Source organism: Actinomycetota bacterium (assembly GCA_035759705.1).
GTDB lineage: Bacteria > Actinomycetota > CADDZG01 > JAHWKV01 > JAHWKV01 > JAJCYE01.
Genome location: DASTUJ010000169.1, coordinates 1 through 49,350 on the forward strand (window position 1 = coordinate 1; position 49,350 = coordinate 49,350).

Annotated in this window: 48 protein-coding genes and 1 tRNA gene; 26 read left to right on the top strand and 23 right to left on the bottom strand. The window is 65.9% G+C overall.

Going from position 1 to position 49,350, the window contains the following annotated elements; translation table 11 throughout:
- From gyrA to dnaA, 6 genes are all read right to left on the bottom strand, one after another.
- The coding region (gene gyrA, locus VFV09_11230; GenBank protein ID HEU4868288.1) for a DNA gyrase subunit A at nucleotides 1-2,443 on the bottom strand (2,443 nt) is incomplete at its 3' end.
- A 3-nt stretch (nucleotides 2,444-2,446) separates the two neighbouring features.
- A complete protein-coding gene (gyrB, locus tag VFV09_11235; protein HEU4868289.1) occupies nucleotides 2,447-4,336 on the bottom strand; it encodes a DNA topoisomerase (ATP-hydrolyzing) subunit B in 1,890 nt (629 codons plus the stop codon).
- 145 nt (nucleotides 4,337-4,481) lie between these two features.
- Nucleotides 4,482-5,042 (bottom strand): DUF721 domain-containing protein, encoded by a 561-nt coding sequence (locus VFV09_11240; GenBank protein ID HEU4868290.1) that lies wholly within the window; start codon nucleotides 5,040-5,042, stop codon nucleotides 4,482-4,484.
- On the bottom strand, nucleotides 5,035-6,141 hold the full coding sequence (locus tag VFV09_11245) for a DNA replication/repair protein RecF (protein HEU4868291.1): 1,107 nt from the start codon (nucleotides 6,139-6,141) through the stop codon (nucleotides 5,035-5,037). Before VFV09_11245 ends, VFV09_11240 begins: the two co-directional genes overlap by 8 nt.
- Nucleotides 6,142-6,163: 22 nt before the next feature.
- Nucleotides 6,164-7,267 (bottom strand): DNA polymerase III subunit beta, encoded by a 1,104-nt coding sequence (dnaN, locus tag VFV09_11250; GenBank protein HEU4868292.1) that lies wholly within the window; start codon nucleotides 7,265-7,267, stop codon nucleotides 6,164-6,166.
- A gap of 235 nt (nucleotides 7,268-7,502) precedes the next feature.
- On the bottom strand, nucleotides 7,503-8,858 hold the full coding sequence (gene dnaA, locus VFV09_11255; protein HEU4868293.1) for a chromosomal replication initiator protein DnaA: 1,356 nt from the start codon (nucleotides 8,856-8,858) through the stop codon (nucleotides 7,503-7,505).
- Between the two features lie 384 nt (nucleotides 8,859-9,242).
- Between dnaA and rpmH the strand changes: the two genes are divergently transcribed.
- From rpmH to VFV09_11290, 7 genes are all read left to right on the top strand, one after another.
- Nucleotides 9,243-9,380 (top strand): 50S ribosomal protein L34, encoded by a 138-nt coding sequence (rpmH, locus tag VFV09_11260; protein HEU4868294.1) that lies wholly within the window; start codon nucleotides 9,243-9,245, stop codon nucleotides 9,378-9,380.
- Nucleotides 9,381-9,414: 34 nt separating this feature from the next.
- The gene (rnpA, locus tag VFV09_11265; GenBank protein HEU4868295.1) at nucleotides 9,415-9,756 is read left to right on the top strand and encodes a ribonuclease P protein component; all 342 of its coding nucleotides are present in this window, start codon (nucleotides 9,415-9,417) and stop codon (nucleotides 9,754-9,756) included.
- The gene (yidD, locus tag VFV09_11270; GenBank protein HEU4868296.1) at nucleotides 9,746-9,979 is read left to right on the top strand and encodes a membrane protein insertion efficiency factor YidD; all 234 of its coding nucleotides are present in this window, start codon (nucleotides 9,746-9,748) and stop codon (nucleotides 9,977-9,979) included. Before rnpA ends, yidD begins: the two co-directional genes overlap by 11 nt.
- Nucleotides 9,980-9,990: 11 nt before the next feature.
- Nucleotides 9,991-11,196: a membrane protein insertase YidC gene (yidC, locus tag VFV09_11275; protein ID HEU4868297.1), complete on the top strand. Its 1,206-nt coding sequence runs from the start codon at nucleotides 9,991-9,993 to the stop codon at nucleotides 11,194-11,196.
- Nucleotides 11,193-11,735, top strand: a complete 543-nt coding sequence (gene jag / locus VFV09_11280) for an RNA-binding cell elongation regulator Jag/EloR (GenBank protein HEU4868298.1) — start codon at nucleotides 11,193-11,195, stop codon at nucleotides 11,733-11,735. The genes yidC and jag overlap by 4 nt, the downstream gene beginning before the upstream one ends.
- 846 nt (nucleotides 11,736-12,581) lie before the next feature.
- Nucleotides 12,582-13,490, top strand: coding sequence for a ParA family protein (locus VFV09_11285; protein ID HEU4868299.1), 909 nt, complete (start codon nucleotides 12,582-12,584; stop codon nucleotides 13,488-13,490).
- Nucleotides 13,491-13,505: 15 nt separating this feature from the next.
- Entirely contained in the window at nucleotides 13,506-14,372 is an 867-nt protein-coding gene (locus VFV09_11290) for a ParB/RepB/Spo0J family partition protein (GenBank protein ID HEU4868300.1), read from the top strand.
- A 15-nt stretch (nucleotides 14,373-14,387) separates the two neighbouring features.
- Here the strand turns inward: VFV09_11290 and VFV09_11295 are convergent, their stop codons facing one another.
- The 3 genes from VFV09_11295 to VFV09_11305 all read right to left on the bottom strand — a co-directional run bounded on the left by VFV09_11295 (nucleotide 14,388) and on the right by VFV09_11305 (nucleotide 17,187).
- Nucleotides 14,388-15,452, bottom strand: a complete 1,065-nt coding sequence (locus VFV09_11295) for a peptidoglycan-binding protein (protein ID HEU4868301.1) — start codon at nucleotides 15,450-15,452, stop codon at nucleotides 14,388-14,390.
- A 71-nt stretch (nucleotides 15,453-15,523) separates the two neighbouring features.
- Nucleotides 15,524-16,486, bottom strand: a complete 963-nt coding sequence (gene trxB / locus VFV09_11300) for a thioredoxin-disulfide reductase (GenBank protein ID HEU4868302.1) — start codon at nucleotides 16,484-16,486, stop codon at nucleotides 15,524-15,526.
- 53 nt (nucleotides 16,487-16,539) lie between these two features.
- The gene (locus VFV09_11305) at nucleotides 16,540-17,187 is read right to left on the bottom strand and encodes a hypothetical protein (protein ID HEU4868303.1); all 648 of its coding nucleotides are present in this window, start codon (nucleotides 17,185-17,187) and stop codon (nucleotides 16,540-16,542) included.
- A gap of 47 nt (nucleotides 17,188-17,234) precedes the next feature.
- Between VFV09_11305 and VFV09_11310 the strand changes: the two genes are divergently transcribed.
- Nucleotides 17,235-17,711 (top strand): hypothetical protein, encoded by a 477-nt coding sequence (locus tag VFV09_11310; protein ID HEU4868304.1) that lies wholly within the window; start codon nucleotides 17,235-17,237, stop codon nucleotides 17,709-17,711.
- Nucleotides 17,712-17,815: 104 nt separating this feature from the next.
- Here VFV09_11310 and VFV09_11315 read toward each other — a convergent pair whose 3' ends face one another.
- The 7 genes from VFV09_11315 to VFV09_11345 all read right to left on the bottom strand — a co-directional run bounded on the left by VFV09_11315 (nucleotide 17,816) and on the right by VFV09_11345 (nucleotide 26,994).
- Complete coding sequence (locus VFV09_11315; GenBank protein ID HEU4868305.1) at nucleotides 17,816-18,154, bottom strand: P-II family nitrogen regulator; 339 nt, start codon at nucleotides 18,152-18,154, stop codon at nucleotides 17,816-17,818.
- An 83-nt stretch (nucleotides 18,155-18,237) separates the two neighbouring features.
- Complete coding sequence (locus VFV09_11320) at nucleotides 18,238-19,491, bottom strand: ammonium transporter (protein ID HEU4868306.1); 1,254 nt, start codon at nucleotides 19,489-19,491, stop codon at nucleotides 18,238-18,240.
- Between the two features lie 142 nt (nucleotides 19,492-19,633).
- Nucleotides 19,634-20,620, bottom strand: coding sequence for a zf-HC2 domain-containing protein (locus tag VFV09_11325; protein ID HEU4868307.1), 987 nt, complete (start codon nucleotides 20,618-20,620; stop codon nucleotides 19,634-19,636).
- The gene (locus VFV09_11330) at nucleotides 20,617-21,204 is read right to left on the bottom strand and encodes a sigma-70 family RNA polymerase sigma factor (protein HEU4868308.1); all 588 of its coding nucleotides are present in this window, start codon (nucleotides 21,202-21,204) and stop codon (nucleotides 20,617-20,619) included. Before VFV09_11330 ends, VFV09_11325 begins: the two co-directional genes overlap by 4 nt.
- Before the next feature lie 26 nt (nucleotides 21,205-21,230).
- Complete coding sequence (locus tag VFV09_11335; protein HEU4868309.1) at nucleotides 21,231-22,880, bottom strand: protein kinase; 1,650 nt, start codon at nucleotides 22,878-22,880, stop codon at nucleotides 21,231-21,233.
- Nucleotides 22,847-24,475 carry a murein biosynthesis integral membrane protein MurJ gene (murJ, locus tag VFV09_11340; protein HEU4868310.1) on the bottom strand — a complete coding sequence of 543 codons (1,629 nt, stop codon included), beginning with the start codon at nucleotides 24,473-24,475 and terminating at the stop codon, nucleotides 22,847-22,849. Before murJ ends, VFV09_11335 begins: the two co-directional genes overlap by 34 nt.
- On the bottom strand, nucleotides 24,472-26,994 hold the full coding sequence (locus VFV09_11345; protein HEU4868311.1) for a DUF6049 family protein: 2,523 nt from the start codon (nucleotides 26,992-26,994) through the stop codon (nucleotides 24,472-24,474). Before VFV09_11345 ends, murJ begins: the two co-directional genes overlap by 4 nt.
- 89 nt (nucleotides 26,995-27,083) lie before the next feature.
- Between VFV09_11345 and VFV09_11350 the strand changes: the two genes are divergently transcribed.
- Both VFV09_11350 and VFV09_11355 read left to right on the top strand, forming a co-directional pair.
- Complete coding sequence (locus VFV09_11350) at nucleotides 27,084-28,520, top strand: CCA tRNA nucleotidyltransferase (GenBank protein HEU4868312.1); 1,437 nt, start codon at nucleotides 27,084-27,086, stop codon at nucleotides 28,518-28,520.
- Nucleotides 28,517-29,251, top strand: coding sequence for a class I SAM-dependent methyltransferase (locus VFV09_11355; protein HEU4868313.1), 735 nt, complete (start codon nucleotides 28,517-28,519; stop codon nucleotides 29,249-29,251). The genes VFV09_11350 and VFV09_11355 overlap by 4 nt, the downstream gene beginning before the upstream one ends.
- Here VFV09_11355 and VFV09_11360 read toward each other — a convergent pair.
- Nucleotides 29,248-30,357 carry an inositol-3-phosphate synthase gene (locus VFV09_11360; GenBank protein HEU4868314.1) on the bottom strand — a complete coding sequence of 370 codons (1,110 nt, stop codon included), beginning with the start codon at nucleotides 30,355-30,357 and terminating at the stop codon, nucleotides 29,248-29,250. The genes VFV09_11355 and VFV09_11360 overlap by 4 nt on opposite strands.
- 30 nt (nucleotides 30,358-30,387) lie before the next feature.
- Nucleotides 30,388-30,933, bottom strand: coding sequence for a PadR family transcriptional regulator (locus VFV09_11365; GenBank protein HEU4868315.1), 546 nt, complete (start codon nucleotides 30,931-30,933; stop codon nucleotides 30,388-30,390).
- 143 nt (nucleotides 30,934-31,076) lie between these two features.
- Between VFV09_11365 and VFV09_11370 the strand changes: the two genes are divergently transcribed.
- The 10 genes from VFV09_11370 to dnaB all read left to right on the top strand — a co-directional run bounded on the left by VFV09_11370 (nucleotide 31,077) and on the right by dnaB (nucleotide 40,010).
- Nucleotides 31,077-31,481 carry a DUF5318 family protein gene (locus VFV09_11370; GenBank protein ID HEU4868316.1) on the top strand — a complete coding sequence of 135 codons (405 nt, stop codon included), beginning with the start codon at nucleotides 31,077-31,079 and terminating at the stop codon, nucleotides 31,479-31,481.
- Between the two features lie 155 nt (nucleotides 31,482-31,636).
- On the top strand, nucleotides 31,637-32,362 hold the full coding sequence (locus tag VFV09_11375) for a hypothetical protein (GenBank protein ID HEU4868317.1): 726 nt from the start codon (nucleotides 31,637-31,639) through the stop codon (nucleotides 32,360-32,362).
- On the top strand, nucleotides 32,362-33,504 hold the full coding sequence (locus VFV09_11380; protein HEU4868318.1) for a hypothetical protein: 1,143 nt from the start codon (nucleotides 32,362-32,364) through the stop codon (nucleotides 33,502-33,504). The genes VFV09_11375 and VFV09_11380 overlap by 1 nt, the downstream gene beginning before the upstream one ends.
- Before the next feature lie 54 nt (nucleotides 33,505-33,558).
- Complete coding sequence (locus VFV09_11385; GenBank protein HEU4868319.1) at nucleotides 33,559-35,226, top strand: hypothetical protein; 1,668 nt, start codon at nucleotides 33,559-33,561, stop codon at nucleotides 35,224-35,226.
- Nucleotides 35,223-36,560 (top strand): hypothetical protein, encoded by a 1,338-nt coding sequence (locus VFV09_11390; GenBank protein ID HEU4868320.1) that lies wholly within the window; start codon nucleotides 35,223-35,225, stop codon nucleotides 36,558-36,560. Before VFV09_11385 ends, VFV09_11390 begins: the two co-directional genes overlap by 4 nt.
- A gap of 209 nt (nucleotides 36,561-36,769) precedes the next feature.
- Nucleotides 36,770-37,051 carry a 30S ribosomal protein S6 gene (rpsF, locus tag VFV09_11395; GenBank protein ID HEU4868321.1) on the top strand — a complete coding sequence of 94 codons (282 nt, stop codon included), beginning with the start codon at nucleotides 36,770-36,772 and terminating at the stop codon, nucleotides 37,049-37,051.
- 31 nt (nucleotides 37,052-37,082) lie between these two features.
- On the top strand, nucleotides 37,083-37,511 hold the full coding sequence (gene ssb / locus VFV09_11400; GenBank protein ID HEU4868322.1) for a single-stranded DNA-binding protein: 429 nt from the start codon (nucleotides 37,083-37,085) through the stop codon (nucleotides 37,509-37,511).
- Nucleotides 37,486-37,782: a 30S ribosomal protein S18 gene (rpsR, locus tag VFV09_11405; GenBank protein HEU4868323.1), complete on the top strand. Its 297-nt coding sequence runs from the start codon at nucleotides 37,486-37,488 to the stop codon at nucleotides 37,780-37,782. Before ssb ends, rpsR begins: the two co-directional genes overlap by 26 nt.
- A complete protein-coding gene (gene rplI, locus VFV09_11410) occupies nucleotides 37,779-38,255 on the top strand; it encodes a 50S ribosomal protein L9 (GenBank protein ID HEU4868324.1) in 477 nt (158 codons plus the stop codon). The genes rpsR and rplI overlap by 4 nt, the downstream gene beginning before the upstream one ends.
- 375 nt (nucleotides 38,256-38,630) lie before the next feature.
- On the top strand, nucleotides 38,631-40,010 hold the full coding sequence (dnaB, locus tag VFV09_11415) for a replicative DNA helicase (GenBank protein ID HEU4868325.1): 1,380 nt from the start codon (nucleotides 38,631-38,633) through the stop codon (nucleotides 40,008-40,010).
- Nucleotides 40,011-40,018: 8 nt separating this feature from the next.
- On the opposite strand, the gene VFV09_11420 is transcribed toward dnaB, so the two are convergent.
- Both VFV09_11420 and VFV09_11425 read right to left on the bottom strand, forming a co-directional pair.
- Nucleotides 40,019-40,843 (bottom strand): GAF domain-containing protein, encoded by an 825-nt coding sequence (locus VFV09_11420; protein HEU4868326.1) that lies wholly within the window; start codon nucleotides 40,841-40,843, stop codon nucleotides 40,019-40,021.
- Between the two features lie 48 nt (nucleotides 40,844-40,891).
- Nucleotides 40,892-41,332 carry a MarR family transcriptional regulator gene (locus VFV09_11425; GenBank protein ID HEU4868327.1) on the bottom strand — a complete coding sequence of 147 codons (441 nt, stop codon included), beginning with the start codon at nucleotides 41,330-41,332 and terminating at the stop codon, nucleotides 40,892-40,894.
- Between the two features lie 51 nt (nucleotides 41,333-41,383).
- Between VFV09_11425 and VFV09_11430 the strand changes: the two genes are divergently transcribed.
- Nucleotides 41,384-42,046, top strand: coding sequence for an ankyrin repeat domain-containing protein (locus VFV09_11430; GenBank protein HEU4868328.1), 663 nt, complete (start codon nucleotides 41,384-41,386; stop codon nucleotides 42,044-42,046).
- On the opposite strand, the gene VFV09_11435 is transcribed toward VFV09_11430, so the two are convergent.
- Both VFV09_11435 and VFV09_11440 read right to left on the bottom strand, forming a co-directional pair.
- Nucleotides 42,043-43,719 (bottom strand): alpha-amylase family protein, encoded by a 1,677-nt coding sequence (locus tag VFV09_11435; GenBank protein HEU4868329.1) that lies wholly within the window; start codon nucleotides 43,717-43,719, stop codon nucleotides 42,043-42,045. The two genes, VFV09_11430 and VFV09_11435, sit on opposite strands and share 4 nt — an antisense overlap.
- Nucleotides 43,716-44,684 (bottom strand): TIGR03885 family FMN-dependent LLM class oxidoreductase, encoded by a 969-nt coding sequence (locus VFV09_11440; GenBank protein HEU4868330.1) that lies wholly within the window; start codon nucleotides 44,682-44,684, stop codon nucleotides 43,716-43,718. The genes VFV09_11435 and VFV09_11440 overlap by 4 nt, the downstream gene beginning before the upstream one ends.
- Nucleotides 44,685-44,949: 265 nt before the next feature.
- Between VFV09_11440 and VFV09_11445 the strand changes: the two genes are divergently transcribed.
- From VFV09_11445 to VFV09_11455, 3 genes are all read left to right on the top strand, one after another.
- Entirely contained in the window at nucleotides 44,950-46,071 is a 1,122-nt protein-coding gene (locus VFV09_11445; GenBank protein HEU4868331.1) for a protoglobin family protein, read from the top strand.
- Between the two features lie 78 nt (nucleotides 46,072-46,149).
- A complete protein-coding gene (locus tag VFV09_11450; protein HEU4868332.1) occupies nucleotides 46,150-46,695 on the top strand; it encodes an ATP-binding protein in 546 nt (181 codons plus the stop codon).
- 431 nt (nucleotides 46,696-47,126) lie between these two features.
- Nucleotides 47,127-48,122, top strand: coding sequence for a DUF4349 domain-containing protein (locus tag VFV09_11455; protein ID HEU4868333.1), 996 nt, complete (start codon nucleotides 47,127-47,129; stop codon nucleotides 48,120-48,122).
- A 9-nt stretch (nucleotides 48,123-48,131) separates the two neighbouring features.
- Here VFV09_11455 and VFV09_11460 read toward each other — a convergent pair.
- Nucleotides 48,132-48,202, bottom strand: a tRNA-Gly gene (locus VFV09_11460).
- Nucleotides 48,203-48,282: 80 nt separating this feature from the next.
- Between VFV09_11460 and dcd the strand changes: the two genes are divergently transcribed.
- Nucleotides 48,283-48,849, top strand: a complete 567-nt coding sequence (dcd, locus tag VFV09_11465) for a dCTP deaminase (GenBank protein HEU4868334.1) — start codon at nucleotides 48,283-48,285, stop codon at nucleotides 48,847-48,849.
- Nucleotides 48,850-48,884: 35 nt separating this feature from the next.
- Nucleotides 48,885-49,350 (top strand): LLM class flavin-dependent oxidoreductase (locus VFV09_11470; protein ID HEU4868335.1); only part of this gene is annotated, 466 nt, incomplete at its 3' end.

Below are 49,350 nucleotides of genomic sequence, written 5' to 3' on the forward strand. Positions count from 1 at the left end.
CCTCGACACCCTTGTCCATGGTCATCACCCGGACGCCGGTTGTGTCGCGCCCCTGGCGGGAGATGCCCTTCACCGTCATCCGGATCACCTGCCCGTCGGAGGCGATTAGGAATATCTCGTCTTCCGCATTGACCACCATGGCGCCCTGGATCAGGCCGCGGCGGCCGATGAGCTTAGCGGTCTTCACTCCCCGGCCGCCCCTTCGCTGGCGGGGGTATTTGTCCAGCAGGGTCCGCTTTCCGTAACCCGCATTGGTGATGATCAGCAGCTCGCCGGTCTGGGTGACCACGTCGAAGGAGACCACGTTGTCGTCCTCGCCCATCTTCATGCCGATGACCCCGCCTGCGGTCCGCCCCATCGGGCGCACGTCCTCCTCGTTGAACCGGATGGACATGCCCTTGCGGGAAACCATGATCAGGTCGTCCTTGCCTGATGTGGCCCGCACGGTGTCCACCGAGTCGTCGTCCCGCAGGTTGATGGCGATGATGCCGTCCTTGCGGGAGGAGTTGTAGGCGTTGAACGCGGTCTTCTTGACGATCCCCTTGTGGGTGGCGATCACCAAGTAGGCGTGGGTCTCGTAATCCCGGGTGTCGATGATTGCCGCGGTGGTCTCGTCCGGCCCGTAGGGCAGCAGGTTCTTGATGTGGGTGCCGATCGAGGTCCTTTCCTTCTCGGGGATCTCGTGGGCTTTCAGCCGGTAGACCTTGCCCCGGTTCGAGAAGATCATCACGAAGGCGTGGTTGGAGGTGGTCAGCATGTGCTGGACCAGGTCCCCCTCCTTCGGTTTGGCCCCGATGACGCCCTTCCCGCCCCGGCCCTGGGTCTTGTAGGTCGCCGACTTGACCCGCTTGATGTAGCCGGTTCGGGTGATGGTGATCACCACGTCCTCGTCGGCTATCAGGTCCTCGATGTTGAACTCGCCCTCGTCCATCGCAATTTCGGTGCGGCGGGGGTTGGCGAACTTCTCCTTGATGGCCAGCAGGTCGTTGCGGATGGTCTTGTTCTGCAGGGCTCGGGACTCCAAGAGGGCCTGCAGCTCCTCGATGGTTTTGGCGAGCTCGGCGGCTTCCTGGCGGATCTTGTCCCGCTCCAGGCCGGCCAGGCGGCGCAGCATCATGTCGAGGATCGCGGTGGCCTGGATCTCGGTCAGCTCGAACCGGCTCATCAGCTGGCCCCGGGCCTCGTCGGCCGACGGCGCCTCGCGGATGAGCGTGATGACCTCGTCCAGGTGGTCGAGGGCGATCAGCAGTCCCTCGAGGATGTGCATGCGGTCCTGCGCCTTCTTCAGGCGGAAGCGGGTCCGGCGGATGATGACCGAGACCTGGTGGTCGATGTAGTGGCGGATGATGTCCCTGAGGGCCAGCGTCCGCGGCACCCCGTCGACCAGCGCCAGCATGTTCATGCCGAACGAGTCCTGCATCTGGGTGAACTTGTAGAGGTTGTTGAGGACCACCTGGGGGATTGCGTCGCGCTTCAGCTCGATGACGATCCGGGTGCCCTTGCGGTTGGACTCGTTTCGGCCGCCCGACACACCGGCGATCTTCTTGGCGTTGACCAGCTCGGCGATCTTCTCGATAAGCCGGTCGCCGGAGACCATGTACGGCAGCTCGGTGACCACGATGCGGGTGCCCCGCTTGGTCTCCTCGATCTCGGTCTTTGCCCGCACCCGGACGATGCCGCGCCCGGTCTCGTAGGCGTCCCGGATGCCGGCGCGGCCGAGGATTACTCCTCCGCCCGGGAAGTCGGGGCCCTTGATGATCTCGTTCAGCTCGGCCGAGGAGGTGTCCGGCTCGTCCATCAGGTGGACGGTGGCGTCGATCACCTCGCCCAGGTTGTGGGGCGGGATGTTGGTGGCCATGCCGACTGCGATGCCGGTAGACCCGTTGACCAGCAGGTTCGGGAACCGGGCGGGCAGGACCGAAGGCTCGTTCTCCTCGCCGTCGTAGTTCGGGACGATGTCGACGGTGTCCTCGTTGATGTCGCGCAGCAGCTCCATCGCCAGCGACGCCAGCCGGACCTCGGTGTAACGGGCGGCGGCCGGGGGATCCCCGTCGACCGACCCGAAGTTGCCGTGGCCGTCGATGAGCGGGTGGCGCATGGCGAACGGCTGCGCCATCCGGGCGAGGGCGTCGTAGATGGCCGAGTCGCCGTGGGGGTGGTACTTACCCATGACGTCACCGGTGACTCGGGCCGACTTCTTGTACGGCGTGCCGGGCCGCAGCCCAAGGCCGAGCATTCCCCACAGGATCCGACGGTGGACCGGCTTCAGCCCGTCCCTCACGTCGGGCAGGGCGCGCCCGACGATCACGCTCATGGCGTAGTCCAGGTACGAGCGCTGGACCTCGTCCTCGATGTCTACCGTGCGGACGTTGGCGCTGTCCTCGTGCAACGGGGGCTGCAGCGGCGCTTCGCCGTCCGGCGTCGGGGTGGGGGTCTCGTCCATCTTCTAAACGTCCAGGGTCGCGTAGCGGGCGTTCTTGGTGATGAAGTCGCGCCGGCTCTCGACGTTCTCGCCCATAAGGATCGAGAAGATCTCGTCGGCAATGGCCGCGTCCTCCATCTGAACCCGCTTCAGAATCCGCGTCTCCGGGTTCATCGTGGTGTCCCACAACTCCTCGGCCGGCATCTCGCCCAGTCCCTTGAACCGGTTGAAGCTGAGCTTCTTGTCGGCGTGCTCGGCCCGCAGGGCGTCCCGCTCCTCGTCGGAGAAGACGTAGTACTTCTTCCCCGCGATGGTGGTCTTGTAGAGCGGCGGCGTGGTCAGGTAGACGTAGCCCGCGTCGATCAGGCCGGGCATGTACCGGAACAAGAACGTCAGCAGCAGCGTGGTGATGTGCTGGCCGTCGACGTCGGCGTCTGCGAGCAGGCAGACCTTGTGGTACCTGGCCTTCTCGATGTTGAAGTCTTCCCCGATGCTCGTCCCGATGGCTGTGATCAGCGCCAGGACCTCCTTGTTCTCCAGGATCTTGTGCAGGCGTGCCTTTTCGACGTTCAGGATCTTGCCGCGGATGGGCAGGATCGCCTGGAACTCACGGTCCCGGCCGCCCTTGGCGCTGCCGCCGGCGCTGTCTCCCTCGACGATGAACAGCTCGCACACGAACGGGTCGCGGGAGGCGCAGTCCGCCAGCTTGCCCGGCAAGCCGCCGCCTTCGAACGCCGACTTGCGGGTGATGTCGCGTGCCTTCTTCGCCGCCATCCGGGCGCGGGCCGCCTGCTGCGCCTTGGCCACGATCTTCTTGGCCTCGGTGGGGTGCTCCTCGAACCAGTCGCCGAGGTTCTTGTTGATCGCGGTCTCGACGAACGAGCGCATCTCCGAGTTGCCGAGCTTGGTCTTGGTCTGGCCCTCGAACTGGGGCTCGCGCAGCTTGACCGAGATGATGGCCACCAGGCCCTCCCGGATGTCGCCGCCCTCGAGCGAAAGCTCCTTCTCCTTGGCCAGGTTCTTGGCCCGGACGTAGCGGTTGACGACGTTGGTGAGCGCCTTGCGGAAGCCCTCCTCGTGCATGCCGCCCTCGTGGGTGTTGATGGTGTTGGCGAACGAGTGGATGGACTCGGTGAACGAGGAGTTCCATACCAGCGCCACCTCCATTTCGCGCCCTTCTCCCTGCTCGCGCAGGTGGATGATCTTGTGAAGCGTCTCGCGGCCGGTGTTCAGGGCCTTAACGAAGTCCGCAAGCCCGCCGGTGGCCTTGTAGGTCTCGGACTTATCGGCCCGCTCGTCGGTGAAGACAATCTCCACGCCGGTCAGATAGCTCAGCTCGCGCAGGCGCCGGGCGATGGTGTCGTAGTCGAACTCGGTGGTTTCGGTGAAGATCTCCGGGTCCGGGTGGAACGTCACCTTGGTGCCGGTCTTGGCTTTGCTGATCGACTTGATCTTGGTCAGGCTCTGCGTGGTCTTTCCGCGGGCAAACTCGGCAACGTGGACGCCCCCGCCCAGGTAGACCTCTACGCGGAGCTTGCTGGAGAGCGCGTTGACGACGGACACACCCACTCCGTGGAGGCCTCCGGAGACCGCATAACCCTTGCCGCCGAACTTGCCGCCGGCGTGGAGTTCGGTGAGGACGACCTCAACCGCCGACCGGCGCTCGCCCCGCGGGGGGTCGATGGGGATGCCGCGGCCGTTGTCCTGGACCGTCACCGAGTTGTCGGGGTGGATCAGGACGTCGATGTGGTCGCAGTACCCGGCCAGGGCCTCGTCGATTGCGTTGTCGACGATCTCGTAGACCAGGTGGTGGAGGCCTCGGGGGCCGGTGGAGCCGATGTACATGCCGGGCCGGCGACGAACGGCCGCCAGGCCCTTCAGGACGGTGATGTCCTGTCCGGTGTAGCTACTCATGTCTGCCTTCCTAGGAGGCGAAGCGGTTGCGCTCAGAGCGTTTGTCCTCCGCTGCGTTGGGCGTCGCCGCCGGCGCCGGGGCGCCATGCTGCATCGCTATGTCCAAACCCATTTCGAAAAGGCGCGAGCCGTCTGGGACCGTTTCTCACAGGTGCCGATTCGAGGGGTCGAATTGGGGGCGCGAAGCCGCTTTTGCAGGCGTCCGCGAACCCTTTGAGTATACCACTTCAGGCACCGCCCCTTGACTGATCTTGGCAGCGAGAACGGCCTTGCTGAGGGCGTCCGCCAGCTGTGGATCTTTTATCCCTCGAGCGACCTCCGCGGCTTCGCGCGCCATCTGCGCGCTCCCCCTGCTCGTGGCCTGTTGGGCATACAAAGAGCGGTTGGGCATGGCCCTATTCTCCCCTACGCCGGCCTTGACCCACGGTTTTATCTCCCGAACTATTTCTTTGCCGAGCTCGGCGTTTATGCGCCGGATGACGTCGGCCGACAGGTACCGGAACTCGGAGGCCCAAACCGCCGATTCGGTCCGCACTTTAAGGACCCCGCCCCTCAGAGAGGACGGCCGGCAGCGGGCCGCCACCTCGGGGCCGACGATCTGTTCCCAGCCGGAGAAGATGCGCGCGGTCTCCACCGGGCTCTCGAAGCCCCACCCCCGGGCCAGGGCGCTCAGCGTTCCGCCGATACGAATCGGGTCTTTACTCAACCTCGGTCAACCTCCCCCGTTCCACCATCAAGGTCCGCCCTCCTTTTACCGGCAGCGACTCCGCCGAGGTCGCCGTAGCTATCGTCTGTCCCGACGTGGAGACCAACTCGCCCAGCCGGTCGCGGCGGCTCTGGTCGAGTTCACTGAAGACGTCGTCGAGGAGCAGGATGGGCTCTTCGCCGTGAACGTCGGCCGCCACGTCCCGTTCGGCCAGCCGGAGCGAAAGCGCCAGGCTGCGTTGCTCCCCCTGTGAGGCGTATAGCCGCGCGCCGCTCCCGGCCAGCTCGATCAACAGGTCGTCCCGGTGGGGGCCGGCCAGGGTGCTGGCGGCTTCCAGGTCCCGGTTCCGGGTTTCGGCCATTCGCTCCAGCAGCGCCCCTGCGATGGCCGCCCGGTCCGGCTGCGGTTCGCCCTCCATCCAGCTCGTCTGGTAGCTGAGTTCGGGCGGGTCGGCGGTCGCCAGTTCCCGGTACCGCCTTTTCACCGCCGGCACCAGCTGGATCAGGGCCTGCAGCCGGTTGGTGACTACCGCGGCCCCGGTGGCGGCCAGCTGCTCGGTCCATACGTCAAGTTGCTTCAACGCCCTCGGGTTGCTGCGGGCGGCTTTCAGAACCCCGTTGCGCTGCCGCAGGGCCTTTTCGAATTCCTGGCGGTCGGTGGCGGTTACCGGGCGGGCCCTGACCGCGGCCTGGTCCAGGAACCGCCGCCGCTCTTCGGGCCCCCCTTTGATCAGGTCGAGGTCCTCGGGCGAAAAGAGGATCGCCGCGAGACTCCTCTCCCGCGCTCCCCTGCCGACCCGCTGTTTGTTGACCCACACCTTGATCCCGCCCCCCCGGACAATCTCTGCGTCTACGTCCATGCCGCTGCCGCCGCTCGAGGCCTTCGCCCGGATCACCGCCCGTTCCTCGCCGTGGCGGATCATCGAGCCCGAGGTCGGCGCCCGGTGAGAGCCCAGCGCCGACAGGCAGTACACCGCCTCGAGCAAACTCGTCTTCCCCTGACCGTTCTTGCCGACGATCAGGTTGAACCCCGGCTCCAGGACTACAGATGCCGTCTCGTAGTTCCGAAAGTCGGTCAGCTCTATCCGGCTTACCTCCACTCCTCCACCCGGTCCGGCAGCCTTAGTTCGGCAGCCTGACCGGCATCACCAGGTAGGTGAAGTTCGGCTGGTCCTCGCCTTTCAGGGTCGCCGGCTTGGTGGGTTCGGTGAGATCCAGGACTGCACGTTTGCCCTCCACCCCCTCCAGGCCGTCGCTGAAGAACCTGGGGTTGAACGCCGTAACCATCGGGTCGCCGGTGTAGGCGGCTCCCTCGACCGTCTCGGCGGCCTCCGCAACCCCGCTCTCCGCCGCAGTCAGCTGGACCTCCTTGCCGAGATGGAACTTCACCGGCGTGTTGGCCTGTGCCACCAGGCCCACGCGGGCCACGGCGGCGCCGAACTCCTCTTTGTCCACCTCAAGGCGGTTGCGCTGCACGTCCGGCAGCAGCCGGCGCCAGTTCGGAAACTCCCCTTCGATCAAACGGGTGACCAGCTGCACGCGACCGACGCTCAGCACCGCCTGGGACTGGCCGAGACGAATTTCTGCTACCTCGTCGCTCCCGGCCGTTACCAGGTGCCGGCCGAACTCGGTCAGTGCCCGGTTCGGAATGATGGCCTGGCCCTCACGCGGGCCCTCTTTTGCAACTACCTCGGCGATGGCGAGCCGGTAGCTGTCTGTCGCAACAACCCGCAGCGTGTCCCCTTCGATGACCCACAAGACTCCTGTAAGCACCGGCCGGCCTTCGTCGCTCGACGCGGCCCTGCCCACCTGCCTCAGCGCGCGGGCAAGGTCGGCAGCGTCCACACGACACGGTTCGCCCACCTCACCGCTGGGCGGCCGGGCAAAGTCGGCCACCGGAAACGTCGAAACCTGAAACTCAGCCCTACCACCCTCGATGCGAGCTCCGGATTCTCCTCCGGAGAGAACTACCCGTCCGCTCGGCAGTGACCTGAGGATCTCGCCGAACAACCTTCCGGGGATCACCATCGAACCCTCTTCGACAACCGAGCACTGACCCTTGACTGTGATGAAGGTTTCAAGATCCGAAGCTGCGAGCTCCAGGCCGTCCTCGTTTGCAGTGACCCGAACCCCGCCGAGGGCCGGGGTGTTCGCTCGGGGGGAAACAACTCTCAGGGCTGCTTGGCTGATCTCTAGGAGAGATTCCTTTTCACATTCGATCTGCACGACTACCTCCTGGTGCTGAGGGTAAATGAGGGGGGTGACAAAACCGGGCTTATCCCCGGTTCAAGGTTTCGCGGGCTCTTAGTAGTTATCAATGAGTAGTAGTAGTAAGCACGGTGGAAATGTTGATAAGCCGGAAAACACGCCCATTCGGATGCCTAGGGCCTGTGGACTTGCTGGGTCGGTAAAGAGGACAAGCGGTCGCACGTTGTGCAGGGCCGGGAGGAACGGGTGTTATTCACAGCCCTTTAGCCCTGGTTCTGATGCGGCTGGTCAGCTCCTGGATCTGGTTGTAGGTAGACCTTTTTTCGGCCATCTGAACCCGAATCTTCGAGTTGGCGTGCATGACCGTGGAGTGATCCCGGCCGCCGAACCGCTGCCCGATGCGCGGTAGAGAAAGATCGGTGAGTTCCCGGCAGAGGTACATCGCCACGTGGCGGGCATTCACCAGAGCCCGGTCCCGCTTCATCGAAAGAACCTCCGAGGCGTCCAAACCGAAGTACCGGGATGTCTCCGCCAGGATCAGATCCGGTGTGATCGTGCCGGACTCCCCTTCGGGATAGAGGTTCTGCAGGACGCTCTCCGCCAACTGGACCGAGACCCGGGTGCGGTCGAGGCTGGCGAAGGCAATCACCCGGATGAGGGCGCCCTCGAGCTCCCGGATGTTGGACTCGACCCGCGAGGCAATAAAGGCAAGGACGTCGTCGGAGAGTTGAACCACACCTTCGAAGTCGGCCTTCTTACGGAGAATCGCTATGCGGGTCTCGAGATCCGGCGGCTGGACGTCGGTAATAAGGCCACAGCCGAAGCGGGACCGCACCCTTTCGTCCAGCCCGAGCTGCTTCGGCGCCCGGTCCGAGGTGATCACGATCTGCTTGGAGGCGTCGTAAAGGGTGTTGAAGGTGTGGAAAAACTCCTCGATGGTGGCTTCTTTGTTTTCGAGGAACTGAATGTCGTCGACCAGAAGGATGTCGCACTCGCGATACCTGCGTTTGAACCCGGAGATTCGACCGGGATCGCCGACCGAAGCGATGAATTCGTTCGTAAATTTTTCGCTGGAGACGTAGCGGACCAGGGCGTTGGGCTGGACCTGGGCGACGTAGTGGCCGATTGCGTGGAGGAGGTGGGTCTTGCCGAGCCCCACTCCCCCGTAGATGAACAACGGGTTGTAGGCGCGGGCCGGCGCCTCGGCCACCGCCAGCGCGGCGGCGTGGGAGAAGCGGTTCGAGGCGCCTATGACATAAGTCTCAAACGAGTATCTGGGGTTGAGGAACGACGGTTCGCCCCGGACCGGCGGCGGCGCGTGATCGTCGGCCGGCAGGGGCGCGACGACGTCGGCGTCAACCGCGATGCTCACATCGAGCTCGTGCCCGGCCGCCTCGGCGACCGCAGTGTGGATAAGCGGCAGGTATCGGGGCTCGATCCACTCCTTGGCGAACTTGCTCGGGACCAGCAACTCAAGGGAGGAAGCGGTGTGGATACCGGGCTTGATGGCGGCAAACCAGGACTGGTAGATGGGAGGAGCCAGTTGCGCGCGGATGATCGAGGCCGCCTGCCCCCATATTTCCGGTGAAATTGGTGTCCCGGCCGCTATGGCCGGACCCTCTCGGTTTTAGGGCTAAATTGAGGCGAAATCGGCGTTTTTGGGGTCAAAAAGACAGTTTTAAGGCCAAAAACCGTGCGCGAGCGCAGTTTGTCCACAGGACATTCCACAGATGTGGAAAAGATGGCGACGGTCATGTCGGGTTGAACCTCCTGGCAGCACCTAATTTTGTGGCAGCCCTCTGGGGGAAGATTGAGGGGAAGCACCAGGGCTCGGCGATTATAGCCAGCGTTTGTCGGGGTTCTCAACGCAGGGAAAAGTCCCGGCCGGGGAGCGCGAAAAGCCTCGCGAACGACCCGGGGCCGAGCCGGTTATAATCGGGGACGGACAGCCGCCACCCCTATCGAACCTCTAGGCGGTCTCCCTGGGAGAAAAATTGTGAAACGTACTTTTCAGCCGAACACGCGCCACCAAGCAAAGACACACGGTTTTCGAGTGCGGATGCGCACCCGAGCGGGCCGGGCGGTGATTGCGCGGCGCAGGCGAAAAGGCCGGGCCCGACTCACCCACTGAGGCTGGCCGGAAGTTGCCGCCGGCTGGCGACAGATTGCGCTCAGCGGCCGACTTCAGACGGGTTTTTCGAGAAGGAAAGGCCGTGAGCACTCCAAACCTGGTGATCCACACCGCAAAGCGCGCGGATAGCGGCGCGGGCCGGTACGGCCTGGTCGTTTCGCGCAAGGTGGGCGGCGCGGTGGTCAGGAATCGCGCCCGGCGCCAGGCCAGGGCTGCGATTGAGATGGCCGGCGGCATCAAGCCGGGCGTCGATGCCGTGTTCGTCGTTCGGCCGGGCGCGGTACTCCGGGTAAGTGAAGTCGCAGAGTTAGTCTGTCAGATTATGGAAGGTGGTGCGCAGTCGAGGTCGAGCGCACCGGAACATCGTGGCCGCTAGCTTCGGGTCCAAGGTCCTGGTGGGGATAATTGAGGTCTACCGAAAGGCGATCTCTCCCCTATTTCCTCCGAGCTGCCGCTTCGAGCCCTCGTGCTCGCTTTACGCGTGCGACGCCATCCGGGAGTTCGGCGTCTTTCGGGGGTCGTGGCTGGCGACGCGCCGGATTTTGAAATGTCATCCCTTCCATCCCGGTGGGATTGATCCGATTCCCCGCCGTCAGTAAGGAACCTGAGAATGTTTTCATCGCTACTTCACGGAATGGGCCAGCTGCTGGCCTACTTCTACTCGATCATTCCGAACTACGGAATTGCCATCATCATGCTGACGATCCTGGTCCGCACCGCGATGATCCCCCTGGCCATCAAGCAGGCGCACAGCATGCAGGCCAACCGCGGAAACGCCGAAAAGATGCGGAAGCTTCAGCCTGAGGTCAAGAAGCTCAAGGAGAAGTACAAGGACGATCGGCAGCGGATCTACGAGGAGCAGAAGAAGCTTTACGAAGAACACGGCGTGAATATGCTGGGGGGACTGAGCGGATGCCTGCCCATGCTTCTGCAGATGCCCATCTTCTTCGCAATGTACTCGGTACTTTCCGGATGCGAGAAGATCATCGGCGCCCGTAACTGCGTCCCGGGCTTCCACATCCCGAAGGACAGCCCCCTCTACACATCGATTGTGGAACAAACCGGTACGTTCCTGGGCACGAACCTGGAGTTCAAGCCGGCAGACGTTTTTAACAACTCCGGACCGGTGGCGGTTCTTCCATACGTGATCCTGATAGCCGTCATGGCCGGAACCATGTGGTACCAGACCCAGATGATGATGAAAGCGCAGCCCGCTCCGGATCCGCAGTTTGCGGCGACCCAGAAGATCATGAAGTTCATGCCCCTCATGCTGGTGGTCTTCTCGTGGAACTTTCCGGCGGGACTGATTCTGTACTGGAGCGCAACCAACTTCTGGACGATCGGCCAGCAGTTCCTCTTGATGAAGAGGTACGGCGCGAACGCTCCCGAGCCCAAGGAGAAGACCAATCGGATCAGCGGGCGCACCGCTTCGGCGGTCCTCCCCGAGGGAGACGAGGACGAGCCCGTCCGGCGGTCCAAGCCCGCCGGTCCGGCGGCCAGGGGCGGTTCTTCGAAGCCCAGGACCGGTGCGGCAGGCACGAATCGCACTGGCCAGAAGCAGTCTGCCGGTTCCGGCAGTGGTAAATCCGGCGGGAGCAAGAACACACCCAGTACAGGCCGGCGACCCGCTGCAAAGCAGGCTCGGCCCGGCGGCAAGCCTGCGGCCGGCACGTCGAAGGGGGCGCCCAATGGCCAAAAGGCTAAGGGCGCGGCCGAGGATGGTGGCAATGGTGCTGCAAGCACCGGGCCGAAGTCGCCCGCTGCCCGGCCTAAGGGTTCTGGAGCTCGCAAAGGCAACAAAGGGGGGCGGAGGTGACGGAAGGCGTGGCAGCGGAGGGCGGCGGAGAGGCAGTTGCCGATGGGACGGAGGTGATCGATGACGATTTCATCGATCCCGAAGAGATCCTTGAAGACGCCCGAGAGGATGCCCTGGACTTTCTCGAGGGCCTGCTGGACGCCATGGAGGCGGACGGAGACGTTGTGGCGGAGATCACCGACGACGGCGCCATCGCTGCAGAGATCACCGGCGGCGATGGCGGCCTGCTTATTGGGAGCCGAGGACAGACGCTGGAGGCTATGCAGGAGCTGCTCCGCACGGTTGTGCAGCGCCAGGCCCAGACCAGGGTGCGCGTCACGCTCGACATAGAGGGCTACCGGGATCGCCGCCGGGACTCGGTTAAGCGCCTGGCGGAACAGATGGCCGAGCGCGCCGCCGAGGAGGGGGAGGTCGAGCTCGAGCCCATGAACGCCTACGAACGAAAGATTGTTCACGAGACGGTTGCCGGTATCGACGGCGTCAGCAGCTTCAGCGAAGGCCAGGAACCTCGCAGAAGGGTTCTGCTCCGTCGGGACTAGCCGGCGCTCCCTACGATAGTTCCTGCTTTCACGTTCCACGTGGAGCATCCCTACTTGCTTTGGCTCTCCACGTGGAGCAATTCCCCCCCCTTAAACTTCAGGTAGCCAGGCCGCTACGACTTCGATCCCCCACCGCGCCTTCCCAGGCTCGACTGTCGCTCCGGTTCCCGTGTACGTAGGTGGAGTACTCCATTGCGGAAGTCACTCCATGCCTGAGCAATGGGCATAGTCCAAGCCGTCCGCTTCAGATTCCTTACATAGGTCGGCTCGTAGTAGAGAGCCTGCTTGGCTTCGTTGAGACTGCGGCCCCTGGAACCGCAAGCGTAGTCGTCGCTAGAATTTGGCTCCGACCCCATCGAGAGGGGGGAACTTCTTGGCTCGGAGGTCGCAAGGGGATGAGATGCGAGAGGTCGCCTAAGCACGGCGGCGGCGAAACCGACACCGGCCAGCACCCCTGCCAACAGGGCGAAGTTGCATACTAGGGCCAGAAGTAGGGGAAGGGCCCGCCGGCAGGTTCTTTCAAGAGCTCCGAGCTGATCGGCAACGGTTCGATAGCTTGCGATTGCAGCGAATTTGCAACATACGGTCCGTTTTTGGGCGTACGATATGTCGCGCGGCTGTGTCGCCGCAGTGTCGAAGGCGAAGTTGCTCCACGGGGAGCGCAAGAGGGAAAGAAATTACATGAATGTGATTCAAATGCTTGACCCGGCCGGACCAGGCGCCTAATGTGGGAGGCGAACGAATTGAAGACTCTCGCCAAGTCGGCCCTGCGCCGGACTTTCCCTATGGCCTCGGCTTTAAGTAGAGGTTCAACGTTACTGTTTGAAAAGGGGAGCGGCGTGAATCATGGCTGAAGATCCTTCCGCCAACAGCGAGACTCCACCCACAAGAGTTCTTGCGGTCGTCAACCACAAAGGCGGCGTCGGCAAAACCACGACAGCGGTCAATCTCGGCGCCTGGTTGGCGCTCGAGGGCCATCGGGTATTGGTGGTAGACCTCGATCCCCAGGCGAACGCCACCACCGGTCTCGGTGTGGACCCTCGACGGGTATCAAGCAATATCTACCAGATATTAGTGAATGGTGCCCCAATAGAGGACGCTATTGAGCCCACGGCGGTCCGAAATCTGTTCTGTGTACCCTCAACCATCGATCTTGCGGGCGCTGAGATCGAACTGGTGACCGCCTTTTCGCGGGAATTGCGGCTAAGGAAGGCTTTGGAGACGCTGGAGGACGATTTTGAGTTCGTGTTGATCGACTGCCCGCCGTCGCTCGGGCTCTTGACGGTCAACGCCCTGGCGGGCGCCACCGAAGTTGTCGTGCCGATCCAATGCGAGTACTACGCCCTCGAAGGATTGGGCCAGCTGCTCAAGAACGTCAACCTCATCCAAACGAACCTCAACCCCCAGCTCAAGCTCTGCGGCATCGTCCTGACGATGTACGACGGCCGGACGAGGCTCTCGGAGCAGGTTGCGAACGAGGTGAGGTCCCACTTCCCGGGCAAGGTTTTCCACACAGTGATCCCGCGCAGCGTGCGGCTGTCGGAGGCCCCTTCGTTCGGACAGCCGATCGCACTGTACGACCCGAAGTCACGTGGGTCCGATGCCTACCGGGCACTTGCCGGCGAGGTGGCGGTCGCCGATGCCTCCGGGACGCTGGTGCCGCCGGCCAGCGCGGTGCCGGCCGTGATGCGCTGGCGCCGGGGGCCGGCTTCCGACGAGGAGTCGGTTGTGGGCGACCGGTTGGGGCACGGGTAGCGAGGGTGGCTTCCGTTGAGCGCTAGGGGAGGGCTCGGCCGGGGGCTGGGCGCCCTGATCCCCGCAGGCGCCACCAGCCTGGAGGAGATCGCCCCCGGCGCAATCGTCCCGAACTCCCGCCAGCCCCGCAAATATTTCGACCCGGAGGCCCTAAACACCCTCAGCGCCTCGATCCGCCAGCTCGGTCTGCTCCAGCCGGTTGTCGTGCGCAGGCGCGCCGACTCCGGCTACGAGCTTGTCATGGGGGAGCGGCGGTGGCGTGCGGCGCAGCAGGCCGGCCTCTCCACCATCCCCGCTCTCATCATCGACACCGACGACCGGGGCTCCTTGGAGCGCGCCATCGTCGAGAACGTTCACCGGCAGGACCTGAACCCCATCGAGGAGGCAGCCGCCTACCGCCAGCTGGTGGAAGAGGCCGGCCTCACGCACGAGCAGCTTGCCGAGAGGGTCAGCCTCTCCCGCTCCACGGTCGGCAACGTCATGCGACTGCTCGACCTGCCCGACTCGATCCAGGCAATGGTGCTGCAGGGCAAGTTGAGCGGGGGGCACGCCAAAGCTCTTCTCGGACTGCTCGGCCACCCGCTGCTCGAGCGCATCGCCCAGAGGGTGGCGTCGAGCGGGCTTACCGTCCGTGAGACCGAGGAGCTCGTGAGGCAGGAGCGCGAGGAGCGCGAGGAGCCGGCAGCGGATGCCCCGCCCCGCAGGCAGCAGGCGCAGTCCCGGGGCGACGCCGGGCTGCTGGAGATCTCCGATGCCCTGTCCGACCAGCTGGAGACCCGGGTTGTCGTCAGCAAGGGGCGGGGGAGGGGAAAGATTGTCATCGAGTTCGGGTCCGACGAGGACCTGGTCCGTATCTGGCGCCGGATTTCGGGCGCGAGCTAAGACCGGCTGGGGGCGCTACTCCGGCTCGTAGTCGAAGTACCTCTCCAGTGCCTCCAGCATCGTCCGGGCGAGTTCGTCCATCGAGTCGACCAGCTCGGAGAACTCCTGCGGGTTGGTGATGAAACCCGGCTCGACCAGTACCGCCGGCATCTGGGTTTCGCGCAGGATCGGGTACGCCTTGCCGTGGGTGTTGCAGTCCGGCCGGCCCGCTTTGATGAGCGCCTCCTGGATCAGCTCGGCCAGGTGTTCTCCCGGCTCGGAGGCCACGGTGCCGCCCTGGAAGTAGTAGGTGGCGGCGCCGGCGGCAATCGGTGTCGGATGAGAGTTCAGGTGGATGGACAGAAGCAGGTCGGCCCCGTAGCGGTTGGCGAGCTGGGCCCGGTGCGAGTCGTGTGGCCCGTCGTTGGGTCCCCGGGTGAGCATGGGGAAGGCCCGGCGCCCATCCAGCAGCAGGCCGAGCTTGGCCGAAAGGCGGAACACCCAGTCGGCCTCGGTCTCGCCGTCGGCGCCGATTCCGCCCGGGTCGTCGCCGCCGTGGCCCGGGTCCAGCACGATGCGTTTGCCGGCCAGTCCCGGCGGATCCGCCCGCCGGGCCTCCCGCTCGGTGATCCGGGCCCCCAGGCCCGGCTTGATGACCATCCGCAGTCGTTCCAGGGCCCTTAGCGTCTCGCGGCCGACGATCCCGTCCTCATCGACCGCTAGGTTGCGCTGGAAGTCCCTGAGGGCGGCGGCGGTGCCCAGGCCGAAGATCCCGTCGTGTTTTCCTGCGGTAAATCCCAGGGCGTTCAGCTGGGACTGCAACTCCCGGACATCGTCGCCGCGGAGGAAGGGCTGGCTCAGCCGGAGGGGACGGTCGCCAAGGGTCCAGGAGCTCTCGACCAGCGCCTTCCAGGTGTTCTCGCCGACGATCCCGTCGACGTCCAACCCCGAGCGCTGCTGGAACTCTTTGATTGCGATCTCGGTGGAGTCCCCGAACGTTCCGCCGAGCTCCAGGGCATCGATGACGAACCCCAGCTTCTCCAGGCGCGTCTGAAGGTCGGCCACCGCCTGATCCCGGCGACCTCGTCTTATGAGATCCACGCGTGCAGCTTAGTAGGCAGGAGGCAAAAGAAAAAGGCGGCCCTTTGGGGCCGCCTTTTTGAGCCGCAGAATCAATGCCCCTGTGTCTCCAGCCACCGCTCGGCGTCGATTGCCGCCTGGCAACCCATGCCAGCCGCGGTGATCGCCTGGCGGTAGGTGTGGTCGACCACGTCCCCGGCGCCGAAGACCCCCTCGACGCTGGTCCGGGTGGCGAAGGGCGATCCGGGCGCCCAGTCGTCGGACAGCTTGTCGCCCACCACGAGGTAACCGGCGTCGTCCAGCTCCAGCTTGTCGGTGAACAGCGCAGTGTTCGGGGTGTGCCCGATCGCAACGAATACGCCCTTGAGCGGGAGCTCCCGGCTCTCGCCGGTCTGGGTGTCCTTCAGCTTCAGGCCGCTGACGCTCTGGTCGCCCAGGACGTCCTCGATGACCGAGTTCCAGTGAAAGTCGATCTTGGGGTTGGCCATCGCGCGGTCCTGCATGATCTTGGATGCGCGTAACGCGTCCCTGCGGTGGACGAGGTTGACCTTGCTGGCGAAGCGGGTGAGGAAGTTGGCCTCCTCGACGGCCGAGTCCCCTCCGCCGGCCACCGCAAGCTCCTGGTTACGGAAGAACGCCCCGTCGCAGGTGGCGCAGGTGGAGACCCCGCGACCCATGAGGCGCTTCTCGTTGTCGAGGCCGAGCATCTTGGCCGATGCGCCGGTTGAGACGATTACGGAGTCGGCCGTGTATTCGTCCTCGCCGACCTTGATCTTGAACGGCCGGACGGAGAAATCGACCTCGGTCACGTCCTGCGAGATGTAGGTGGTCCCGAATCGCTCTGCCTGCTTGCGGAGGGTGTCCATTAGCTCGGGCCCCATGACGCCGTCGACGTAGCCGGGGAAGTTCTCGACCTCGGTGGTCAGCATCAACTGCCCGCCGGCCTCGAAGCCCTCGATGACGAGGGGCTCCAGGTTGGCGCGGGCGGAGTACAGGGCGGCGGTCAGGCCCGAGGGGCCCGACCCGATAATCACAACCTTATGGTGGTTTGTCATAGTGGTCAGCATAACGTCAGGAGGGCTTTGTTTATGCCCGGGGGTGCCCGCCGTCAGCTGTGGGGGAGGTCCAGGACCAGGCGAAGGGGTGAGTTCAGCTGGCTGGCCTTGATGCACCGGGGAGCCTTCAGCCCAATGCCCCAAGAGAGGACGTTCTCGAAGTCGCCGGCATGCTCGAGCTCGGCGAGGACCGGGAAGTTTGGCTTGAACTCCTTGGGCCCGTTGTAGGTGACCACGGGCTCCGGACCGGACAGGTCGACGCCCGAAGCTCCCTGCATCACCAGCGAATAGAGGGCGCCGCCGCCGATCTGCACCGGGTTTCCGCTCCCGTCCTGGGTGACCTGGTCCACCTTGTTCACCGAGTACTTCGGCAGCGTGTTGGCGGGGGAGGGCGCCTTGGGCGGGGCAAACTCGAAGGTGATCCGGTCGTAGCCGGCGTGGGAGCCGACCCGCACCGCCACCAGCTTCACATCGGTGCCCTCGCCTCCTCCGGTTGCGGCGGCGCAGACCGCGGGGGAGGGGCTGGTGCCCGGGCTCGGCGAGGCCGGCGGTTGGACCGTGGGGGAGGGGCTGATCGATGGGCTGGCCGAGGGCGACCCAGTGGCGCCGACGGTCGGTGAGGGCTCGGGATCCGGGTCGCTCGCGCATGCGGCGGGCAGCAGGATCAGCAGGGCCAGGGCGAGGAGTCGAAGGGCTTTCATCTCACCGGAATATACGCCTGAGTTAGCAGAGGGGTTACCATTTTTTTATGGCAACCGAGGATGTCGATCTGGTTTGTGCAAGACACCCCCGGTCGTCGACGCTGATCAGGTGCTGCAACTGCGACACCCCCATCTGCGTGAAGTGCATGAACGAGACGCCCGTGGGCATGAAGTGCCCGGACTGCGCCCGGGTCGAATTCCGCAAATCCGGAGGCCGCCGGCAGTACGCGGCCGGCGCGGTCGGCCTCCTGACGGCTGCGGTAATCGGCTACGGGGTCTTCAGCGCCTTTGGCCGGGTGAGTTTTCTGGTTGCCATCGCACTCGGCGCGGCAACCGGCTTCGTGGTTCGGAAGGTGGGTGCCCGCCGCAGGGGACTGGGGGGTACGGCCGCCCTGGCGGCGATCTGCGGCCTGGCGCTGGCCGCGCTGGCGCTCGGAGCAGTCCCGGGCTTCCTGGCAAGCCCGATGTTCCTGGTCCCGGGCGGAGTAGCGGCCGCAGCGGCAGCCTTTCTGGCGACCCGCTAGCAGCGGAGCGCCCCTACAACACAAAGAGGTCGGGGAGGTCCTGCGTGAGTGACTTGGCTTTTGGAGCCAGTGCAGGACCTCCCCGACCTCGTAGGCCTCAGTACTTAGAGCGCGTCCGGCCCCATCTCTCCGGTGCGAATCCGGTACACCTGCTCCACCGGGAGGACGAAGATCTTTCCGTCGCCGATCTTGCCGGTCCGGGCTGCGGTCATGATCGCGTCGACCACCTGGCCCAACTGGTCGTCGTCGCAGATGACGTCGACCTTCACCTTCGGGACGAAGTCCACCTGGTACTCCGAACCCCGGTACACCTCCGTGTGGCCTCGCTGCCGACCGAAACCGCGGGTCTCGGTAACAGTCATGCCCTGGATCCCGACCACACGCAACGCTTCTTTCACTTCCTCAAGCTTGAAAGGCTTGACGATTGCGCTGACCATTTTCATCCGAGAAATCCTCCCGCTACTAGTTGAACTGTTAGGACCCTACCCCGGTCCTCCGGGGACCGGGGTAGCTGCACACCATGTGCCTAAGAGTGGATGCTCGTGCCTCCGCCCTCTGCCGTGTAGGCAGTCTCGGAGTGCTGGGACAGGTCCAGACCCATCTGCTCGTCGTCCTCGTTGACCCGGACGCCGACCAGCTTGTCGGTAACGAACAGGATCACCATGCTGGCTACGAACGAGTAGACGATCGTTGCCACCACTGCGATCAGCTGCTTCACGAACTGACCGGGGTTGCCGTAGAGGACCCCGTCCGCGCCGGCCTCGTTGACGGCGAGCGTGGCGAAGACGCCGGTCAGAAGAGCTCCGACGATTCCCCCGATGAAGTGGACGCCGACGACGTCAAGCGAGTCGTCGTAGCCGAACTTCGGCTTGAGGGCCACGAAGATGTAGCAGACCAGACCGCCGGCGAAGCCGATGATCACCGCGGCCCAGGGCTCGACGTAACCGGCAGCCGGGGTGATCGCCACCAGGCCGGCCACCGCGCCGGTTGCGGCGCCGATGGTCGTGGGGGCCTTGTGCTGGATCCACTCCGGAATCAGCCAGCCGAGCAATGCTGCCGCTGCGGCTAGATGGGTGGCGACGAAGGCGGTTCCCGCGAGGCCGTTGGCTCCGAGGGCGCTTCCGCCGTTGAATCCGAACCAACCGAACCACAGGATCGATGCTCCGAGGATCACCATGGGCACGTTGTGCGGCCGGATGGCGTCGTGCGGGTAACCCTTGCGCTTGCCCATGTAGATGATGCAGGCGAGTGCTGCAATACCGGCGTTGATGTGAACCACGGTGCCGCCGGCGAAGTCGAGGGCGGCCACACCGCCTTCGGCGAACCCGAGCCAGCCGCCACCCCACACCCAGTGGGCGACGGGGGAGTAGACCAGGATCGACCACAAGGCCAGGAACATCACGTAGCCCTTGAACTTCATCCGTTCCGCGACGGCGCCGGTGATCAGGGCCGGGGTAATGATCGCGAACATCATCTGGAAGATCATGTACACGTTGTGCGGGATGGTCGGAGCGTTGGCGAAGGGCTCGGCCCCTACGTCCTTCAAGAAGGCGAAGTCGAAGCCGCCGATGATCGATCCCACGTCGGTGCCGAAGGCGAGCGTGTAGCCGAACATCATGAACAGGACTGACACCAACCCCAGCGCGAAGAAGGATTGCATGATCGTTCCAAGTACGTTCTTGCTGCGTACGAGCCCCCCGTAAAACAGGGCTAGCCCTGGGGTCATGAACATCACCAGTGCGGCGCTGGCGAGGATCCAGGCGGTATCTCCAGTGTCCATTTCCGGCATCTTCTCCTCTCGATTCTCACGGCGGGCAGCCGAAAAGCTTCCGCGTGGGGAGGACGTTACCGGACGACTGTTTCCTGTTTGTTACGGACTACGTTGCAGGAATGTTAAGAAATCTAACGACACCGGACGCCGTCTACCGAGCCTGTGAGTACGAGCGGTAGAGCGCTTTGGAAGCGAGCTCGGGGCCGCTGAAGTCCCGGCAGTCGACCGGGCCGACCAGCCAGGTTTGCCACTGGTCGAGAGGTTCGTCGCCCGATGCATCAGGGCTCCACGCGAAAACCAGCAACCATGCCGGACGGCCCTCGAACGATGCCTCCCGGGCGACAAGTGGAATCATCGGGTAGCCCTGGGTGCTTACCACCTTACCCAGACACTCGTCGGCAGCCTGGGGGCTGAAAAGCGACGATGCGCTGTCCTGAGTGGTTGCAGTCTCCTCATCGGTCGACCCGGACCCTCGAGCCGTGGACCCTCCCCCAGTCGGGACGGGAGCCCCGGCCACCGGTGCGGGTGCTTCGGGGGCGCCGTTGCCGGCGGAATCGTCCTGCGATTCGGATCGGGCCATGGGTGCCGGCACCCCTTGCGTGGCGCCTCCAGCGGCGCCGGGGCCGGTGAAGACCTCGACCTTACTCTGGTCGGCGTCCCGGCGGGGGGCATCGCCGGCCCGGTACTGCTTCGTGCCCGCCGTCACCTCGGGCAGGGCGGCCACCGTGCGGTCGACCTCCTCTCCGGACTCAAATCTGAAGCTGGGTGCGGCTGCCTCGGACAGGGCGTCTTGCGAGGTGCCCCGTTCCCCGGGCCTGAGAAACGAGAATGCCAGTGCGGTGAAAGCGACGATCACCAGCCCACCGGCCAGAGCGAACTGGGGGAAGCTGAACCGTCGGGCTCGCGAGCCCGACGGCCTCGAGTTCAAGATGGCCTGCCTAAGGACTCGGTGTTCGTCGGCGGTCATCGTGACCGGGCCGAGTGCGGCAACCGATCCCATAGCCGAGGCCAGCCTGGCCCGGACCGCGGAGCAGTCGGCGCACGAGCCGAGGTGCTGCTCGACCGCCGCCTTTTCACTGCCGTCGAGCTCGCCGTCCAGGTAAGCGCTCAGCGACTCCGGTTCCAGGTGGTTTTTCATTCTTGCCCCGTTAGACGGCCGGGCCCGCCGCCCGGTTCCCTGTCCTCGGACATCCCGAGCAGCTCGATCAGGCGTATGCGGCCCCGGGCGATGCGGCTTTTCACCGTTCCGGCCGGCGCGCCGGTGGCTGCGGCGATCTCCTCGTAGCTCATCCCGTACAGGTCCCGCATCACGATCGGAACCCGCTGGTCCTCGGGAAGGCCCCGCAGCGCCTGCTCGACGATCAGCCGGTTGTCGGCCTCCCGTTCGGTCCCGGTCAGCTGGGTGGGGAGGGTTTCCATCGGGACCGGGGTGCGGGATTTCCGCCTCCCAATATCGTGACACGCGTTGGTGGTCAGCCGGTACAGCCAGGTGGTGAACGCGGATTGGTGGCGGAAGGACGAGGCCCGGCGGAACACCGTGAGAAAGACGTCCTGGGTGGCGTCGAGGGCGTCCGCCCGGTTCCCGAGTATCCGGTAGGCGAGACCGAAGATCTGGGACTCGTGCCGGGCCAGCAGCACCTCCAATGGAGCCTGGTCCCCCGTCTTGACGAAGGCGGTGACCAGCGCCTCGTCGTTTTGAAGCTCCAGATCCCGCTTGGCCATGGGCCAGATTATGAAGGGCGGGGCCCCTAGTCGGCGGCGAGCGGCTCGATCTCTCGAATTGCTACCACCCAGTTGTTGGCCGCGGTGCCCTCGCCGGAGGTCTGAACCAGCCTGGTGATCCAGATCATCCAGTAGCGGTGGGAGCCGACGGCGGTGTCGAAGGTGTGGTCGGCGCCGGCCGTCACCGAGGACCCCGGGTCGCTCCAGGTCTCCCCGTCGTCCGACACCCGGACCGAAGCCTGCCAGCCGCCCGTGACCGATGTGACCTTGATGCCGGACAGCTCCCGGGCGCTGCCGAGGTCGAAGTAGATGCCTACGCCGTCTTTTAGACCTCCGAAGTTCGCCCGGCTGTACGAAGACGTTGCCCAGGAGGTGTCGGGGTCCCCGTCGACCGCCTGGGGGAGCCGGCGTGCGGTCTCCTCACCGTCGCCCGGGGGTGGGTCGTATGCAAGGACCCGGGAGATCTCGAGCGGCTGAGCCTGCTCCTGTTCCTGGGGAGCGACCACGTTGCCGATCCCGGTTCGAAGGGAGGGGATCGAGAAGACGATTGCCGCCGCCGCCGCAATGACCAGGACGGTAGGAAGCAGCCACCGGCCCTCGGTCCGGAGGAACGAGTCGCCCTTGGCCCGGTGGGCCGGTGTCCGCGGTACATCGCTCAGCTCCTGCGGAGCGGGAGCCGGTGCCGGACGCGCGGCGCCGGTCAGCTGGGTTTCGCCTCCGCCGCCGCCGGCGGCCGGCGGGGAAGGGCGGGCCTTCCGGGTCCGTGGAGGCGCGGGAGCGGGAGCAGCCGGGGGAGCGGCCCGGCTCCCAGCCAGGGGCCTTAGCGCCCTCTCCAGGGCGCGGGCGGTCTGGAACCGGGCGGCGGGGTTGCGCTGCAGGGAACCGATGATGGCCATGTCCAGGTCGTCGGGCACTTCGGGGCGGAGATCTTTGGGGCTGGGCGTGGGAGGACGCTCCTCCCCCGGCGGGAGCTTGGCGGCGGCGGCCCGCGAGGCCGCGCTGGGGGTCATCCCGACCAGGCACTCGTAGAGGATCACGGCCAGGGCGTACAGGTCGGAGCGGGCGTCCGCCTCGGCCCCGCTTGCGAGCTCGGGGGCGGCGTAGTCGCTCGAGCTGAAGGTGCCGTCCGGGTCGGTCAGGCGCGGGTTGGCCAGCGCCGCCTTTGCGATAGCAAAGTCCGACACCTTGACGTGGCCTCCCTCGGTGAACAGCACGTTCTCGGGGCGGATGTTGCCGTGGACGATGCCCACCTTGTGGGCGTGCCCCAGGGCGGCGCAGGCGTCGGCCCCGATCTGGGCGACCACGTCCGGTTCCAGGGGCCCGCTGTTCAGGCGGTCGCGCAGGCTCCCGCCGCCGAGGTACTCCATGACGATGAAGGGGGCCTCGTCGTGTTCACCGGTGTCGAAGACCGAGACGATGTTGGAGTGGGTCAGCCGTGCCGCCGCCACCGCCTCCTTGCGGAAAAGACGTTTGATCGCCGGGTCGCTCACCAGGTGCGGCCTGAGGATCTTCGCCGCCACCGGACGGCCAAGGACCTCGTCCTCGCAACGCCAGAAGTCGGCCAGACCCCCGCGGGCGATCTTGGATGTCAGCAGGTAGCGCCCGGCCAGCTTGACCTCGGAGGCGCCGCCTTCAGGTGGGTTCAGCGGCGCCGCTTGACGATTGTCGAGATCCACCGCATTTCCTCCAGACTCAATGCCTTGCTGAGTCCAGCGTAGAGCAAAAGCCCGGCGGTAGTGGCAGCTAATACCTGCAGGAGAAGGCCCGTTACCGAGGAGCCGTCGACCACCGAAGCGGCCCCCTGGGCGGCCAGCCATGCGCCTGCGCCGGTGATAGCAGAGGCGACGACCATCTTCGCCAGGGCGGAAAAGTAGCCGTCGGTGGGGCGCGCGCCGATCTTGCCGGAGATCGCTCTCAGCGCCAGCCCCGAGGCGACCACGTAGGAGGTTGCGTGCCCGGCAGCCAGGCCGGCGATCTGCATCCGAGGGTCGTCGACCAGTGCGACGACCGCCAGGTTGAAGCCCACGTTAACGGCAAAGCCGGCGATGTTGACGAGCATCGGCGTCTTGGTGTCGCCCAGGGCGTAGAAGCCCCGAAGAAGTACGTAGAAGGTGGAGAAGAAAAATATGCCCGGGGCCCACACCCTGAGCACCGTGGAAACCATCTCGGTGGACGCCTCGGTCGTCACTCCGTGCTCCAGCAGGAGGGCGACTATCTGCGGGGCGATTGCGATGTAGCCGGCAACCGCAGGAAGCACAAAGTAGGCCACCCCACGAAGGCCCCGGGCGAGCTCTTTGGCGAAGTCGTCGTAGTTGCCGGCGACGGCCTTCTCGGTCATAGCCGGGAAGATCGCAGTCGCGATCGAAACCGCGAGCAGTCCGTGAGGCAGTTGGAAGAAGACGAAGGCGTACTGGTACGAGGCGACCCCGCCGGTGACCCGTCCGGCGAGGATCAGGGCGACCCAAAGGCCGAGCATGTTGGTGGCGACGTAGCCGACCATGAAGCTGGACATCTTGAGCAGCCGGCCGAACCGGGGATCTTTCAAACCGTCCCTGCGCCCGAGGTTCAGGCCCATCCTGCGCAGGAAGAAGAAGGGGAGGATGCCCTGGATCGCAACTCCCGCCGTGGTCCCCAGGCCGAGGATCAGGATCCCTTTGGTCGGGACCATGTCCGGGGTGCGGAGGGTTTCCGGGATCGAGGCGGCAAACCACAAAAGGCTGGCGGTGACCGCCAGGTTGTTGAGCGCCGGGACGAACATCGGTATCCCGAACCGCCGGTGGGCGTTCAGCACGCCGGTTGAGATGTAAGAGAGCCCGTAGAACAGGATCTGGGGCACGAACAGCTGCAGGAGCATCGTGCCGAGCGCCTGCTGGGCCGCCCGGCCGCCACCCTCGACTCCGATTGTGTAGAGCCGGAAGATCGCCGGTGAGGCCAGCACCATCAGGGCCCCGATGGCTGCGAGCAGGAGCATTGTGGCTTTGGTAACCCGCCGGATGAACCTCCAGGCCTCCTCCTGGCCGTCCTTGGCCTTGACCTCTATGTAGGTGCGGAGCAGCACCGACGACAGGACCCCGCCGATGATCAGCTCGAGGATCATGTTCGGGGTGGTGTTCGCCAGGTTGTAGGTGTCGGCAAGCCGGCTTTCGGTGACGCCGAGGGCGTAGGTGGTGGCGCCCAGCCGGAGCAGGCCTGTGGCCCGGCTTGCGGCGGTCCCGAGCGTGGCGATTGCTGCGCCCCGGCCGGTCGCTTCGACGTTCGTGCTTTCGCTCACCCGGATTCCGGGGGCTGCTCGGAGCCCTCAGTTGGGACGGTTACGGCGATCGGGGCGACCCCGGGTTCCTCCGGCTCGGGAGCGGCGCCGACCGGCTCGTCCGGCTCAAAAGCTACCGGGACCGGCTCGACCGGCTCAAAGGGGACCGAGAGCGGGTCCTCCGGCTCGAAACCCACCGGGACCGGTTCGTCCGGCTCAAAGGGTACCGAGAGTGGGTCCTCCGGCTCGAAACCCACCGGGACCGGCTCGTCCGGCTCAAAGGGTACCGATTCATCTTCGTCCGCCTCGAAGGCTACGGGTGCCGGCTCGTCCGGGTCCAATGCTACGGGGGTGAGTTCGGCTTCTTCATCGACCCCTGCGCCGGGCTCGCCGGGTTCTTCGGTCGAAGCCTCGGCGCCCGGACTGCGCGGGAGCCGCCGGCGCAGCCACCCGACGAACCACCAGCCGACCATGAAGATCCCGGCGGCGGCGGTGATCCACAAGGCCACCACGTTGTACGCCGTCGAGCGGATGGTCAGCTGGCTGTCGGAGATGAGCGTCCCTTCCGGGGTGAACAGCCGGACGTTCAGCGGGAAGGTCCCGGAAGCCTGGGTGATCGCACGAACCCGGATTGTCTGGTTCGGGGGCTGCAGCTTGGAGATTGTTATCCGGTTGCCATCGGGGAACCGCAGCTTGTCCGAGTCGACACGCAGCACCACGTCCACCGGGTACCCGAGCCCGGAACCCACCGACAGCGGGATGACCCCGGTCCTAGAGGTGAGAGTGATCGTCTGTGGCGAGGGGGCGTGCAGCTTGCGCATCTCCGAATTGATCGACGGTGGGATCGACTCGGCGAACGAGACGCCCCGGCTGAGCTGCGCCCTGCTGGACCACCAGTCGGTGCTCTCGGCTATCAGGAGGCGCCGGGATAGAGAGCCGATCCGGGACGAGGGCGGAGCGAGCGCAGAGTACCGCTCGATTGCGCGGCGGGCCGAGGACAAAGCGGTGAAGTACGACTCGGGTGGCAGGTCCGGGCCGTTCTCCAGAACCTCATCCGAGCCGGCAAGCCTCACCTGTTCCCGGTCGGGAGGCTCCAGCTCGGCTGTGATTGCATCCGGCGTTGTCTCCCTCAGCCAGGAACCGGTTGCGACGACGTCCAGTAGCCCGGATGCGGAGCTTCCCTTGGCCTCCCAGTCGGGGGGTGCTATTGCGACGACGGCGCGGACCAGTCCCGGGGTTTCCAGGTGGATGGTCGCCGACTCAGCGGCGAAGCGCTGGCGGGCCTCGATGGTGTCCAGCTCGCCGCTGCGCCTGATCTGGTTCTCCAGCCCGGCGTCGGCAACCAGGGCCTCGGTCTCCAGCCCGGTGAGGCCTTCGGTCGCCGAGCCGGGGCCTCCCTCGAGGTTGACCGGGAGGGCCCGGGTGAACGGGTCGTCGGACGAGGTCAGCGAACGGGAGGAAATGATCAGGCTGTTGAAGTTGGAGCGGTGGAGCTGGGTGAGCGTCGGCTGGTCGAGGTCCCCGAATGTGGGCAGAAGCCACCCGTCCAGGGGCTCGGAACGCAACAGGCCGAGGGGCTCCGCCAGCAGCGCGTTGCGGCCTTCCGCCAGCTGGGTTGCCGCCAGCTGCTGGAGGCCGAACCGGTTGAAGGCCGGCAGGGAGGCGGGTGAGTAGGTGGTGGTGATTACCCGGGTGTTCGGCCGGGCGGCCAGGCTCTGCAGGCGGGCGAGCGTGGCGAACGCACTCTGCGCCCGCGGGTCCTCCGGCGGAACCTCCACGGTCCCGTCGGAGGTTGCCCGCGGATACCCGTCCGCCATGTCCTGAAGCATGCTGAGCAGCAGCCCGCTCGGCGCAAGGGTGACGGGCATGTCCGGGTGGGCCTCCAGTGCGTCCAGGATGCGGCTGAGCCTGCCGCCGTCGATGGAGCGCTCCAGGGAGTTGCTGGTGACCAGGTCCGGCCGGCTTCCGTCGGTGTACGCCGACGGCGAGTGCAGGGGGATGACCAGGCTGAGGCCGAGGGGCTTCTCCGGTGGTTCGTGAAAAAACACCATGTGGGTGTTGATCGCGTTGGAGGAGACGCGTCCCGACCGCACGATCACCCGCACCGGGTAGGCGCGGTCCTGGGTTGAGTTGCGGAACTTGGCCAGCTCGGCGAGCGGTTTGGCGATCTCGATTCGCCGGGTGGTGCGCGGCTGGATCGTGCCTTCAATCGGGATTGTGTCGACCGCCAGCGTGGTGCCGAGGCGGTTCTGGAAGGTCTGCTCCAGATGGGACCGGCTGGTGACCCCCTGGAAGATCGTCAGGGCGACCTCGAGCTCGCCGGCCGCCCGGCTTCCGTTGTTCCTGACCTCCAGGCCGACGGTGAGGGAGTCGGCCGGTCCGACCGACACCGGAAAGTCCACGAGCGTCGACTCGAGATCGGCCTCCCGGCTGGGGGAGGGTGACACCGAGGGGGTCTGGGCCCACGCGGCGGGGATGCCTGAGACGACCGTGATGAGGACGGCAACTATCGTAAGAGGCAGTGCCCGGGCGCTTAACATCCTTAGAACAGTATTCCCGATACCCAAAGGCGGGCATAGCACCGGCCGGGAATCGGCCCGCCCGGGCACTGGCACTATTCTTGCCCGGTATGGCCACGCTGACTGCAGAATCCATCCCCCCTCTTGCCCTGGACCTGGCGGGCCGCTTTCGCGACGCCGGGTTCGGCCTGTGGCTGGTCGGCGGCTGGGTGCGCGACGCAATTTTGAACCTCCAACGGCTGGAGGCTGAAGTTGATCTTCCCGGCCTCGATCTCGAAGAGGCGGACCTGGACTTTGCCACCGACGCCCGGCCGGAGGACACCCTGCGCCTGCTGAAGGGCTGGGGCGGATCGGTCCCCTGGACCTCGGGCATGGAGTTCGGGACCATCGGCGTGGAGAAGGCGGGCTCCCGGGTTGAGGTCACCACCTTCCGGAGAGAGTCCTACGACCCCGCCTCCCGGAACCCGACGGTGGAGTTCGGGGACAGCCTGGAGACCGACCTGTCCAGGAGGGACTTCACGGTCAACACCATGGCGATCGCCCTGCCCGAGGTCGAACTGGTCGACCCGTTCGACGGGATCTCCGACCTGGTGGCCAGGCGCCTCCGGACCCCCCTCGCCCCCAGGATCTCGTTCTCCGACGACCCGCTGCGGATGCTCCGGGCCTTCCGGTTCGCCTCGACCCTCGGATTCGAGATCGACGGGGAGGTCATCCGGGCGGTGGAGGAGATGCACGACCGGCTGTCGATCGTGTCCAAGGAGCGCATCCGGGACGAGTTCTGCAAACTGATGCTCGGCCCCTCGGTCAGCCGGGCGCTGGAGATGGCCACCGACGCCGGGCTGGCCGGCGAGTTCTTGCCCGAGCTGCCGGGCCTCAAGCTGGAACAGGATCCGATCCACCGCCACAAAGACGTCTTCCACCACACGCTGGCGGTGCTGGACAACGCGATCTCGGCGGAGAAGGACGGGCCCGACCTGGTGTTGCGGCTGGCGGCCCTGCTCCACGACATCGGCAAGCCCCGCACCCGCGAGATAACCCCGAAGGGGGTGACCTTCCACCACCACGAGGTCGTGGGGGCCCAGATGACCGAGGCCCGGATGAAGGAGCTGCGGTTCCCGACACGGATCATCGAGGAGGTCAAGACCCTGGTCTACCTCCACCTTCGCTTCCACACCTTTCGCCTGGGGTGGACCGACCGGGCGGTGCGCCGCTACGTGCGGGACGCCGGGCCCCTGCTGAAGACCCTCAACACGCTGGTCCGCTCCGACTGCACGACCCGCAACCCGCGCAAGGCGGCGCAGCTGGACAAGCGGATGGACGACCTGGAGGCGTGGATCGCCGAGCTCGGCACCCGCGAGGAGCTGAAGCAGCTGCGGCCGGCGCTGGACGGCAACGAGGTCATGGAGCACCTGGACCTCAAACCGAGCCGCACCGTCGGCGAGGCACTGGACTTCCTCATGGAGGTGCGCCTGGACGAGGGGGAGATTCCAAAAGAGGAGGCCTACCGCCGGCTGGATGCCTGGTACGCCCAGAGGCCGAAGGCGTGAGCGGGCCGAAGCCGCCGGATAAGAACTGGTACACGACGGTTGCCGACCACCTGGGCAGCGCCTACCTGGGTTTCGAGTTCGCCCAGGGGACCGAACAGGAGGTCGACTTCCTCTACAACGCGCTCAGCCTCACGCCGGGCGCCCGCCTGCTGGACGTGGGCACCGGCCCGGGCCGGCATGCGGTGGAGTTCGCCAAGCGGGGGGTCCAGGTGGTGGGGATCGACATCTCGTCGACGTTCCTCGGCATCGCCCGGGAGCGGGCCTCCGAGGCGGGGGCCCCGGTGTCGTTCTTCGAGATGGACGCCCTGGCGCTGCCGTTCGAGGACGAGTTCGACGTAGCGATAAGCATCTGCGAGGGGGCGTTCGGACTGGGGCTCGACGACCTCAAGATCCTGCGGGGCATGACTGCGGCGCTGAAGCCGGGCGGGCACGCGGCGGTTGCGGCGCCCAACACCTTCTACGTGCTCAACCGGGTGGGGGACCGGTCCGAGTTCGACCCGGTGACCTCACTGTTTCGCCGGACCATGAAGGACGTCCCCGGCGCGGACGGCAGCACTAAGGACCTGGCGATGTGGAGCTCGTGCTACACACCGCGCGAGCTCGAGTGGATCGCCAACGGCGCCGGACTGGACCCGGAAATCGTTAACGGCATCGCCCCGGGGGCTTTCGGGGCGGACATCCCGACCTTCGAGCACCCGGAGTTGCTGCTCCTGGCCCGCAAGCCGGCTTAGCCGGCGTTACTCTCGGCGCCTACCGCCAGCGGGACGGTGGTCTCGATGAACTCGGCCACCCTCTGGCGGGCGATGTCGTCGGAGTACTGCTCGGGCGGCGACTTCATGAAGTAGCTGCTGGGGCCGAGCAGCGGTCCCCCGATTCCGGCGTCCTGGGCAACCCTCAGACAACGGATGGCGTCGATCACGATGCCGGCCGAGTTGGGGGAGTCCCAGACCTCGAGCTTCAGGTCGACCGAGATCGGAACGTCTCCGAACTCCCGGCCTTCGAGTCGGATGTGGGCCCACTTGCGGTCGTTGAGCCACGGCACGTGGTCCGACGGACCGATGTGGACGTCGTCCGGCTGCAGCTCCCGGGCAAGCTGGGACTGGACCGACTGGGTCTTGGACTTCTTCTTCGACACCAGGCGGGTGCGCTCCAGCATGTTCATGAAGTCCATGTTGCCGCCGAAGTTGAGCTGGTAGGTGTGGTCGATCTTGACCCCGCGGTCCTCGAACAGGCGGGCGAGCATCCGGTGGATAATGGTGGCGCCGACCTGGCTCTTGATGTCGTCGCCGATGATCGGCACTCCTGCGTCGGCAAAACGCCGGGCCCATACCGGGTCGGAAGCGATGAACACCGGCATGCAGTTGACGAAGGCGACTCCGGCCTCGAGCGCTGCCTCGGCGTAGAACCGTGCGGCCTCCTCGCTGCCAACGGGCAGGTAGTTGACCAGGACCTGGGTGTCGGTCTCCCTGAGTACCTTGACCACGTCGACCGGCTCCTCCGGGGACTCGGTGATCTTCTGCTGGTAGTAGTAGCCCAGGCTGTCGAGCGTCGGGCCCCGGGATACCGTGACGTCCAGATCGGGGACGTCGGCAAATCTGATGGTGTTATTGGGCTCGGTGAACAGTGCCTTCGACAGGTCGGCGCCCACCTTCAGTGCGTCCACGTCGAAAGCGCAGGAGAACTCCACGTCGGACACGTGGTAACGGCCGATGTTGAGGTGCATGAGTCCGGGAAGCTCGTCGGCTTCGGTGGCGCCCCGATAGAACTCGATTCCCTGCACCAATGCGGAGGCGCAGTTCCCGGCCCCGACAATCCCCACACGGATCTTGCTTGTCATCTGTATAGCTCCTTAAAAAAGCATATGGATTTAGTTGGCGGTTTTGCCTTTTAGGTTGGTTGTGATGTTGAGCTTCTCCTCAGCGATCAAGCGATCGATCCACTCGATGTCGGCCCGGGTGGTGTCGACCCGGTGCTCCATGAGGCGGTAGGTGTAATCGTCGATCTTCTCCTTGTACGACCGGAGTTTTTCCTTCAGATCCGCCACGCTGTCGGCGAGGTACGCCCGGCGGCGCTCCAGAAGGTCGACGCGGTCGCTGCACTCCATGTAACGGAAAAACGCGAAGCGGACGCCGAAGCGCGCATCGTCCACCACCGGCGTGCGTTCGCAGAGACGGCTGGTGAACAGCTCTTCGCCCTGCGGCGTGATCCGGTAGATGTTCTTGCGGCGGGTCACTTCCTCCTTCGGGTAGTAACGCTCGACCATCCCGTTCTTCTCCAGGCGGCGCACCGATGGATACAGGCTCCCGTATGACGCCTGCCAGAATTGACCGAGCTGGGCGGTGAGCTCCTTCTTGAGTTCGTACCCGTGCATCGCTCGGTCCTTCAGAAGGCCGAGAATTGCCATCTCAATCATGGGAACGTATCTCCTCGATATATCGGTCCGATATATCTAACCGCTATGTCGAGCGGGTGTCAATCAGTAGTTACCTCAAGTTCGCTCCGCAGCGACACCGTGAAATGGGCTTTGTCGCGGCCCTCGCGTACAATTGCTCAACCATGCAGGGCTTTGTCGACTACACAATCGCCAAACGGTCTGTCCTCGAGGGACTCCGTCGAGGATCCCTTGACCGGATGGACGTCTGCGACGCTCACCCCGAGCTGATCCGGGTAGCGCGCAACATCGGCCTGGACATCGAACGCCCGTGCCCGGTGTGCAAGGCGGACTCCCTGAAACAGGTCCGTTTCGTCTACGGCCAGGAGCTGGGTCACCTCTCCGGCCGGGCGGTCTACCCGAAGGACTGGGAGCTGGAGCTCAACGAGAAGTACGACGAGTTCCGCTGCTACGCGGTAGAGGTGTGCGTCGACTGTGAGTGGAACCACCTGGCCGCCTGCTATCTGATGGGCAAACGTTTCCAGGAGAAGCGCACCAGGCCCCGCCGGAAGGCAACCTCCCGGGACTGAGCCGTTCGGCCGGCCGTCCCGCCAAAAGTAGAGTGACGCCGCCCCGGTGGACTAAAGTACGGCCCATCGGATTCTTACTCGCCCCCTTCGCCACCTTCGTGCTCCTGCTGGTTTCGGCCGTTTCCTCACCGGAATGGGCCGACCGGGAGCAGTTGTTGGCCCGTGCCCGGAACAAGGCGTCGTTCGACACGCCGCAGGGCCGGGGCATCTTCGCTCTCATCCCCTTCGGCGTCTTCGTGGGCATACCGGCGGCCCTGGGCCTCATTCCGGCCAACATCATGGTTTTGATCGGCTCGCTGGTGGCTTGCATGGTGGCCCGGGCCTTTCTGTCCAACGCTTCCGAGACCGGACTGGGCGGCTGGACGCCCGCCCACGGGTGGTTCCTGGCCCTCACCTGGGCCATCCTGGCTCTACCGCTGCACGTGAACAGCATGGATCTGGTGGACGCACTGGCGGCGCAGACGGCGCTGGGCCCGTCGCCCGTGGCGTCGGGAGCGGCCGTCTCGGCTGCGATGTGGGTGGCTCTCATCGCAGGCTTGGCGGCGGCCTGCGGCTGGTCCGAGGGGCAGCTGAAGCTCGCCCGCCCGGTTAGCGAGGCGAACGACGCGATCGACTCGATCGCCCGCTGGGGGGAAAGCGCCCTGGCCGCCACCGCGGTGTCGGCTGTGGTCTGGGGCCCGTCGCTCGGGGCACTGGTGGCCGGCCCGATAACCGGGGGCAGCTTCCTGACGGCGATGATCTCCTTTTTGGTGACGATGCTGGCGGTCGGTGGGGTCTCCTACTGCCGCCGCTTCGTCGGGCACTCCGCCCAGTGGGCGTTTGCCGCCGGCTCCGGCGTGCTGGCGATGGGCGCGATGATCGTGTCGGCTTTTATAAAATGATGATCCTGTTCCCGGTGGCTGCCGCCATCACGTTCGGCACCCTGTCTTTTGCGAACCTCCGCCGGTACGCGCCGTTCTTCGGGCCGGCGCTGCTGTTCTGGGCGCTGGCGATCGGCCGAGAACCGTCCGTCGTGTTCCTGGTGATGTTCCTCATCCCGACAATCGTTCTCGGAATCGGCGTCGCCCGCCACCGGCTGGAGGCGACTCCCTTCCTGATCATGGCGCTGTCCGACATCTTCCTGGCCATCGCCTTCTCGATCTTCCAGAGCAAGACCGCGCTGTGGACCCTGCCCGAGGTGGGCGGCTGGGGTTCGGGGGCGGGGCTGGCCGCAGCCGCCGCGATCCTGCGGCTGGGAGTCGCAGCCGACGTCGACGACCCGAAGGAGGGCGGCCTTGTCTCGATCCCCTGGTGGCAGGGGGCGATGCTGGCCTACTGGGTGGGCGGCCAGGGGGCCGCGGTGCTGGTGGTCGGAGGGATCTTGTTGTGGGGAGCGGCCGCTTACAGCTCGCACTCCAACCTGGCGGCCCTCTCGCTGGCAGGAGGGGTGCTCGCAGTGGCTGCCGGGCTGGGCACCGACCTGGCCGGGGTCATCGTGCTCGGGCTTGCCGGAACTGCGCTGGTCATGGGGGAGCGGGTCGCGTCGACCTGGCTCGTGGCCATCCTGCCGTTGTCGCTGCTGACCCTGCTGACCCTGCCGACCGGGCCGCTGATGGCCCTGGCGGCCCTCGTCTTCCCGGGGGTGTGGGCCGCGATGTCCACCCGCCTCAACTCGATCAAGCCGCCCGAGGAGGGCCTGCCCTACCTGTCGGGGGCGGCCGGAATGCTGGGGCTCGCGTACATCGCCGCCCTGGCGTCGTCATTCGTGACCGGCGCAGGCGAGGTAGGGGAGGCCGGCATCCCGGTGGAGCTCATCAACTCGATTTGGCTGATCTACGGAGCCGGCATGGCGGCGATGGTCACCCTGGCCTTCGTCGGCAGCGAGCACACGCTGCGGCTGGAACCGCCCGGACACAGCCGCTACTCGAAGTCGGAGATCCTTCTGCCCAAGCTGCTGCCCCCGGTAGCGTGGTTCAGCTTCTTCGTGGCGGGCGTTGTAACCGTCCGCCTGGTGGTGGCCGGCTTCCGGACCGCCTTCCTCTAGGGGCAACCCATCTCCGACGGCCCCCAGGCAACGGCGGCCGGTTTCCGCACTGCCGTGCGATCCCCGGACCTGGGACGGCGCCCGCTCGTCCTTCTGGCACTGCTCGGCTGCGCCCTGGCGCTGGCGATGAACCCCTCCCTCGCCGCCAACCTGGACCGGGTTCCCGGCGACTCGGCCGACCGGATGTTCCAGAGCTGGCAGGTGGCGTGGAACGGGCATGCCCTGCTGACCCAACCGTTCGACTTCTTCGACTCCAACGCGTTCTGGCCGCTGGAGAACTCGGTGGCGTTCTCCGACGCGCTGCTCGGCTTCACCCCGGCCGGCGCAATCGGGTCCGGGCCGGGGGCTGCGTTGGTCCGCTATAACCTGCTGTTCCTGTTCACCTACGCCGCGGCCTTCACCGCGGCGGCGCTGCTGGCGAGGGAGCTGGGCGCCGGGTGGCCGGCGGCGATCGTCGCCGGGGCCGCCTTCGCCTTCGCCCCATGGCGCCTGGCCCACCACAACCACCTGCACGTTCTGGCGAGCGCGCCGATCCCGCTGTGCCTGTTCCTGCTGCTGCGAGGCTACCGGAGGGCCCGGCCGGGCCTGGTGTTCGCCGGGTTCGCCGCCGCCACCTGGCAGGTCAGCCTCGGGTTCACCCTAGGACTGCCCCTGGCCTACCTGCTGGGGCTGCTTGGACTGGCCTCGGGCGCGTACTGGTGGCGCGCCCGGCCCGAGGTTCCCCGGCGGCTGCTGGTAGCGACTGCAGCTGGGCTGGCGCTGCTGGTCGTCTGGTCCGGGCTGCAGGCGATGCCCTACCTGAAGGTGGTCGAGGAGCACCCGGAGGCCCGGCGGGACGAAGCCACGGTCCGCTTCTACTCCCCGCCCGCCCGCAGCTTCCTGCTGGCGCCGCCGGAGAGCGTCCTGTGGGGCGAAGCCACCGGCGCCGGGCGGGAGAAGGTCAACTGGGCGCCGGAGATGGCCCTGTTCCCCGGGGCGACGGTCCTGCTCCTGGCACTTGCCGGCCTCGTGATCCCGGTCCTCTCCCGCAGGTGGCGGGCGGGACTGGGTGTGGCCGCGGTGGGGGCTGCGGTGCTGGCCATGGGTTTCGAGTTCTTCGACGGTGCGCTCACCTACGGAATCCTGTACCGGCTGCCCGGCTGGGAGTCGATCCGAACGCCCGGCAGGCTGTTCACCCTGACCTCGCTGGCGCTGGCCCTGCTTGCCGGAGCGGGGGCGGAGGGGCTGGTCCGGGGGGCGGTGGGGAGAGCCCGCGCAGGCCGGCCGCAAGCGGCACTGGCGCTTGCCTTGCCGGCGCTGCTCACCGTGGCGCTGCTGGCCGAGGGTCTGGGGAGGCCGGCCGGGGACCTGGTCTCCCCGGAGGTGCGCCGGTTCCCCGAGGCGGGTCCGCAGCTTCACCTGCCGTCGGACGACTTCAGCGATGTCCAGTACATGTTCTGGTCGCTCGACGGGTTTCCCGAGATCGTGAACGGCTACTCGGGCTTCACGCCCCGCCTCCAGCAGGACCTGCGCCGGGAGACGGCGAACTTCCCCGACCGCGCCTCGGTCGAGAGACTGCAGGGCCTCGGGGTCCGGACGGTCGTGCTTCACACCGATCGATCGGCCGGCGGCCCGTGGGCCGGGGCAGAGGCGAAACCGGTCGACGGGCTCCCGCTCAGCCGCACCACCAACGGGAGGATGGTGGTGTTCGTGCTCGAACGTGGGAAGGGGGTCGAAAGTTGAGCGGGCAAGATCGGTGGCTGAGGCAGGCCCCGCTGGGTCTGGCTCTGGGGATGGCGGCGTTCGGCCTGGTGGCCGCCTTCGGCCTCAAGTTCCAGTGCGTAGCCAACGGATGGGGCGACGGCTACCAGTACACGCATCTCTGCTACAACGAGATCCAGGCGCTGTTCGGGGTGCGGGGCATCCAGGCGGGCCTGCTCCCTTACCGGGACACCGCGTTCGAGTACCCGGTGCTCACGGGGATGTTCATGGATGTCGCCGGGAGGATACTGCGCGGCCTGGTCGACATCGGCCTTGCACCAAACAACGACGACCGCTCCTACCTGATCGTGTCGTCGATTCTGCTCGCCCCGTTCTCGCTGGCGGTGACGCTGCTGCTGCGGCCCCGGGTTACCGCCGGCCGCCTGGCGTTGTGGGCGGTGGGCGCTCCGACCATCCTCTACACCTTCCACAACTGGGACATCCTTGCGGTCTGGGGGGCGGCTTGGGGGCTGGCGTCCTACGAGCGAAACCGGCTGGGCCTGGCGGGCGGGGCCCTGGCCGCCGGCGCCAGCGCAAAGCTCTATCCGGCGTTCCTCGCCCCGGGCGTGGTGCTTGCCCGGTGGGCGGAGAGAGATTGGCGGGGGTCGCTGAAGGTCGTCGGGGGTTTTGCTGCGGTCTATGCGCTGCTAAACGTCCCCTGGATCGTCGCCGGCGGGGGGGATCCCCACGGCCTGGCGGAACAGTTTCCCGGTGTCGACCTTCGGGACCCGGACACCAACGGCTGGCTCGGGGTCTGGCTGTTCCACGCCGAGCGCGGCCCCGACATCTGGACGATCTGGTACTGGCTCGGGGACCGGGTCGACGGCCTGCAGCTGAACCCCTGGTGGGGCGGCGACTACACCGGTTTCGTGAGCCTGACCAGCTTCGGGCTGTTCGCCTTGGGAACCGGGTTCCAGCTGGTGCGGGGCTGGATGCGGCGCGGCGAGCCGGAGGGGTTCCCGGTTGTGGCCGCCGGGCTCGGAGTTGTGGTCGCCTTTTTGATCACGTCCAAGGTCTACTCGCCCCAGTACGCCCTCTGGGCGGTGCCGATGCTGGTGATGCTCGACATCCGGGTCAGGTGGATCCTCGCCTACTTCTTCGCCGAGTTCGCGGTGCTCGTATCCGGGTTCGGGTGGTTCACCCAGTTCGACCAGCCGGACCCCGGCTGGCGGGCCCTGCTGGAGGTGGCGGTGATTGCCCGAGCCATCGTCCTGTGCGTGCTGTTCTGGCAGGCGACCAAAGCGATCCGCCTCGTGCCGGCGGCGCCGGATGAGCTCCCCGCAGGACCCCAGGAGCCGTCCGGAGCAATTAGTTAGAGATTTCTTCCCGGCCTGCCCAATCGGGTGGAGACTGATGTCATACCCCCTGCCTATAGTTGCTCTCGATGGACGCTTCAACCAGGCACTGCTACGATTTCCAACAGACACTTGTAGGAATCCCTGCCCCCAAAGCGCCGGCCTATGTTGCCGGACGCACGCCAAACGGGGCCTTCCGGTTCACCGGATGTCCAAAGGAGTAATCCAATATGCGCAACTACGAGGCTGTGGTCATCGTCGACCCGAGGCTGGAAGAAGCAGATATTCAGCAGGCGGTCGATAAGCTAACCAAGGTCATTCAGACCCGAGGTGAGATGGCCAAGATCGATCAGTGGGGCCGGCGTCGTCTGGCCTACGAGATCAACCATCTCAAGGAAGGTCACTACTTCGTTGCCTCCTTCAAGGCCGAAGCAGACCTCATCGCTGACCTCGACCGCACCATGAGAATCGGGGAGGAGTACATCCGCCACAAGATCGTGCGGGTCCCCTAGACCGAAGGGTCATCCCTTCAGGAGGTGTGCGGTGTCGAATTACGTGACGGTGGTCGGGAATCTGACCAGAGAGCCGGAGCTGAGGTACACGCCCTCGGGTGCAGCAGTCGTCAAGTTCGGTATGGCGGTCAACCGTTCCTACAACAACCGCAACGGCGACAAGGTTGAGCAGACAGACTTTTTTGACGTAACCGCATGGCGGGAGCTCGGCGAGAACGTTGCCGAGTCCCTGTCGGTGGGGAGCAGGGTGATCGTGACCGGCCGTCTCCAGCAGGATCGCTGGGAGAACGACGGCGGCGAGAAGCGATCGAAGATCTACATCGTGGCCGACGAGATTGGGCCTTCCCTGCGTTGGGCCACAGCATCCATAACGAAGACTACCCGTGGAGGCCCCGGCGACTGGCAGCAGTCGCAGGGTGCACCGGGCGAGATTGATGAGGAGGTACCAACTGGGGCGTAGAGACTCCCGGAGCTCAAACTCCGATTCCAAGGGAGCTAAAGGCGACAAGAAGGGCGGTAGGCCGCAGCGGAAGAAGGTTTGTTACTTCTGCAAGGAGAAAATCACCTACATCGACTTCAAAGATGTCGCGACAATTCGCAAGTTCGTGTCCGACCGGGGCAAGATCCGCGCCCGCCGCGTGACGGGGACCTGTGTCCGTCACCAGCATGAGGTGGCTTCGGCCATCAAAAATGCCCGAGAGGTGGCTTTGCTGCCGTACGTGGTCCGATGAAGGTCATCCTCATGCAGGACATGAGCAACCTGGGGCACAAGGGCGACGTCGTCGAGGTCAAGGACGGCTACGCACGCAACTACCTGCTGCCCAAGAGCTGCGCCTTCAAAGCCTCCAAGGGGGCGTTGAAGCAGGCCGAGACCATGCAGCGCGCCCGGGCGGCACAGGAGGCCAAGGACCGCGCCCAGTGGACGGCGCTCGCCGGCCGCATCAGCGGGGTTCGCCTGGTCACCAAGGCAACCGCAGGGGCCGAAGGCCAGCTGTTCGGATCGGTCACCACCTCGGACATCGCAGAGATGCTGACCGCCCAGCTGGGCGAGGAGATCGACCGCCGCAAGGTGATCCTTCCCGACCCCATCAAGTCGGTCGGGACGCACGTGTACAAGGTGCACCTTCACGCCGACGTCACTGCCGAGGGCAACATCGACGTCCAGGCGGACGGAGCAGCGCCCGCCTTCGACGCCGAAGCCTAAGCCGCAAACTCAATAACACCGCCTTGGCGGGCGCCTTTTCGGCGCGCCCACCCGAGGTTTTCCCTACACTCCGAGACGGCATGCGCCGCACCGTTCGTCAAGCAAAAAGTTGTTTCGCGCACTGGCGAATCCCCTCTTGACCACGCCCTGAACCCTGCGTGTATTCTGCGTCCCTCCCCAACATATTGCGATGAGAACCCTCGCATACCCAAGATGTTGTGGATAAATACGACGAAAGGTTGTGAGCATCCTGTTGAATAACGTCGACGAGTTGTGGACAACGAGCCTGGATAGCTGGGGATTGGGGCCTTTGGAATCTCGCGAAAAGTCACCCTTAGGTCATATGATTATCGAACAAATGTTCGGTAACTACTAATGGCCATACGTCTAAGCAGCCAGCCCAACAAGGCGGGCGCCGGCTCCGACTTCCCGGGGCACGTTCCGCCGTACAACCTCGAGGCCGAGGAGTCGGTGCTCGGCGCCTGCCTGCTCTCCCGGGAGGCGGTGGCCAACGTGCTGGAGGTCGTCCGGGCGGACGACTTCTACAAGCCGGCCCACAACGAGATGTTCAACGCCATGCTCGAGCTGTACGGTCGCGGGGACCCCATCGACGCGGTCACGCTCGCCGAGGAGCTCCGCCGGCGAGGGACACTCGAGTCGCTCGGCGGCAAGTCGTACATCTTCACGCTGGTCCAGACCGTGCCCACCGCCAGCTCTGCGGTCCACTACGCCCGGATCGTCGAGGAGAACGCCCTGCTGCGCCGGCTGATCGACGCCGCCCACAACATCTCCGAGATGGCGTACGGGGTGCCTGAGGACGTCGAGGGCGCCATCGACTTCTCCGAGGACCTGATCTACAAGGTCAGCCAGCGCCGGGACAACCAGGACTTCCAGCCGCTTCGGGAGCTTCTGACCGAGAACATGGAGGTGGTCGAGAAGCTCTACGAGCGGGGCTCGGCCATCACCGGGCTGCCCACCGGCTTCACCGAGCTGGACAACATCACCGCCGGCTTCCAGCCGTCCAACCTGATCGTGATCGCCGCTCGTCCCGCCATGGGCAAGTCGGCGCTGGCCGTCTCGATGGCCCAGCACGTGGCGGTCGAGCAGAACACCCCGGTCGTGATCTTCTCGCTCGAGATGAGCAAGATGGAGCTCACCCAGCGCCTGATGTGCGCCGAGGCCCGGGTCGACTCCAACCGGCTGCGCCGGGGCCAGCTGCAGGACTCGGACTGGCCGAAGCTCTCCCACGCCCTGGGACGGCTGGCCGAGGCGCCTATCTACATCGACGACACGGCCAGCGTCTCGATCATGGAGATGCGGGCCAAGTGCCGGCGCCTGAAGGCCAAACACGGCCTCGGCCTGGTGATCGTCGACTACCTGCAGCTCATGCAGCCGACCACCCGGACCCGGGGCGACAACCGGGTGCAGGAGATCGGGGACATCTCCCGGTCGCTGAAGATCCTGGCCCGCGAGCTGGAGCTGCCGGTGATCGCGGTATCCCAGCTGTCACGAAACGTCGAGCACCGTACGGACAAGCGCCCGATGCTGGCCGACCTCAGGGACTCGGGATCCATTGAGCAGGACGCCGACATCGTGATGTTCATCTACCGGGACGAGGTCTACAACCCCGACTCACCGCAGAAGGGAATCGCCGAGGTCATCGTGGCCAAGCACCGCAGCGGTCCCATCGGAAAGATCGACCTGGCGTTCCTGGCGCACTACACGAAGTTCGCGAACCTGGCCCGGAGCCTGTAGAGCGACCCTTACTGCGACGCGGAGTTGAAGATCTGCGCTGCTCGAATCGCCAGCACCCGGGCTTTGGGCGCCTCCGGGGCCGGGAAGGCACCCGGCGCCCGGGAGTAGAGGTTCAAGGCGCCGGCCGGCTGGGAAGGCTCGGCTAAAACCGGAATCGAAAGCACCGCCCTGATCCCCCGGTCCTTCGCCGTCTCCAGAAACGGGCGCAGGTGCCCGTCGCCTTCGGTCAGTTCGATGAGCTCGGCGCTGCCGTGCTGCGCTGCCCTGACGCACGGGCCGTCGTTCAGCTCGTACTGAACTCTGTCGCACTCAAATGCGTCGGCTCCGGTCGCAACCGGAGTTGTCAGCCGGTCCCCCTCGCGGACGGTGAAGCTCACCTCGTCGGCCATGGGCATCAGCGACTGTGCGAGGCCCAGCACTCCCCACATGTGGGCCTTGATGCCGGTCTCCTGCTGGAGTACCGGTCCCTCGGAAGAAGCTGCAGCCCGGTCCGTCGTGTGCTCGATGACCAGGTTGGGAACCGGCTCGAAGGCGCCCGATATGAGAACCCGTTCGACCGAATCGTTGGGATTCACCAGGACCAGCCGGCCGCCGTCCCCGAGCTTGGATGCCAGACGGGCCAGAGTTCGCCTACCCGGTTCGTCGAGGAACTCGAGGAGTTCAAGGTCCAACGTCAGGTCGCCGGGGCCGGTCGACTGCCCGTCGAGCGCCGCGCCGGCCCAGCAGCAGTTGGAGAGATCCATCTCGCCGACCAGGCGGAAACTGCGCGGGGCGTCCAGTGTTTGGATGACCAGAAGCGGTTCGTTCGGTTGTGGGTAGTCGGCGTCGTTCATCGAGAATCCATTTTTCCACGAACTCGAAAAGACTAAAAAGCAGAGCCTTCAGGTTCCGGGAGGGCGAGCCTCCAGCGCCCGGGCGAGCACCCCGACGGCCTCCCCCAGACGCTCCCGGTCTTCACCGGACAGCGGTTCCAGCAGATCCGCCACCGCGTCCACCCGCCGCTTTCGTGCTGCGTTGAACAGCCGGCGGCCCTTGGTGGTGACGAGCACCTCGACCGACCTGTTGTCGGTGGTCGCCGCCCGCCGGTCGACGAGTCCGTCAGCCACCAGGCCGTTTACGATTCCGGTCATGGTGGGCGACCTCACACCCTCCGCTGCGGCCAGCCTCCCGACCGTCAGCGGCCCCGCGAAGACCAGGACCGAAAGGGCGGACAGGCGGGCGGGCGAAAGTCCGGAGCCCTGGTCGACGTGCCGGACGCTTCGTAGCAGGCGGATAGCGGCGCTGTGCAGCGCGTCGGCCAATTCCAGATCCCCGTTGCCCACGGGCAAAAGTATAGGTAGGCTACCTATCATTGTCGAGACAGGAGAAAGCGGATGGGCCAGCTGGTTGAAGCGGTGCTGGAGGGAGACGACGAAGCGGTGGACCGGTTGCTCGCATCCGACCGGCGAATAGCCGACGAGCGGGACGAGAGCGGGGTCTCGGCTCTGATGCTGGCGCTGTACCGGGGCCAGGAGCGCAACGTCGCGGTGATCGCCGAGGCCAAGGGGTGGCTGGACGTGTTCGAGGCCGCAGCCGTCGGGGACCCCGGCAAGCTGGAGCTTGCCCTAAAGGAGGACTCCGACGCCATCAGAGCCTTCTCGGCCGACGGGTTCACCGCCCTGCACTTCGCTGCATTCTTCGGCCGCCGCCTGCCGGCGAACCTGCTGGTACTCGCCGGGGCGGACGTCAACGCCGAGGCCCGCAACCTGAGCCGGGTGAGGCCGATCCACAGCGCGGTCGCCGGCCCCGACCCGATGATGGCCGAAATCCTTCTGGCGATGGGGGCGGACGTCAACGCGCAGCAGGAGGGGGGCTTCACGGCTCTCCACGCCGCGGCCAAGAGCGGGAATACCAAGCTGGTCGACCTGCTGCTGAGAGCCGATGCCGATCCGCGACTACCCGCCGCCGACGGCCAGACTGCTGCCGACTTCGCCCGAGCCGGGGGGCACGGGGAGATTGCCGCCCGCCTGGGAGGCCGGGGGCAGGGGGACGGTTAGGGGAGCGGGGTGTCGGTCGTGCGGGTGAAGCCGCGGATCCAGCGGTAGCCGTAGCCGGGGATCCGGACGTTGCGGTCGGAGATCTCGTCACCGGGACCGCTGCTGGAGTCGGCCAGCTCCACCTGCAGGTACTCGGCGTCCTTTCCGGCCAGCTTGCGCAGGTTGACGTTGCGGGACTTGTCCGACAGGTTGTGGACCGCCAGGACCAGGTTGGTTTCCCACTCGAACCGGTGGGCGAGAACGTCGTCGTAACCGGTCTTCATTACCTTGACCCGGCCGTAGCCGACCGCAGCACTCTGCTTGCGTGTCTGTACCAGGCGGCGCATCCAGTGCAGCAGCGAGTTCGGGTCGTGCTGCTGGTCCCGCACGTTCGCCTGCTTCGGCCCGAACGGCTCCACCGCCACCGGCCGCACCAGTTTGAAAGGCTCGGCGTCGGAGAAGCCTCCGGTGTCCGACGCGGTCCACTGCATCGGCGTGCGGGCGGGCATGCGCTCTTCCAGCTCGGGGTTGTCGCCCATGCCGATCTCGTCGCCGTAGTAGAGCATCGCCATGCCCGGGGTTGAAAAGGTCAGGCTGTAGAGCAGCTCCAGGCGCTTGCGATCCCCCCCGAAGATCGGAGCCAGCCGCCGCCGTATGCCCCGGTCGTAGATCCGCATGCTCTCGTCCGGGGCCAGGATGTCGAACACCTTCTCCTTCATCTTGTCGTCCAGGGTGTCGAGATTCAGCTCGTCGTGCAGGCGCGCGAAGTTCACCCAGCCGCAGAGCTCGGGAACCTCGGGGAGCGCCGAGAAGTAGTCGTAGAGCGGCTTGGCATCGCCCGTCGCCACGCTCGCCATCAGGGCGCTGTTCTGCATGAAGTTGAACAGCAGGTGCAGTTCATGTCCGCCGCCGAAGTACTCGGCGATCTCGTTGGGCGGCAGGTTGGCTTCGCCCAACAGGACGGCATCCCCGCGCCGGCGCTTCACGAACAGGCAGAACTCCTCCAGCCACTCGTGGTGCGGCTCGTTCACGCCCCCGTGGACCCCGACGGTCTCGATCATGAACGGCGCGGCGTCGAACCGGAACCCGGCCACCCCGAGCTGGAGCCAGAACCGCATGATCTGCATGATCTCCTCGCGGACCGCCGGGTTGGCGAGGTTCAGGTCCGGCTGGAATTCGTGGAACCGGTGGAAGTAGTACTGGCCGGTCTGGGAGTCCTGGGTCCAGTTGCGGGTCTGGACGCCCGGGAAGATGAGCGCCTCGGCCTCCTTGATCGGCTCGTCGGACCAGACGTACCAGTCCCGGTAGGGGGAGTCCTTGCTGCAGCACGCGTCCTTGAACCAGGCATGCTCGTTGGAGGTGTGGTTGACGACCAGGTCGATGATCACCCGGATGCCCCGCTCGTCGGCGGCATGGATAAAGGCGACAAAGTCCCCGAGCGTGCCGTACCGGGGGTCGATCGTGTAGTAGTCGGAGATGTCGTACCCGTCGTCCAGGTTCGGGGTGGGGAAGAACGGCATCATCCACAGGCAGGTGACACCGAGGGCCTGGAGGTGGTCGAGCCTTTGGATCAAGCCCAGGAAGTCGCCGATTCCGTCGCCGTTGCCGTCCATGTAGGTCTCGACGTCCAACTCGTAGAGGACCGCGTTCTTCCACCACAGGTCCCCGCTGTCCAGCCTGGTGCCCGAGTTCATCGGCTGCCTCCTATCTGCGGCAGGACCTTGTCGCCGAAGAAGTCGATGAACTCCTCCTGGTTTTTGCCCACCTGGTGGATGTTGATGGTCGAGAAGCCGAGGTCGGCGTAACGCTGGAGGTTCTCGGCGTGCCACGCCGCGTCGGACGAGATGTCGACGGTTTTGCCCACGTCCTCGGCCCGGATGAAGTTGGCGGCCATGTCGAAGTGTTCGGCCAGGCGGATGTCCTGTGCCAGGGGGCCGGGGAGCATGTTTCCCTTCCAAGCCTCCAGCGCCATCTTCTCGGCCGCGTCCTCGTCTTCGGCCCAGCAGACGTGGACCTGAAGCAGAAGGGGTTTGTCGCCGGCGGCCTCCCGGAAGGCGCCGATGATCTCCTTGAGCCTGTCCTCCGGCTGGTTCACGGTGATCAAGCCGTCGGCCCAGGTTCCCGCCCACCGCGCGGTTTCCACGGAGAGGGCTGCGGCGTAGAGAGGGGGAGGCTTGGCCGGCAGCGACCAGACCTTCGCCTCGTGCACGGTGACCAGGCCGTCGTGGGTGACCCGCTCCCCGGCGAGCAACCGGCGGATCACCGAGACGCACTCGCCCAGGCGCTCGTTGCGGACGGATTTGGGGGGCCACTCCCGGCCCGTGATGTGCTCGTTCATCGCCTCGCCCGAGCCGAGGCAGACCGAAAAGCGGCCGGGGAACATCTCCTCGAGTGTTGCGATGGCCTGGGCGACGATCGCCGGGTGGTACCGGTCCCCGGGCGCGTTCACCAGGGCAAAGGGAAGTTTGGTGGCGTGCATGGCGGCCCCCAGCCACGCGAATGCAAAACCGGACTCGCCCTGAGAGGCGCCCCACGGCTCGATGTGGTCCGAAGACTGGACCGCCTGGAAGCCGGCGCCCTCCGCCCGGACGGCCAGCTCGAGGAGCCGCGACGGGGCGAACTGCTCGTGGGACGCGTGGTATCCAAATTTTGCGGGCACGACTCTCGGTTACCCGAACCGGGGCCGGTCCAACCGCCTGCCGCAAGCGCAACGAAGCTCTGAATCTTGAGTAACAGGCCGGTCACGGGGAAGTAACGGCGGCTTTCCCTGCAATTCACACGTCCCTAACCGATGCGTAACCGCCGCTACTTAACCTCGTAAACATAGACAACCTCCGAACGGCCCGCCGGTTGGAGCGAGGCCGAAGTTCGAACCGCCTTAGTGGTTAAACGCCCTATTCGGGGCTTGAAAGGGGACGAAACCCATGGCAATGCGCAGAGAAGACGAAGAGTTCGAAGGATTGACGTTGAACCTCACCCCGCTGCTGATGCCGGTGGGCTCCAACGTCACGGCCGAGTTCCACCCGCTCGCAGACTTTGCGGCGTTCGGGGAGTACGAGGCGATGGCCGTCATGGACACCGGCGAGGACATCGCCTACCTGGCCGACGGGATTGCCAACGGCATTGCGGGATACCTCGCCGAGAGGCCCGAGATGTCGAGCCTCATGCGCTCGGTGCCTACGCCGGTCGACGTGAAGAAGATCAAGGAGTGGCTCGCCGTGACGAGCCAGGGCCCGTACGACGGCGCGATGTCGGCCTATCTGCGGGATGCGTCGCACCTGCCGGGCGGAGGGGCGACCTTCCCGGGTCTGGCGATGGCGCTGCCGCCCCAGATGCTCATCGCGCTGGTCGGCTGGGTGGAGGGCAAGATCCTCGAAGCGCTGGCCGAGGTCAGCGACGAGAGCACCCTGACCGCGGTCGGGGGTGCCTGGATGAACCTGATGATGCTGCAGCTGTGCATCTTCGTCGAACCGTACCTGGTGGAGCCGACCGGGCCCATGAACCACTCGGGCGCCGCCGAGTTCCACCCCTACGCCGAATTCGCCGGTTTCGGGGCCATCGAGGGAAAGATCCTCAAGGAGACCGGCCCGCTGCTCGAGCCGGCGGCCGGAGGGGTGATCGCACTGGCCTACAACTACCTGCTGACCAGGCCGGAGTCGGCGAAGTACTTCGACACCGACGCCCACCTGGCCCAGCGCAAGAAGACGCTCAAGGCGTGGTGGATCCGCAGCACCACCCAGCCGATGGACGGCAAGTTCCACGACTACATGTCGAAGGTCGCCGACGCCCACGTCCCGGGCGGGGGGACCCACCCACACGTGGTGATTCCCGCCGACCTCACCATCGCCCTGATGGGGTGGGTGCAGATGCGGGTGATGACCGCCCTCAACACGATCGGCGTGGACGCTGCAGGCGCCTACGTCTTCGGAACGATGGGTGAGCCGGCGGATACCGCCAAGGTGGGCCGGGCGTGGATGCGGATGTTGACTCTGCAGCTGGGGATCCTGATGGAGCCTTATCTGTCGGACGAGATGGCGCCGGCGTAGAACCAGCTCCACCGAGGAGGGCCTGGGGCAGTCGCCCGGGCCCTCCTCGTGTGTCTCCGTCCTGTAAGAATTCTCGCCATGGCCCCCTGGTTGATCATCGTCTGCGGCCCCTCCGGGGGCGGCAAGTCCTCGGTGGCCGGCCCGCTGTCCGAGTTGCTCTCGCTTCCGGTGATCGCCAAGGACGACCTGAAGGAGGTGCTGTTCGACAGCCTGGGGTGGGGCGACCGGGAGCGCAGCCGAGCCCTAAGCGACGCCGCCTACCGGCTGATGTTCCACCTCGCCGAGCGCCATGTCGCCGTGGGCAGGTCGTGCATCATGGAGGCCAACTTTCGCCCCGAGGCGGTCGCGGTCTTTCGGGACCTGGCGGCGCGGAGCCCGTTCCGGGCGATCAGGGTGAGGTGCTTCGCCACCCCAGAGGTGCTGATGAAGCGGATTGAGCGCCGGGCGCATGAGCCGCTACGCCACCCCGGGCACCTGGACGCCCAGCTGCTGCCGGAGGCCGGAAAGCTCATTCAGGAGGGGGCGGTCGACCTGGAGGGGCCGCTGATCGAGGTCGACACCACGGACCCGCGGTCGGTGGATGTCGAGGGGGTCGCCCGGCTCATCAAACAGATCATGGGCTAAAAGGAAAAAGATCCTGAACCGGGCCGGGGCTACAGCGGTCCGCGGGGGGCGGGGGCGGTTATGACCTCACTCCGACCCGGTTCAGGATCAGATGTTGTTGCCCCACCTATATCGGCAGCTTGGCTCAAACCTATAAGCACTATTTGTGAAATCTGGTCACGCTGAGTGGTGGTCAGGGATTCGGCTCAAGCGGAAGGCGAGCCTGGATCAGTCTTACCGGACCGGAGTGATCGCGGGGGGCGGGGGTGGTTAGTCCACACTCCGGTCCGGGGACTGAACTCTGCTGCAGTTACTTATCGGCAGAAACTTAACATCGTTAACTTGCAGTTTCAAACCCAGCGTGTAACCCGGGGAACTTTAGGCCGGGGTTCGTCCGTCAAAGGGTCATGAATCCAAAAGGCTGATGCGAGCCGAGATCAAGGAGCTGGAGAATGGGCAAACGACTGGTCGCAGCGCTGGCACTCGTGGTTCTGATGATTCTGGGGGCCTCATGCAGCATGGGTGGCGGTGACGAGGCAACGGATCTGTCCGGGCCGGTTTCCGGGAACGCGGTGTCCGAGTCGTCCGGCGGCGACGACGCCAAGCCGGCCGCCCCCGAAGCTCCGGAAGCTGCCGTCGGCCGCGGCGATGGGGGAGGTTCAGGCGGCGGGCCCGGGGGCCCGGGGGCATTCGGGGTAGCAGACTCGGACGCCAAGATCGCCCAGGCGCCCCTGCCGGACCTCCCGGACGGTCCGATCGCAGGCTCGGGCCGGGTCATCAAGAACATCTCGCTGGAGGTCCGGATCAAAAAGGACCAGTTCCAACGGCAGTTCGCACGGGCCGGCTCGCTGGCCGAGCAGTTCGGCGGGTTCGTCACCAACTCCCAGGTCAGCGAAACCGACGGCAAGCTAGCCTCGGGCACCCTCACCATCCGGGTTCCCTCGAACCGGTTCGAAGAGGCGGTTGGACGGCTCAAGGGCCTCGGCAAGGTGACCGCCGAGGACCGGAGCGGGCAGGACGTGTCCAAGGAGTTCGTCGACCTCGAGGCGCGCCTCAAGCAGGCCAAGACCGAGGAGGCCTTCTTCCTCCGCATGATGGACCAGGCCGAGAACATCTCCGACATGATCCAGGTCCAGAGCCAGCTCTCCGGGGTACAGCTGCGGATCGAGGAGATCCAGGGCCAGCTCAACTATCTGAAGGACCAGACGGCTTTGTCCACGGTGTCGGTGCGCATCTACGAGCCGGGCGCTCCGGCATCGGGCAATCCCCAGCCGCTTACCAAGGCATGGGACAGCGCGGTCGACGGGTTCCAGTCGGTGATCGGCGGCCTGGTGGTGGCGGTCGGGTGGCTGGCGCCCTTCGCCCTGATTGCACTGGCCGGGCTGTTCGTCCTCAAGCTCAGGAACCGGCCGAAGGCGGCGCCGGTGGTCGAGCCGCCGGCGGCGTGAAGTTTTAAGAGCGGGTGAGGGGAATCGGACCCCCGCCTGAAGCTTGGGAAGCTTCCGTTCTACCATTGAACTACACCCGCAAACTCGCCTAGCCATATTACCTAAGAGCCCCGGGGCACGAAGTCCGCCCCGGGGCTCTTACGGTTAGAATCCGCCCAACATGATCCTTTCCGACCGAGACATACGCGCCCAGATCGAGGCCGGAAGAATCAAGATCGACCCCTTCGATCTCAACCGGGTCCAGCCGTCCTCGCTGGACGTCCGCATCGACAACCAGTTCCGGGTCTTCCACAACCACCGCTACCGGGTGATCGACGTCCGCCAGCAGATGGACGACCTCACCGAGCTGGTGACCGTGGCCCCCGACGAGCCGTTCATGCTCCACCCGGGCGAGTTCGTCCTCGGCTCCACCCGGGAGTGGGTGGAGCTGCCCGACGACATCGCCGGGCGCCTGGAGGGCAAGTCCTCGCTGGGGCGCCTGGGTCTGGTGACCCACTCGACGGCCGGGTTCATAGACCCCTCCTTCAAGGGCCATCTGACGCTGGAACTGTCGAACCTGGCGACCCTGCCGATCACCCTCTACCCCGAGATGCTGATCGGCCAGATTGCGTTCTTCCAGCTGTCCTCGCCGGCCGAGTCCGGGTACGGCTCGGGCGAGCTGCGCAGCAAGTACCAGGGCCAGCGGGGTCCCACGCCCTCCCGCTACTGGGAGAACTTCAGCTCCTAGGGCGCAACCTCCAGCCTGCGGATACGATGGGAATCATGGACATAGGCGTATTCATCGCGGCCGAACCGCACAACCGCGGGCCCGCCGAGGACCTGCACGAGATGATCGACCTGGCTCAGGCCATCGAGGAGCTCGGGTATCGATCCCTGTTCACCGCCTCCCGGCACTTTTCGTCCGGCTACGCCGCGGTGCCTTCTCCCCTGGTGTTGTTTGCCGCCGTCGCCGAGCGCACGAGGACCCTGGAGTTCGGGCCGTCGGTCGTCACTCTGCCGCTCGAGAACATCCACCGGCTCGCCGAGGACTTCGCCGTGCTGGACGCCATCTCCGGCGGCCGGGCGGTGCTGGGGGTCGGCAGCGGGGACGACCCGCCGGCCTTTGCGGCGATGGGCGTCGAGTTCGACGAGCGGGCCGGGATGCTCTCGCAGACCATCGAAAGGTTCCTGGACATCCTGCAGGGCGGCGACGCCGGCGCCGGCATGACCCTCTACCCCCCGATCGAAA

Coding starts and splice junctions, on each gene's coding strand:
- gyrB (HEU4868289.1), bottom strand. CDS start 4,336: ATGAGTAGCTACACCGGACAGGACATCACCGTCCTGAAGGGCCTGGCG.
- yidC (HEU4868297.1), top strand. CDS start 9,991: ATGTTTTCATCGCTACTTCACGGAATGGGCCAGCTGCTGGCCTACTTC.
- VFV09_11285 (HEU4868299.1), top strand. CDS start 12,582: ATGGCTGAAGATCCTTCCGCCAACAGCGAGACTCCACCCACAAGAGTT.
- trxB (HEU4868302.1), bottom strand. CDS start 16,486: ATGACAAACCACCATAAGGTTGTGATTATCGGGTCGGGCCCCTCGGGC.
- VFV09_11305 (HEU4868303.1), bottom strand. CDS start 17,187: ATGAAAGCCCTTCGACTCCTCGCCCTGGCCCTGCTGATCCTGCTGCCC.
- VFV09_11310 (HEU4868304.1), top strand. CDS start 17,235: ATGGCAACCGAGGATGTCGATCTGGTTTGTGCAAGACACCCCCGGTCG.
- VFV09_11315 (HEU4868305.1), bottom strand. CDS start 18,154: ATGAAAATGGTCAGCGCAATCGTCAAGCCTTTCAAGCTTGAGGAAGTG.
- VFV09_11320 (HEU4868306.1), bottom strand. CDS start 19,491: ATGGACACTGGAGATACCGCCTGGATCCTCGCCAGCGCCGCACTGGTG.
- VFV09_11325 (HEU4868307.1), bottom strand. CDS start 20,620: ATGAAAAACCACCTGGAACCGGAGTCGCTGAGCGCTTACCTGGACGGC.
- VFV09_11330 (HEU4868308.1), bottom strand. CDS start 21,204: ATGGCCAAGCGGGATCTGGAGCTTCAAAACGACGAGGCGCTGGTCACC.
- VFV09_11345 (HEU4868311.1), bottom strand. CDS start 26,994: ATGTTAAGCGCCCGGGCACTGCCTCTTACGATAGTTGCCGTCCTCATC.
- VFV09_11350 (HEU4868312.1), top strand. CDS start 27,084: ATGGCCACGCTGACTGCAGAATCCATCCCCCCTCTTGCCCTGGACCTG.
- VFV09_11360 (HEU4868314.1), bottom strand. CDS start 30,357: ATGACAAGCAAGATCCGTGTGGGGATTGTCGGGGCCGGGAACTGCGCC.
- VFV09_11365 (HEU4868315.1), bottom strand. CDS start 30,933: ATGATTGAGATGGCAATTCTCGGCCTTCTGAAGGACCGAGCGATGCAC.
- VFV09_11370 (HEU4868316.1), top strand. CDS start 31,077: ATGCAGGGCTTTGTCGACTACACAATCGCCAAACGGTCTGTCCTCGAG.
- VFV09_11380 (HEU4868318.1), top strand. CDS start 32,362: ATGATCCTGTTCCCGGTGGCTGCCGCCATCACGTTCGGCACCCTGTCT.
- rpsF (HEU4868321.1), top strand. CDS start 36,770: ATGCGCAACTACGAGGCTGTGGTCATCGTCGACCCGAGGCTGGAAGAA.
- rpsR (HEU4868323.1), top strand. CDS start 37,486: ATGAGGAGGTACCAACTGGGGCGTAGAGACTCCCGGAGCTCAAACTCC.
- rplI (HEU4868324.1), top strand. CDS start 37,779: ATGAAGGTCATCCTCATGCAGGACATGAGCAACCTGGGGCACAAGGGC.
- dnaB (HEU4868325.1), top strand. CDS start 38,631: ATGGCCATACGTCTAAGCAGCCAGCCCAACAAGGCGGGCGCCGGCTCC.
- VFV09_11420 (HEU4868326.1), bottom strand. CDS start 40,843: ATGAACGACGCCGACTACCCACAACCGAACGAACCGCTTCTGGTCATC.
- VFV09_11430 (HEU4868328.1), top strand. CDS start 41,384: ATGGGCCAGCTGGTTGAAGCGGTGCTGGAGGGAGACGACGAAGCGGTG.
- VFV09_11435 (HEU4868329.1), bottom strand. CDS start 43,719: ATGAACTCGGGCACCAGGCTGGACAGCGGGGACCTGTGGTGGAAGAAC.
- VFV09_11445 (HEU4868331.1), top strand. CDS start 44,950: ATGGCAATGCGCAGAGAAGACGAAGAGTTCGAAGGATTGACGTTGAAC.
- VFV09_11450 (HEU4868332.1), top strand. CDS start 46,150: ATGGCCCCCTGGTTGATCATCGTCTGCGGCCCCTCCGGGGGCGGCAAG.
- VFV09_11455 (HEU4868333.1), top strand. CDS start 47,127: ATGGGCAAACGACTGGTCGCAGCGCTGGCACTCGTGGTTCTGATGATT.
- dcd (HEU4868334.1), top strand. CDS start 48,283: ATGATCCTTTCCGACCGAGACATACGCGCCCAGATCGAGGCCGGAAGA.